The 56,623-nt window shown below is 72.1% G+C and carries 49 protein-coding genes, 2 pseudogenes and 1 riboswitch; of the genes and pseudogenes, 27 read left to right on the forward strand and 24 right to left on the reverse strand.

All coding sequences use genetic code 11. The annotated features are described in order from the left end of the window. Positions 1-103: 103 nt before the first annotated feature. Both lipA and lipB read right to left on the reverse strand, forming a co-directional pair. Positions 104-1,069: a lipoyl synthase gene (lipA, locus tag ACGF8A_RS14015; protein WP_393107682.1), complete on the reverse strand. Its 966-nt coding sequence runs from the start codon at positions 1,067-1,069 to the stop codon at positions 104-106. A gap of 155 nt (positions 1,070-1,224) precedes the next feature. Next, complete coding sequence (gene lipB / locus ACGF8A_RS14020; protein ID WP_393107684.1) at positions 1,225-2,022, reverse strand: lipoyl(octanoyl) transferase LipB; 798 nt, start codon at positions 2,020-2,022, stop codon at positions 1,225-1,227. 249 nt (positions 2,023-2,271) lie between these two features. Between lipB and ACGF8A_RS14025 the strand changes: the two genes are divergently transcribed. After that, complete coding sequence (locus tag ACGF8A_RS14025; protein WP_393107686.1) at positions 2,272-3,708, forward strand: regulator; 1,437 nt, start codon at positions 2,272-2,274, stop codon at positions 3,706-3,708. A 216-nt stretch (positions 3,709-3,924) separates the two neighbouring features. Here the strand turns inward: ACGF8A_RS14025 and ACGF8A_RS14030 are convergent, their stop codons facing one another. Together ACGF8A_RS14030 and ACGF8A_RS14035 are read right to left on the reverse strand one after the other, a co-directional pair. Then, a complete protein-coding gene (locus ACGF8A_RS14030) occupies positions 3,925-5,289 on the reverse strand; it encodes an NAD(P)/FAD-dependent oxidoreductase (protein ID WP_393107688.1) in 1,365 nt (454 codons plus the stop codon). 167 nt (positions 5,290-5,456) lie between these two features. Continuing rightward, positions 5,457-6,353: a TIGR01777 family oxidoreductase gene (locus ACGF8A_RS14035; RefSeq protein ID WP_393107690.1), complete on the reverse strand. Its 897-nt coding sequence runs from the start codon at positions 6,351-6,353 to the stop codon at positions 5,457-5,459. 71 nt (positions 6,354-6,424) lie between these two features. On the opposite strand from ACGF8A_RS14035, the gene ACGF8A_RS14040 reads away from it, so the two are divergent. Further along, positions 6,425-6,913 (forward strand): GNAT family N-acetyltransferase, encoded by a 489-nt coding sequence (locus tag ACGF8A_RS14040; protein ID WP_393107692.1) that lies wholly within the window; start codon positions 6,425-6,427, stop codon positions 6,911-6,913. 22 nt (positions 6,914-6,935) lie between these two features. Here the strand turns inward: ACGF8A_RS14040 and ACGF8A_RS14045 are convergent, their stop codons facing one another. Continuing rightward, entirely contained in the window at positions 6,936-8,117 is a 1,182-nt protein-coding gene (locus ACGF8A_RS14045) for a MarP family serine protease (RefSeq protein WP_393107694.1), read from the reverse strand. Positions 8,118-8,275: 158 nt separating this feature from the next. Between ACGF8A_RS14045 and ACGF8A_RS14050 the strand changes: the two genes are divergently transcribed. Next, positions 8,276-9,160, forward strand: a complete 885-nt coding sequence (locus ACGF8A_RS14050) for a peptidoglycan recognition protein (protein ID WP_393107696.1) — start codon at positions 8,276-8,278, stop codon at positions 9,158-9,160. A gap of 89 nt (positions 9,161-9,249) precedes the next feature. Beyond that, positions 9,250-9,438 carry a hypothetical protein gene (locus ACGF8A_RS14055; protein ID WP_393107698.1) on the forward strand — a complete coding sequence of 63 codons (189 nt, stop codon included), beginning with the start codon at positions 9,250-9,252 and terminating at the stop codon, positions 9,436-9,438. Between the two features lie 6 nt (positions 9,439-9,444). Here ACGF8A_RS14055 and ACGF8A_RS14060 read toward each other — a convergent pair whose 3' ends face one another. The 8 genes and pseudogenes from ACGF8A_RS14060 to ACGF8A_RS14095 form a co-directional block, all read right to left on the reverse strand. Then, the gene (locus tag ACGF8A_RS14060; protein ID WP_393108072.1) at positions 9,445-9,963 is read right to left on the reverse strand and encodes a DUF4240 domain-containing protein; all 519 of its coding nucleotides are present in this window, start codon (positions 9,961-9,963) and stop codon (positions 9,445-9,447) included. Between the two features lie 76 nt (positions 9,964-10,039). Then, positions 10,040-11,014 carry a helix-turn-helix transcriptional regulator gene (locus tag ACGF8A_RS14065; RefSeq protein ID WP_393107700.1) on the reverse strand — a complete coding sequence of 325 codons (975 nt, stop codon included), beginning with the start codon at positions 11,012-11,014 and terminating at the stop codon, positions 10,040-10,042. 58 nt (positions 11,015-11,072) lie between these two features. Continuing rightward, positions 11,073-13,775: a pyruvate dehydrogenase (acetyl-transferring), homodimeric type gene (gene aceE / locus ACGF8A_RS14070; RefSeq protein WP_393107702.1), complete on the reverse strand. Its 2,703-nt coding sequence runs from the start codon at positions 13,773-13,775 to the stop codon at positions 11,073-11,075. A gap of 325 nt (positions 13,776-14,100) precedes the next feature. Then, positions 14,101-14,205 (reverse strand): annotated as a pseudogene (locus ACGF8A_RS14075) (ABC transporter permease); the annotation flags it as partial. A gap of 183 nt (positions 14,206-14,388) precedes the next feature. Next, on the reverse strand, positions 14,389-15,012 hold the full coding sequence (locus tag ACGF8A_RS14080; protein WP_393107704.1) for a GntR family transcriptional regulator: 624 nt from the start codon (positions 15,010-15,012) through the stop codon (positions 14,389-14,391). Between the two features lie 246 nt (positions 15,013-15,258). Further along, positions 15,259-17,043, reverse strand: coding sequence for a 2-oxoglutarate dehydrogenase, E2 component, dihydrolipoamide succinyltransferase (gene sucB, locus ACGF8A_RS14085; RefSeq protein WP_393107706.1), 1,785 nt, complete (start codon positions 17,041-17,043; stop codon positions 15,259-15,261). 63 nt (positions 17,044-17,106) lie between these two features. Next, positions 17,107-18,495, reverse strand: a complete 1,389-nt coding sequence (gene lpdA / locus ACGF8A_RS14090) for a dihydrolipoyl dehydrogenase (RefSeq protein ID WP_393107708.1) — start codon at positions 18,493-18,495, stop codon at positions 17,107-17,109. A gap of 511 nt (positions 18,496-19,006) precedes the next feature. Then, on the reverse strand, positions 19,007-20,542 hold the full coding sequence (locus ACGF8A_RS14095) for a leucyl aminopeptidase (protein WP_393107710.1): 1,536 nt from the start codon (positions 20,540-20,542) through the stop codon (positions 19,007-19,009). Between the two features lie 365 nt (positions 20,543-20,907). On the opposite strand from ACGF8A_RS14095, the gene ACGF8A_RS14100 reads away from it, so the two are divergent. Then, positions 20,908-21,231 (forward strand): hypothetical protein, encoded by a 324-nt coding sequence (locus ACGF8A_RS14100; protein ID WP_393107712.1) that lies wholly within the window; start codon positions 20,908-20,910, stop codon positions 21,229-21,231. Between the two features lie 39 nt (positions 21,232-21,270). Next, positions 21,271-22,112 (forward strand): annotated as a pseudogene (locus ACGF8A_RS14105) (endo alpha-1,4 polygalactosaminidase). A 6-nt stretch (positions 22,113-22,118) separates the two neighbouring features. Here ACGF8A_RS14105 and ACGF8A_RS14110 read toward each other — a convergent pair. Continuing rightward, a complete protein-coding gene (locus ACGF8A_RS14110; protein ID WP_393107714.1) occupies positions 22,119-22,901 on the reverse strand; it encodes an adenosylcobinamide-GDP ribazoletransferase in 783 nt (260 codons plus the stop codon). A gap of 62 nt (positions 22,902-22,963) precedes the next feature. On the opposite strand from ACGF8A_RS14110, the gene ACGF8A_RS14115 reads away from it, so the two are divergent. Both ACGF8A_RS14115 and ACGF8A_RS14120 read left to right on the forward strand, forming a co-directional pair. Beyond that, the gene (locus ACGF8A_RS14115) at positions 22,964-23,728 is read left to right on the forward strand and encodes a hypothetical protein (protein WP_393107716.1); all 765 of its coding nucleotides are present in this window, start codon (positions 22,964-22,966) and stop codon (positions 23,726-23,728) included. 9 nt (positions 23,729-23,737) lie between these two features. Then, positions 23,738-23,980, forward strand: a complete 243-nt coding sequence (locus ACGF8A_RS14120; RefSeq protein WP_393107718.1) for a hypothetical protein — start codon at positions 23,738-23,740, stop codon at positions 23,978-23,980. A gap of 275 nt (positions 23,981-24,255) precedes the next feature. Here ACGF8A_RS14120 and cobT read toward each other — a convergent pair whose 3' ends face one another. Further along, positions 24,256-25,344, reverse strand: a complete 1,089-nt coding sequence (gene cobT, locus ACGF8A_RS14125) for a nicotinate-nucleotide--dimethylbenzimidazole phosphoribosyltransferase (RefSeq protein WP_393107720.1) — start codon at positions 25,342-25,344, stop codon at positions 24,256-24,258. Positions 25,345-25,505: 161 nt separating this feature from the next. Here cobT and ACGF8A_RS14130 point away from each other — a divergent pair, with 161 nt between their 5' ends. Next, positions 25,506-26,558, forward strand: a complete 1,053-nt coding sequence (locus tag ACGF8A_RS14130) for a class I SAM-dependent methyltransferase (protein ID WP_393107722.1) — start codon at positions 25,506-25,508, stop codon at positions 26,556-26,558. 28 nt (positions 26,559-26,586) lie between these two features. On the opposite strand, the gene ACGF8A_RS14135 is transcribed toward ACGF8A_RS14130, so the two are convergent. Next, positions 26,587-27,795 (reverse strand): bifunctional adenosylcobinamide kinase/adenosylcobinamide-phosphate guanylyltransferase, encoded by a 1,209-nt coding sequence (locus ACGF8A_RS14135; RefSeq protein ID WP_393107724.1) that lies wholly within the window; start codon positions 27,793-27,795, stop codon positions 26,587-26,589. A gap of 314 nt (positions 27,796-28,109) precedes the next feature. Here ACGF8A_RS14135 and ACGF8A_RS14140 point away from each other — a divergent pair, with 314 nt between their 5' ends. Then, positions 28,110-28,322, forward strand: a complete 213-nt coding sequence (locus tag ACGF8A_RS14140) for a hypothetical protein (RefSeq protein WP_393107726.1) — start codon at positions 28,110-28,112, stop codon at positions 28,320-28,322. Positions 28,323-28,363: 41 nt separating this feature from the next. Here the strand turns inward: ACGF8A_RS14140 and ACGF8A_RS14145 are convergent, their stop codons facing one another. The 3 genes from ACGF8A_RS14145 to ACGF8A_RS14155 form a co-directional block, all read right to left on the reverse strand. Continuing rightward, positions 28,364-29,425, reverse strand: coding sequence for a S1C family serine protease (locus ACGF8A_RS14145; protein ID WP_393107728.1), 1,062 nt, complete (start codon positions 29,423-29,425; stop codon positions 28,364-28,366). Between the two features lie 57 nt (positions 29,426-29,482). After that, positions 29,483-30,178: a class I SAM-dependent methyltransferase gene (locus tag ACGF8A_RS14150; protein ID WP_393107730.1), complete on the reverse strand. Its 696-nt coding sequence runs from the start codon at positions 30,176-30,178 to the stop codon at positions 29,483-29,485. Positions 30,179-30,261: 83 nt separating this feature from the next. Next, positions 30,262-30,891 carry a DUF3043 domain-containing protein gene (locus ACGF8A_RS14155; protein ID WP_393107732.1) on the reverse strand — a complete coding sequence of 210 codons (630 nt, stop codon included), beginning with the start codon at positions 30,889-30,891 and terminating at the stop codon, positions 30,262-30,264. Between the two features lie 269 nt (positions 30,892-31,160). On the opposite strand from ACGF8A_RS14155, the gene ACGF8A_RS14160 reads away from it, so the two are divergent. The 5 genes from ACGF8A_RS14160 to ACGF8A_RS14180 all read left to right on the forward strand — a co-directional run bounded on the left by ACGF8A_RS14160 (position 31,161) and on the right by ACGF8A_RS14180 (position 37,544). Further along, positions 31,161-31,985, forward strand: coding sequence for a PspA/IM30 family protein (locus ACGF8A_RS14160; RefSeq protein WP_393107734.1), 825 nt, complete (start codon positions 31,161-31,163; stop codon positions 31,983-31,985). Between the two features lie 19 nt (positions 31,986-32,004). Next, positions 32,005-32,286 carry a hypothetical protein gene (locus tag ACGF8A_RS14165; RefSeq protein WP_393107736.1) on the forward strand — a complete coding sequence of 94 codons (282 nt, stop codon included), beginning with the start codon at positions 32,005-32,007 and terminating at the stop codon, positions 32,284-32,286. Positions 32,287-32,365: 79 nt separating this feature from the next. Continuing rightward, a complete protein-coding gene (locus ACGF8A_RS14170) occupies positions 32,366-33,586 on the forward strand; it encodes a sensor histidine kinase (protein WP_393107738.1) in 1,221 nt (406 codons plus the stop codon). After that, a complete protein-coding gene (locus ACGF8A_RS14175; RefSeq protein WP_393107740.1) occupies positions 33,583-34,269 on the forward strand; it encodes a response regulator in 687 nt (228 codons plus the stop codon). Before ACGF8A_RS14170 ends, ACGF8A_RS14175 begins: the two co-directional genes overlap by 4 nt. Positions 34,270-34,424: 155 nt before the next feature. Further along, positions 34,425-37,544, forward strand: a complete 3,120-nt coding sequence (locus ACGF8A_RS14180; protein WP_393107742.1) for an efflux RND transporter permease subunit — start codon at positions 34,425-34,427, stop codon at positions 37,542-37,544. 73 nt (positions 37,545-37,617) lie between these two features. Here ACGF8A_RS14180 and nadA read toward each other — a convergent pair whose 3' ends face one another. Continuing rightward, a complete protein-coding gene (gene nadA / locus ACGF8A_RS14185; protein WP_393107744.1) occupies positions 37,618-38,802 on the reverse strand; it encodes a quinolinate synthase NadA in 1,185 nt (394 codons plus the stop codon). 341 nt (positions 38,803-39,143) lie between these two features. Between nadA and ACGF8A_RS14190 the strand changes: the two genes are divergently transcribed. Then, a complete protein-coding gene (locus tag ACGF8A_RS14190; RefSeq protein WP_006135694.1) occupies positions 39,144-39,500 on the forward strand; it encodes an iron-sulfur cluster assembly accessory protein in 357 nt (118 codons plus the stop codon). Between the two features lie 71 nt (positions 39,501-39,571). Here ACGF8A_RS14190 and ACGF8A_RS14195 read toward each other — a convergent pair whose 3' ends face one another. Beyond that, positions 39,572-41,191 (reverse strand): hypothetical protein, encoded by a 1,620-nt coding sequence (locus ACGF8A_RS14195; RefSeq protein ID WP_393107747.1) that lies wholly within the window; start codon positions 41,189-41,191, stop codon positions 39,572-39,574. A gap of 114 nt (positions 41,192-41,305) precedes the next feature. Beyond that, complete coding sequence (locus ACGF8A_RS14200) at positions 41,306-41,515, reverse strand: hypothetical protein (protein ID WP_393107749.1); 210 nt, start codon at positions 41,513-41,515, stop codon at positions 41,306-41,308. Between the two features lie 186 nt (positions 41,516-41,701). On the opposite strand from ACGF8A_RS14200, the gene ACGF8A_RS14205 reads away from it, so the two are divergent. Continuing rightward, entirely contained in the window at positions 41,702-42,676 is a 975-nt protein-coding gene (locus ACGF8A_RS14205; RefSeq protein WP_393107751.1) for a carbohydrate kinase family protein, read from the forward strand. On the opposite strand, the gene ACGF8A_RS14210 is transcribed toward ACGF8A_RS14205, so the two are convergent. After that, the gene (locus ACGF8A_RS14210) at positions 42,677-44,053 is read right to left on the reverse strand and encodes a cysteine desulfurase/sulfurtransferase TusA family protein (RefSeq protein ID WP_393107753.1); all 1,377 of its coding nucleotides are present in this window, start codon (positions 44,051-44,053) and stop codon (positions 42,677-42,679) included. A gap of 304 nt (positions 44,054-44,357) precedes the next feature. Here ACGF8A_RS14210 and coxB point away from each other — a divergent pair, with 304 nt between their 5' ends. From coxB to ACGF8A_RS14230, 4 genes are all read left to right on the forward strand, one after another. Beyond that, on the forward strand, positions 44,358-45,350 hold the full coding sequence (gene coxB / locus ACGF8A_RS14215; protein WP_393107755.1) for a cytochrome c oxidase subunit II: 993 nt from the start codon (positions 44,358-44,360) through the stop codon (positions 45,348-45,350). Continuing rightward, positions 45,347-47,080, forward strand: coding sequence for a cytochrome c oxidase subunit I (gene ctaD, locus ACGF8A_RS14220; RefSeq protein ID WP_393107757.1), 1,734 nt, complete (start codon positions 45,347-45,349; stop codon positions 47,078-47,080). The genes coxB and ctaD overlap by 4 nt, the downstream gene beginning before the upstream one ends. Then, on the forward strand, positions 47,077-47,475 hold the full coding sequence (locus tag ACGF8A_RS14225) for a cytochrome c oxidase subunit 4 (protein WP_393107759.1): 399 nt from the start codon (positions 47,077-47,079) through the stop codon (positions 47,473-47,475). The genes ctaD and ACGF8A_RS14225 overlap by 4 nt, the downstream gene beginning before the upstream one ends. Before the next feature lie 141 nt (positions 47,476-47,616). Further along, positions 47,617-48,879, forward strand: coding sequence for an Ig-like domain-containing protein (locus ACGF8A_RS14230; protein ID WP_393107761.1), 1,263 nt, complete (start codon positions 47,617-47,619; stop codon positions 48,877-48,879). Positions 48,880-48,912: 33 nt separating this feature from the next. Here the strand turns inward: ACGF8A_RS14230 and ACGF8A_RS14235 are convergent, their stop codons facing one another. After that, positions 48,913-49,314 (reverse strand): hypothetical protein, encoded by a 402-nt coding sequence (locus tag ACGF8A_RS14235; RefSeq protein WP_393107763.1) that lies wholly within the window; start codon positions 49,312-49,314, stop codon positions 48,913-48,915. Positions 49,315-49,506: 192 nt separating this feature from the next. On the opposite strand from ACGF8A_RS14235, the gene ACGF8A_RS14240 reads away from it, so the two are divergent. The 6 genes from ACGF8A_RS14240 (at position 49,507) to ACGF8A_RS14265 (ending at position 56,613) form a co-directional block, all read left to right on the forward strand. Next, a complete protein-coding gene (locus ACGF8A_RS14240; protein WP_393107765.1) occupies positions 49,507-50,127 on the forward strand; it encodes a heme-copper oxidase subunit III in 621 nt (206 codons plus the stop codon). 64 nt (positions 50,128-50,191) lie between these two features. Further along, a complete protein-coding gene (locus ACGF8A_RS14245; RefSeq protein ID WP_393107767.1) occupies positions 50,192-51,004 on the forward strand; it encodes a c-type cytochrome in 813 nt (270 codons plus the stop codon). Then, positions 51,001-52,050: a Rieske 2Fe-2S domain-containing protein gene (locus ACGF8A_RS14250; protein WP_393107769.1), complete on the forward strand. Its 1,050-nt coding sequence runs from the start codon at positions 51,001-51,003 to the stop codon at positions 52,048-52,050. The genes ACGF8A_RS14245 and ACGF8A_RS14250 overlap by 4 nt, the downstream gene beginning before the upstream one ends. After that, positions 52,047-53,684 carry a cytochrome bc complex cytochrome b subunit gene (locus ACGF8A_RS14255; RefSeq protein WP_393107771.1) on the forward strand — a complete coding sequence of 546 codons (1,638 nt, stop codon included), beginning with the start codon at positions 52,047-52,049 and terminating at the stop codon, positions 53,682-53,684. The genes ACGF8A_RS14250 and ACGF8A_RS14255 overlap by 4 nt, the downstream gene beginning before the upstream one ends. Positions 53,685-53,822: 138 nt before the next feature. Beyond that, the gene (gene trpD / locus ACGF8A_RS14260; protein WP_393107773.1) at positions 53,823-54,887 is read left to right on the forward strand and encodes an anthranilate phosphoribosyltransferase; all 1,065 of its coding nucleotides are present in this window, start codon (positions 53,823-53,825) and stop codon (positions 54,885-54,887) included. 84 nt (positions 54,888-54,971) lie between these two features. Further along, a riboswitch (SAM riboswitch) is annotated at positions 54,972-55,088 on the forward strand. A gap of 163 nt (positions 55,089-55,251) precedes the next feature. Further along, a complete protein-coding gene (locus tag ACGF8A_RS14265) occupies positions 55,252-56,613 on the forward strand; it encodes an aminotransferase class V-fold PLP-dependent enzyme (protein ID WP_393107775.1) in 1,362 nt (453 codons plus the stop codon). The last annotated feature ends 10 nt before the right edge of the window (positions 56,614-56,623 follow it).

The raw sequence follows: 56,623 nt of genomic DNA on the forward strand, positions 1-56,623 counted from the left end.
GCCCCCCCCCCCCCCCCCCCCCCCCCCCCCCCCCCCCCCCCCCCCCCCCCCCCCCCCCCCCCCCCCCCCCCCCCCCCCCCCCCCCCAGTCAGGTGACGCCGTGTCAGACGGCCTGCGCCGCGATGTACGTGCCCCGCTTCTCGACGGCCATCCGGTACAGCCGCCCGGCGCGGTACGAGGAGCGCACCAGCGGGCCGGACATCACACCGGAGAAGCCCATTTGCTCGGCCTCCTCCTTCAGCTCCACGAACTCCTGCGGCTTGACCCAGCGCTCCACCGGGTGGTGGCGCACCGACGGGCGCAGGTACTGCGTGATGGTGACCAGCTCGCAGCCGGCGTCGTGCAGCTGCTTCAGCGCGTCGCTGATCTCCTCGCGGGTCTCGCCCATGCCGAGGATCAGGTTGGACTTGGTGACCAGGCCGTAGTCGCGGGCCTCCGTGATGACCTTCAGGGAGCGCTCGTAGCGGAAGCCGGGGCGGATGCGCTTGAAGATCCGGGGGACCGTCTCGACGTTGTGCGCGAAGACCTCGGGGCGGGACGAGAAGACCTCGGCCAGCTGCTCGGGCACCGCGTTGAAGTCGGGGGCGAGCAGTTCGACCTTGGTCCGGCCGGCCTCGCGGTCCGCGGTCTGCGCGTGGATCTGGCGCACGGTCTCGGCGTAGAGCCAGGCGCCGCCGTCCTCCAGGTCGTCGCGGGCGACGCCGGTGATGGTGGCGTAGTTCAGGTCCATGGTGACCACGGACTCGCCGACGCGGCGGGGCTCGTCGCGGTCCAGCGCCTCGGGCTTGCCGGTGTCGATCTGGCAGAAGTCGCAGCGCCGGGTGCACTGGTCGCCACCGATGAGGAAGGTCGCCTCGCGGTCCTCCCAGCACTCGTAGATGTTGGGACAGCCGGCTTCCTGGCAGACCGTGTGCAGGCCCTCGCTCTTCACGAGGTTCTGCATCTTCGTGTACTCGGGGCCCATTTTCGCCCGGGTCTTGATCCACTCGGGCTTGCGCTCGATGGGGGTCTGGCTGTTGCGGACCTCCAGGCGCAGCATCTTGCGTCCGTCGGGTGCGACTGCGGACACGACCGGCTCCCTAGCGATTGATTCTTCGGCGTTCCCCAGGGTACGCCCGTTGATTTGGTGGCCGATGACGATGCCGGCCTTGCCGGGTGCTGCCGCCCCCGGACCCCGCTCAGGCCCTGCAGGGGCCATGTCCTCCAACGCCGGACGGGCCGGATCTATGCCGGCGTCCTCTCGATCGCCCGCGGCCGCAGGTCCGCGTTCTCCAGTACGTCCCGCAGGTGGCGTTCGACGACCGGGAGCACCTCCGCGATCGTCACGTCGCGGCCCAGTTCGGCCGCCAGGGAGGCGACGCCCGCGTCGCGGATGCCGCAGGGGATGATCTTGTCGAACCACTTGTTGTCCGGGTTCACGTTGAGCGCGAAACCGTGCATCGTGACGCCCTTGGCGACCCGGATGCCGATCGCGGCGATCTTGCGGTCCTCGCGGCGCTGGCCGGCGTTGGAGGGGGCGTACTCGGGTCCGTCGAGGCGCGGGTCGAACTCCTCGTCCTGCAGACGGGGGTCGAAGTCGAGGGAGAGGCCGCCGAAGGAGGGGCGCTGCTCGACCGGGTCACCCAGGACCCAGACGCCGCTGCGGCCCTCGACCCGGGTGGTCTCCAGGCCGAAGTCGGCACAGGTGCGGATCAGCGCCTCTTCCAGCCGCCGTACGTGCGCCACCACGTCCACCGGGCGCGGGAGCTTCTGGATCGGGTAGCCCACCAGCTGGCCCGGGCCGTGCCAGGTGATCTTGCCGCCGCGGTCCACGTCGATGACGGGGGTGCCGTCGAGCGGGCGCTCGCTGTCGGCCGTGCGCCGGCCCGCCGTGTACACCGGCGGGTGCTCCAGCAGCAGCACGGTGTCGGGGATCTCGTCGGCGAACCGCGCCGCGTGCACCCGGCGCTGCTCGTCCCACGCCTCCTGGTACTCGACGGCGTCCGCACCGAATCCCATACGGACGAACCGCAACTCACTCACGGCAAGCGCCTCCCTAGAAGGTCGTAAGGCACGAAAAGCGCCTACGCCACTGTACGACTGCCAGGGGTGCGTCAGCGCTGGTGGCAATCCTCACACGATCGGATGAATGAACGTCGAAGTGTGCGATCAGTTGCTCACTCTCCGCTACATTCGCGCCGTTCACGAGGCCATAAGGGCTGCTCACAGGCAATCCGGGCAGCACGGCGGCAATGGCCGCCGAAAGCCCGAAGGCAGGAGACCGCACCGCAGATGACGGAACGACCCGCGCAGCGCACTCCCAACCGCCAGCTCGCCGCGCTCATCGCAGAAGCGGGGTTCTCCAACGCAGGTCTCGCCCGTCGCGTGGACCAGCTCGGCCTCGAACACGGACTCGATCTGAGATACGACAAGACGTCCGTCACCCGCTGGCTGCGTGGACAGCAGCCCCGAGGAACGACCCCGGCGCTCATCGCCGAGGTCTTCACCCGCCGGCTCGGCCGCCGGCTCACCGCCCAGGACCTGGGCCTGGACGCCTGCGCCCCGGTCTACGCGGGCCTCGAGTTCGCGGCCGGTCCGGAGGAGGCCGTCGACATCGTCAGCGGCCTGTGGCGCAAGGACTCCGGAAGCCATGCCGAGCTGCGCAAGATCGCGTTCACCCCGGCCGGGCTGGTCGTCCCCAGCCGGGACTGGCTGATCGGCCGGGCAGACGAGCGGGTGGCCCGGGGCGAGTCCCCGGCCCGGGTGCCCGTGCAGGGCCGTCCCGCGGTGCCCCAGCAGCGCGGCCGGACCGAGCGCGGACCCGGCCACCGGGTCACCGGCGGCGACATCGCCGCGCTCCGCTCGGTCGCCGAGCTGTTCCGCACCCTCGACAACGCCTACGGCGGCGGCCACGCCCGGCAGGCCCTGGTGCGATACCTGGAACACGAACTCGAACCGATGCTGCGCGCCAGCTACGGCGAGCAGACCGGCCGGCGGTTGTTCGCCGCCGCGGCCGACCTCACCCGGCTCGCCGGCTGGACGTCGTACGACATCGCCGCGCACGGCCTCGCGCAGCGGTACTTCGTGCAGGCGCTGCGGCTGTCGCAGGCCGCCGGGGACCGGGCCTACGGGGCGTATGTGCTGGTCACCATGAGCCGGCAGGCCGTCTATCTGAGCCACGGACGGGAGGCCGTGCAGCTGGCGCGGGTGGCCCAGCAGGGGGTGGGCGGTTCCGCGCCGCCCGTCGTGCAGGCGCTGCTGCACTCCGCCGAGGCACGGGGGCACGGGGTCCTGGGCGAGGTGCGGGCGTGCACCGCGTCCCTGGTGCGCGCCGAGCGCGCGCTGGAGGCGGCCCGGGCGGGGGACGACGTGCCGTCCTGGGCGCGCTTCTTCGACGAGGGGCAGCTCGCCGACGAGTTCGGGCACTGCCACCGGGACCTCCAGCAGTTCCGGGCCGCGGCCCAGCACGCGGAGCGCTCCCTGCAACTGCGGCCCGCCGGGCTCGCCCGCAGCAGGCTGTTCTGCCGTGTCGTCCTCGCCACCGCCCGGCTCGGCCTGGGCGAACTGGACCAGGCCTGTCAGCTGGCCGCCGAAGCGGCCGGCCAGGCGGCGGAGATGCGCTCGGTACGGGCGGTGGAGTACGTCAGGGACTTCGAACGCCGCCTGGAGCCCTACCGGGACGCGGCCCCGGCCCGCAGCTACCGGGACAAGGTGGCGGCGCTGAACTGAGCGACGGGCGCGGCGCAGGGGCGGACCGCCGTCGCCGTGGGCGGTGGCTCCCTGTCGTCGTGGGTGGCGCCGGGGCGGACCGCTTCCGTCGCGGGCGGTTCCCGGGACGGAAGCGACGGAAGCGGCACGCCCCGCTCCTTCGGGTGCGGATCCGTTCCGGCGCCGGTACCTCTGGCCGCCGCCCGCGCGCCCCTCGCGGGTGGGCCGGGCCGTTGCTCAGGCCGCGCGGGCGGTGGGCGTCGGGTCCGCGGTGTGCAGGGAGTCCGACGCCCCCAGGTCCGCCAGGATCGCCGCGGACGCGCGGCGGCCCGAGTGCAGGGCGCCCTGGACCGTGCTGGTGTCCCGGTGGTCGCCGCACACGTACAGCCCCGCCAGCAGGCGCACCGGCCGGCGCAGATCGTGCGGCGGCCGCATCACCGGGACGGCCTCGGCGGTGCGCTGCACGGCGAGCGTCTCCCAGCGCGCCGTCGACGTGCCGTACAGCCGCGCAAGATGTACGCGCACCGCCGTGTCGACATCGCCCGGCGCGGTCCCCAGCACCGTCGACGACACCAGCGCGCGCCCGGCCGGCGCCCGCGCCGGGTCCACCGCGCTGACCACCGCCGTGTGCGCCACCGGCCCGCCCCGGTCGGCGTCCAGCAGCAGCGACGCCCCGGTCTGCGGCGGCTCGTCGGTCGTGTGGTGCACCACCGTCACCGGGTGGAAGTCCGGCACCCGCAGCCCCGGCAGCAACTCGGCCGCCGTCCGCGCGTCCGTCGCCACCAGCACCGCCCGGCACCGGAACTCCCCGTGCTCGGCGGTGCTCACCGACGTCGTGGACACGCCGGTGACCCGCACCCCGGTGCGCACCGAACCAGGCGGCAGCCCGTGCGCGAGCAGCTCCGGCAGCACCTCGGCGCCGCCCTCCGGCAGGCACATCCGCCCCGCCGCGAACGCCCGCAGCGCGAGGTCGGCGCACCGGCTGGAGGTGGTCAGCTCCGGGTCGCACAGCAGCGCGGCGAGCAGCGGGCGCAGAAAGCCGTCGATGGTCCGGGAGGGCAGCCCGCGCGCCGCGAGGGCCTGTCCGGCGGGCAACTCCGGCCGCGACAGCAGCCGTTCGACGGGCGTCGCGCCGATCCGGGCCAGCGCGGCCCCGAGCCGTGCCTGGTCCATGGCTCCGCCCAGCGGCGCACCGGCCGGTCCTCTGGCCCCGGCGGCCGGCCGCGGCGTCACCCGGGGGGCGCTCGCAAGGGCGCGCACTGCATGGAGTGCGCCCCTTGCGCTCCCGCTGCCCGCCGGGGCGCCCGCACGGTGCCGGCGCCCGTCGCTGTGCAGCAGGACGCCGGGGGCGAACGCGCGCAACGCGAGCGCGCCGAGCCCCGGTGTCAGGCGCAGTTCGGGATACGACGTGAACAGGAGCTGCCCGATGCGGTCGAGCCGGAAGCCGTCCACCTTCTCCGTCGCCATCCGCCCGCCCACACAAGGGGCTGCCTCCAGCACGGTGGTCGCGATTCCTGCACCGGTCAGCCGATGCGCCGCGGCGAGGCCGGCGATCCCGGCTCCCACGACGACGACGTCCGCCTGATACGCGGGCTCAAGCACGTGCCCCTCCTCGACGTTGCACGGCCGGTGGAGAGCTCATGCCCTCAACCGGCTCTGGGGATACCCGAGTTGAGTCGAGGTTAGGCTTGGGTTCGGTCAGGGGCAGTCGCGCATGAGCAGGGCACGGTCGCACGGCGGTCGCATACGGTCAGACGCGTCGGCACACCTCACCCCGCCGCCCGAATCGCCCCCTCGATCCCCGGGAACGCGAAGCCGAACCCCGACTCCAGCAGCCGCTTCGGCACCACCCGCTGACTGCCCAGCACGTCCCCGGCCATCTCACCCAGCGCGGCCCGCAGCACCGGCGACGGCACCGCGAACAGCGTGGGCCGGCGCAGCACCCTGCCCATCGCCTCGGTGATCTCACGGTTCGTCAGCGGCTCCGGGGCGGTCAGGTTGAACGGCCCGGACAGGTCCTCCCGGTCCAGCAGGTGCCGGATCGCCGCGACCTCGTCGTGCAGCGACACGAACGACCAGTACTGCCGCCCGTCCCCGAGCCGCCCCCCGAGTCCCGCGGAGAACAGCGGGAACAGCCGCCCCCAGGCGCCGCCGTCGCGGGACACCACCAGCCCGGTCCGCGTGTACACCGTGCGCACCCCGGCGTCCCGGGCGGGCGCCGCGGCCGACTCCCACTCCACGCACAGCTCCGGCAGGAAGCCCCGCCCCGGGGGCGCCTGCTCGTCGACGGCCCGCTCCCCGGTGTCCCCGTAGTAGCCGATCGCGCTGCCGCCGACGAAGACGCGCGGCCGCCGCTCCGCCGGGAGCCCCGCGACGGCCCTGGCCAGCGTCGCCGTACCGAGCACCCGGCTGTCACGGATCTTCGCCTTGTACGCCTCGGTCCAGCGGCGGCCGCCCACTCCGGCGCCCGCCAGGTTGACCACCGCGTCGCACGCGGCGAGCCCGGCCGTGTCGACGTACCCGCCCTCGGGGTCCCAGCGGATCTCGTCCGCCGCCCGGGGCTCCCGCCGCACCAGACGCACCACTTCGTTCCCGTCGGCGGTCAGGGACCGCACGAGGGCACTGCCGATGAGGCCGGACGCGCCGGCCACCGCGATTCGCTCCATGCGTCCATCCTGCCGGTCGAGCGGGCACAAGGCCCGGACTGGCGCTCGTACGGCCGCCGTACAGTGACGTCATGCCGGTTCCGTACATACGTCACGCCAGGTACGCCGACGAGGAGACGCTGGGACGGCTGGACCGAACCTGCTGGTCCGTGCTGCACTCCGTCCAGCCGCGCCCCAGGCCGCCGTACGAACCCTTCTTCAGCGACCGGTTCGGGCCGCGCGACCATCTCGTCGCCGAAGTCGCCGGAGCGGTCGCCGGCTACATCCGGCTGGGACTGCCCACGCCGCTGGAGAGCAACGCGCACGTCCGCCAGATACAAGGCCTGGTGGTCGCCGAGGAGGCCCGTGGCGGCGGGGCCGGCCGGGCACTGCTGCGGGCCGTGCAGGACGAGGCACGGCGGCAGGGCGCCCGCCGGATCACCCTGCGGGTGCTCGGGCACAACACGCCGGCCCGGGGGCTCTACGAGGCGGAGGGCTTCGTGGTGGAGGGGGTGCTGCCGCAGGAGTTCTTCCTCGACGGGCACTACGTCGACGACGTGCTGATGGGCCGGATCCTCTGAGCCACCGCGCGGTGCCGGGGCGTCACGAGCTCACCAGCTCGCCCGTCTCCACCGGCACCGTCGCGTCCGCCGCGCGCGCCGCGTCACCGGCGACCTCGGCGGCCGTCAGGACGTACCCCGTCTCCGCGTCGGAGGTGGAGCGGGCGAATACCATGCCGAACACCCTGCCCTCGGTGGTGAGCAGTGGGCCACCGGAGTTGCCGGGGCGGACGGTGGAGCGGATCGAGTAGATCTCCCGCGTGACGTTCTCGTCGCTGTAGATGTTCTGGCCGGTGGCCCGCACCCGGTTGGCGACCGTCGCGGCCTGCAGGTCCAGGTTGCCGTCCTGCGGGTAGCCGGCGACCACGGCCGCGTCGCCCCGCTCGGCGTCGTCGAACTCCAGGGCGGGGGCGGGCAGATCGGGGACGTGGAGCACCGCCACGTCCCTGTCCGGGTCGAAGAGCACCACCCGCGCCCGGTACGACGGCCCGACCCCGCCGACCCGGACGGTCGGCTCGTCGATGCCCGCCACCACGTGCGCGTTGGTCATCACACGCTCGGCCGTGTACACGAACCCGCTGCCCTCACGCCCCTGGCCGTCCGCCACGCCCTCGACCTTCACGGTGCTCCGCCGGGCGGCGTCGGTGGCGCTCGCCGTGACGTTGTCCCCGGAGGGTCTGGCCACCTCGGCCGTCGACTCGCTCTCGAAGGGGTTGAACACCTGCGGGAAGCCCGCCTCGGTCAGCGCGGACGTGGCCCGCGAGAACCAGCCCGGTGTGGCGTCCGGCATCGCGGTCTGCACCGCGCCGAGCAGCCGCGAGTCCCGGATCGCGCCCGTCAGCAGCGCGGACGAGGACGCGGCCAGCACGCTCGCCGCCACCCACGCCACGATCAGCACGGCCACCGAGTTCGCCGCCGCCCCGCCGACCCCGTCGGCCACCCTGAGCGGCCCTCGCTCCAGCTCCCGCCGCAGCCGCAGCGCCGGCCGCCCCGCCAGCTCGTGCCCCACCACCGCCGGCACCAGCACCGTGAGGACCGCCGTCACCGTCGCCGCCGTGGTCCCCGGCGACACCAGGTCCATCACCCACGGCAGGATCCACACGCCGATCACCGCGCCGCCCACGAACCCGGCGAGCGAGACACAGCCGGCCACCAGCCCGCGCCGGTAGCCGGAGCCGGCGTAGATCAGGATCACCAGCGCCAGCAGGATGTCCAGCAGGTCCACGGAGCCGCCTTTCTCCAGTCCCGGTCGGTGCGCGCGGGTACGCGCCCCACCACGCCTTGATACGCGCCGGACGGGCCCAGTGATCAGCCACGCCCGCGGTGCCGGACCGGAAACCGGCCACGTGTGCGTGTACCCGAAAAACGTCACCGACCCGGACGATGGTTCCACCAGGTGGCACAGCACACATCGCGGGCGGACCGGACCGGCCCGACAGTGGGTCCATGCGTGTCCTGAAACGTGGCATGAGAAGAAGACGGGGAGCGCGGCCCCGCGCCGTGCACATACCCGGCGCCGTGACGCTCGCGGGCTGTCTGCCCGGCCTCGCCGCGGTCATGGCCCTGGCCCTGTGCGCGAACGCCGTGGACCGGTCGGCGACGGCCGCCCGCGACGCCCGGACACTCGCCACCCGCGTGCCCGCCCCGCACTCCGCCCCTCGGCCGCCCGTCGTCCCCCGCTCGTTCTGGGCCGAGGGGAGCGCGACCACCGGCAAGCAGCCGCCGCCGCGCTACGACGACTCGGTCGTCGCCGTGTTCGTGCACCACACGGACACGCCCAACTCCTACCGCTGCGCCGACGTCCCCCAGATCATCCGCGACCTCTACGCCGGCCAGACCGGCGCCCGCGACTTCGACGACATCGGCTACAACTTCCTCGTCGACCGCTGCGGGACCGTCTACGAGGGCCGCGCGGGCGGCGTCGACCGCCCCGTGACCGGCGCCCACACCGTCGGCTTCAACCACCGCACCGCCGGCATCGCCGCCATCGGCACCTTCACCGCGGGCGCCGAGGTGCCGCGCGTGATGACCGACGCGATCGCGGCGCTCGCCGCCTGGAAGCTCGGTCTGTCGGGCACCGACCCGCACACCGAGGTGCGCCTGGTCTCCAGCAGCAGCCTCAGCCGCTTCGCCGCCGGCACCCCCGCCACGCTGCCTGCCCTGGCCGGCCACGGCGACGGCTACATGACCAGCTGCCCCGGCGCCGCCCTGACGGCGCGCCTGCCGGAGATCAGGGACCTGGCGGCCCGGTTGCAGGGGCGCCCGTGAACGCCCCGGGAAGGCCCCGGCCGCCCCGCGGGGGGCCGCAGGGCCCGCAGCCTGGTGTGCCGGACGGGGACGGACCGGAGGCGGAGATCATGAGCGATGGCACCGGCACGTGGAGCGAGGCCCTGCGCGGGCCGTGGCGCGTGCTCTGCGCGGTCGCGACGGTCGTCGTGGGCCCGGACGCGGCCATAGCGAACGCCCTCGACCAGGCCAACGCGGCACCGCTGCGCCACGCCGCGGACCAGACGCAGGCGTACTTCCCCGCGGGCCTCGAAGGCTGACCGCTCTCACTCCTTGAAGCGGGCCCACAGCCGTGGATACCGCTCCGCGAGCGCCGCCTCGTTCTCGAAGTCCACCGGCGTGCCCTCCGGTTCCGCCGCGGCGGGTGCGATGCCGAGGTCGGGGGCGACGGTCCCGGTCAGCTGCTCGTAGGCCTCGTCGGCCGCGTAGCCCAGCTCCTCGCCGTCGCCGTCGATCTCCTCGTCGAACTCGTCCAGCAGGTCGGCGAGCGCGTCGGGGACGTGCACGGCACCCTCGTACACCTCGCGGCCCTGGCCGATCAGCCAGCACCGGAAGAAGTCGAAGGCGTCGTCGCTGGCCCCGTCGAGCAGCACCCACGCGGCACCCCACAGGTCCCAGGTGTACGCGCGGTTGTAGCGGGCCTCGAAGTGACGGGCGAAGTCGAGGACCTCGTCGGGGTCCAGCTGGAGGAGCCTTTCCACCAGGAGGTCGGCCTGCTCCTCGGGGTCGCCCTCGGCGGCCTCGCGGGTGGCGTCGATCAGCTCCCAGAACTCCGTCTCGTCCATCACGGGTCAAGCATCGGGCCTTCCCGGGTGGGGCGCACGCGGAGTGCGGTGGATTGTTATCGGAGGTAGGGCCGCGTCAGCGGCCGTACAGCCGGGCGAGCCGGGCCGCGTCCCCGGCGAAGCGGGCCCGCAGGCTCGCCGGAGCCAGCACCTCGACCTCCGCGCCGAGCGCCGTGAGCTGGGTGTGGGCGACCTCCTCGGACTCCACCGGCAGTGTCAGCGTCACCCATCCGACGGAATCCGGCGGCCCGGCGTCGTCCAGCGCCTCGCGGGCGGCGAGCGGATCGACGGCGTGCGGCAGGGCACGCGCCCCGGCGGGGGAGAGCCGCACCCGGACCTCGGCGCGCAGGATGGAGCGCGCGAACTGCTCGGCCCGCTCCTCCCAGAAGGCGGGCAGGTCGAAGTCCTCGTCCCGCACGAACCGCTCCTCCCCGGTGGCGACGGCGGTGAACCGGTCGATCCGGTAGACCCGCCACGCCCCCTGCGGCGCCGCGCGTGCGCACAGGTACCAGACGCCCGCCTTGAGTACGAGCCCGTACGGCTCCAGCTGCCGCTCCACCTCGCCGTCGCCCCGGCGGTAGCGCGCGGTGAGAGGCCGGTCGTCCCACACCGCGTCCGCGACGGCGGGCAGCAGTTCGGGCGTGCGGGGCTCCTTGAACCAGTTCGGCGCGTCCAGATGGAAGCGCTGCGCGGCCGTACGGGACGCGTCGCGCAGGGAGGGCAGCAGGGCGGCGGAGACCTTCAGCCGGGCCGCCGACGCGGCGTCCTCGAGACCCATCTCGCGCAGCGCCCCGGGCACTCCGGACAGGAACAGCGCCTCGGCCTCACCGCGGTGCAGGCCCGTCAGCCGCGTACGGTACCCGCCGATCAGCCGGTACCCCCCGGCCCGCCCCCGGTCGGCGTACACCGGGACCCCGGCCTCGGACAGCGCCTGCGCGTCCCGGGTGACGGTCCGCTCGGAGACCTCCAGCTCGCGGGCGAGCTCGGCGGCGGTCATGGCGGACCGGGACTGGAGCAGGAGCACCATCTTGATCAGGCGGGCAGCGCGCATGGCCCCATCATGCAAGAGGCCCCCGCCGCGGCGGGGGCCTCCGGAAACCGGCCGCTGCCTACAGGCCGTACTTCTCGCGGGCCTCCTTCACGGCCGTCGCCTTGACCTCGCCACGCCGGGCGAGCTGGGCCAGGGCCGCGACCACGATGGACTCCGCGTCGACGCCGAAGTGGCGGCGGGCGGCCTCACGGGTGTCCGACAGGCCGAAACCGTCGGCGCCCAGCGAGGACCAGTCCTGCTCGACCCACTGCGCGATCTGGTCGGGCAGCTGGCGCATGTAGTCGGAGACCGCGAGGACCGGGCCCTCGGCGCCCTGGAGCGCCTGCCGTACGTACGGCACCCGCTCCTCGCCGCGCAGACCGGCCGCGTCGGCCTCCAGCGCGTCCCGGCGCAGCTCGCTCCAGGAGGTCGCGGACCACACGTCGGCGGCCACACCCCACTCCTCGGCGAGCAGCCTCTGCGCCTTCAGCGCCCAGTGGATGGCCGTGCCGGAGCCGAGCAGCTGGATGCGCGGGGCGTTCGCCGGCACGGCCACGCCCGCCGACTCGGCCGTGTTGAAGCGGTACAGGCCCTTGACGATGCCCTCGTCGATGCCGAGGCCCTGCGGCTTCGCGGGCTGCGGCAGCGGCTCGTTGTAGACCGTCAGGTAGTAGAAGACGTCCTGGTCCTCGCCCGGCTTGGCCTCGCCGTACATCCGGCGCAGACCCTCACGGACGATGACCGCGATCTCGTACGCGAACGCCGGGTCGTAGCTGAGCGCGGCCGGGTTGGTGGCCGCGATCACCGGGGAGTGGCCGTCGGCGTGCTGCAGGCCCTCGCCCGTCAGCGTCGTACGGCCCGCCGTCGCGCCGACGAGGAAGCCGCGGCCGAGCTGGTCGCCGAGCTGCCACATCTGGTCGGCCGTGCGCTGCCAGCCGAACATCGAGTAGAAGATGTAGAACGGGATCATCGTCTCGCCGTGCGTGGCGTACGACGTCGAGGCGGCGATGAAGTCGGCCATCGAACCGGCCTCGGTGATCCCCTCGTTGAGGATCTGGCCGTTCTGGGCCTCCTTGTAGTACATCAGCTGGTCGCGGTCGACCGGCTCGTACGTCTGGCCCTTGGGCGAGTAGATGCCGAGCGAGGGGAACAGCGACTCCATGCCGAAGGTGCGCGCCTCGTCGGGGACGATCGGCACCCAGCGCCTGCCGGTCTCCTTGTCGCGGACCAGGTCCTTGACCAGGCGGACGAACGCCATGGTCGTCGCGACGTTCTGGGAGCCGGAGCCCTTGTCGAAGGCCGCGAAGGCCTTCTCGGCGGGCGCGGGCAGCGGGGCGACCGGGTGCACCCGGCGGGCCGGGGCCGGTCCGCCGAGCGCGGCGCGGCGCTCCTGGAGGTAGCGGACCTCGGGAGAGTCCGTGCCCGGGTGGGCGTAGGGCACCACGCCGTCGACGAACGCGCTGTCGGCGATCGGCAGGCCGAGCAGGTCGCGCATCGTCTTGAACTCGTCCACCGAGAGCTTCTTCATCTGGTGGTTGGCGTTCTTCGACGCGAAGCCCGCACCGAGGGTGTGGCCCTTGACCGTCTGGGCCAGGATCACGGTCGGCGCGCCCTTGTGCTCGACGGCGGCCCGGTACGCGGCGTAGACCTTGCGAGGCTCGTGGCCACCGCGGGAGAAGTGGAAGCAGTCCAGGATCTTGTCGTCGCTGAGCAGCTTCGCCATCTCCGCGAGCGCCGGGTCGGTTCCGAAGAAGTCCTGGCGGATGTAGGCGGCGTCGCGGGTCTGGTACGTCTGTACCTGCGCGTCCGGCACCTGGCGCAGGCGGCGTACGAGCGCACCCGTGGTGTCGAGCTGGAACAGCTCGTCCCAGGCGGAGCCCCACAGCGACTTCACCACGTTCCAGCCGGCGCCGCGGAACTGGGCCTCCAGCTCCTGCACGATCTTGAAGTTGGCGCGGACCGGGCCGTCGAGGCGCTGGAGGTTGCAGTTGATGACGAAGGTGAGGTTGTCCAGCTCCTCACGCGCGGCCAGCGCGAGCGCCGCCGTCGACTCCGGCTCGTCCATCTCGCCGTCACCGAGGAAGGTCCACACGTGGGAGGAGGAGACGTCCTTGATGCCGCGGTTGGTGAGGTAGCGGTTGAACCGCGCCTGGTAGATCGCGGAGAGCGGACCGAGGCCCATCGACACCGTCGGGAACTCCCACAGCCAGGGCAGCCGGCGGGGGTGCGGGTACGACGGCAGTCCGTTGCCGCCGGCCTCGCGGCGGAAGTTGTCGAGGTGGTGCTCGCTCAGCCTGCCGTCGAGGAAGGCGCGGGCGTAGATGCCGGGGGAGGCGTGGCCCTGGATGTAGAGCTGGTCGCCCGACCCGTCGGCCTCCTTGCCCCTGAAGAAGTGGTTGAAGCCGGTCTCGTAGAGCCAGGCCGCGGAGGCGAAGGTGGCGATGTGGCCGCCTACGCCGTACTTCGCGCCGCGGGTCACCATGGCGGCCGCGTTCCAGCGGTTCCACGCGGTGATCTTCCGCTCCATCTCCTCGTCACCGGGCACGGACGGCTCGGCGGCGGTGGGGATGGTGTTGACGTAGTCCGTCTCCAGCAGCTTGGGCAGCGAGATGCCGGTGCCCTCGGCGCGCTCCAGCGTGCGGCGCATCAGGTAAGCGGCACGGTGCGGCCCGGCGGCCTCGGCCACGGCGTCCAGGGAGGCCTGCCATTCGGCGGTCTCCTCCGGGTCGCGGTCCGGGAGCTGGTCGAGCGCGCTCGGCTGGATGGCGTGGGGGTCGGTCATGTCGCCGCCTTCCTCAGTCGAAGGGGGGTTCCCTCATCGGTAAGGGTTCGGGGGTGCCCTTTGTCTTTGGCAGGACAGGGCGTGAGGCTTTGGTGGAAGCCCGTCGGGAACTGTAACTCCCTGATCGATGATCGATCAAAGGCTTGGCCGCCAAAACCTCTTGTTCACAAGAAAGTCGGCACGCGGTGCCTCGTGCTGGGGCACCCGGTGCCGGACTCTCCTGTGGTTTGCGCAGGTGGAAGTGCGTCTGAGTGCTCTCTGGCCGGGCCGGCACCCGGGCGGACGGGTGCGCGATCCGGCGCACGCGCCCCTTTGAGGCGGGCGACCAGGCATGCTGGTGGCCGCGGAAGTACACGGCCGTGTGCCCCGCGTTGACCGACGCCCCCGGTGCCGGCCGGCGGCCGATCTCCCCGAGCGGGGAGGGCGGTAGGTGTACGGGCCGGCGGCGCGACGAAGAGGCATGCCGCCGCGGCGATGATCAGGACCAGCGCGGTGGCGGGCAGAAAGGGCGACTCCTTGAACCTGTCCCACGCTCCTCGCGCGTGGGCGGTCCGCCGTCAACACCGTGCGCCGCATCGGACATACGGCAACATTACGGGCCGTGACACAGTGCTCACGCCCGCGGCGCGCACCCCAGGACATGGGACTTCACGATCTCCGCGATCCGCGGATCCCGGCGCCGGAAGGCCGCGACCAGCTCCTCGTGCTCCTCGGCGTAGGACTGCTGCACCGTCCCCAGCCAGCGGATCGACAGCGCGGTGAAGACCTCGATGCCGAGCCCTTCCCAGGTGTGCAGCAGCACGGAGTTGCCGGCGGCGCGGACCAGTTCGCGGTGGAAGCCGACCGTGTGCCGCACCTGGGCCGTGCCGTCCGCGTTCCGGTCGGCCTCGTACAGGGCCGTGACATGCGGCTCCAGCGCGGAGCAGTCCTCGGCGAGCAGCTCCGCCGCCAGCTCGGCGGCGATGGCCTCCAGGCCGGCCCGCACCGGGTAGCTCTCCTCCAGGTCGGCCGCCGTCAGGTTCCGCACCCGCACACCCTTGTTGGGCGCGGACTCGATCAGGCGCAACGACTCCAGCTCGCGCAGCGCCTCGCGGACCGGCGTCTGGCTGACCTCCAGCTCCGTGGCGATCCGGCGTTCCACGATCCGCTCGCCCGGCTTCCAGCGCCCGCTGATGATGCCCTCCAGGATGTGCTCGCGGATCTGTTCGCGCAGCGAGTGGACGACGGGGGCGGTCATGAGAGGCTCCTTAGGGCGCGTTTGACGTTTAGACAATAAGGCCGTCCACGCGTCGGGGAGGGGCGCACGGGGGCGCTTTGACGCAGGTGAGACGAGGCGCACACGCTTGCTCGTGCGGGGTCTTCCGCGGCCGGCCGCAGCGGTCGTGGGTGGCGGTGCGCGCGGTTCCCCGCGCCCTCAAAGGACGATGCCCCCGCCCGGGGTTCCCGGGCGGGGGCATCGTTGGTGTCCGGCTGGGCGCCGTGCTTACAGGCCGAGCTCGACCTCGAACTCGCCCGCCTCAAGGATCGCCTTGACCGCCGTCAGGTAACGGGCCGCGTCGGCGCCGTCGACCAGGCGGTGGTCGTAGGAGAGGGTCAGGTACGTCATGTCGCGGACGCCGATGACCGTGCCCTCCTCCGTCTCGATGACGGCCGGGCGCTTGACCGTGGCGCCGATACCGAGGATCGCCACCTGACCCGGCGGCACGATGATCGTGTCGAACAGCGCGCCACGCGAACCGGTGTTGGAGATGGTGAAGGTCGCGCCGGACAGCTCGTCCGGGGTGATCTTGCTGGCGCGGACCTTGCCGGCCAGCTCCGCCGTGGCCTTGGCGATGCCGGCGAGGTTGAGGTCACCGGCGTTCCTGATGACCGGGGTCATCAGGCCCTTCTCGGAGTCCACCGCGATACCGATGTTCTCGGTGTCGAAGTAGGTGATGGTCCCCTCGGCCTCGTTGATCCGGGCGTTGACCGGCGCGTGCGCCTTCAGCGCCTGGGCCGCGGCCTTGACGAAGAACGGCATCGGGGACAGCTTGACGCCCTCGCGGGCCGCGAAGGCGTCCTTGGCCCGGGCGCGCAGCTTCATCAGGCGGGTGACGTCGACCTCGACGACCGACGACAGCTGCGCCTGCTCGTGCAGGGCCTTGACCATGTTGTCGCCGATGACCTTGCGGATCCGCGGCATCTTCACGGTCTGGCCACGCAGCGGGGAGACCTCCAGGGCGGGGGCCTTCTTCGCGGCGGCCGGGGCGGCGGCGGCCGGAGCCGGGGCGGCCGCGGAAGCCTTGGCGGCCTCGGCGGCGGCCAGGACGTCCTGCTTGCGGATCCGGCCACCGACGCCGGTGCCCTTGACGGTGGCCAGGTCGACGCCGTTCTCGGCGGCGAGCTTGCGCACCAGCGGGGTGACGTAGGCACCCTCGTCGGTCGCCTGCGCCGCGGCGGGAGCCGGAGCCTGGGCGGCCGGCGCGGGAGCCGGGGCGGCGGGCTGCGCCGGAGCCGTGGGCTGGGCCGGAACGGCGGGAGCCGCGGGGGCCGGTGCCTGCGCGGCCGGTGCCGGAGCGGCCGGAGCCGGCGGGGCGGCGGGCGCGGCCGGGGCCTCGGTGGCGGGCTCCGGGGCGGGGGCGGCCGGGGCCGGGGCAGCGGCCGGAGCCGCACCCGGGGCGCCGATGACGGCCAGCTTGGCGCCGACCTCGGCGGTCTCGTCCTCGCCGACCACGATCTCCAGCAGCGTGCCGGAGGCGGGCGCCGGGATCTCGGTGTCGACCTTGTCGGTGGACACCTCCAGCAGCGGCTCGTCGGCCTCGACGCTGTCGCCGACCGACTTCAGCCAGCGGGTGACCGTGCCCTCGGTGACGGACTCGCCGAGCGCGGGCAGGACCACGTCCGTGCCCTCGGCGCCGCCACCGGCGGCGGCCTCGGCGGTGGGCGCCGGGGCCGGGGCGGCCTGCTCGGCGGACGGCTGGGCCTGCGGGGCAGGCTCCTCGGCCGGCTCCTCGGCCGGCGCCGTGGCCTGCTCGGCGGCCGGCGCGCCGGTGCCGTCGTCGATCACGGCCAGCTCGGCGCCGACCTCGACCGTCTCGTCCTCGGCGACCTTGATGGAGGCCAGCACACCGGCGGCCGGGGCCGGGATCTCGGTGTCGACCTTGTCGGTGGAGACCTCGAGCAGCGGCTCGTCAGCCTCTACGCGCTCACCCTCGGCCTTCAGCCAGCGGGTGACGGTGCCCTCGGTGACGCTCTCGCCGAGCGCCGGAAGGGTTACGGAAACCGCCATGGTTTCGGTTGCTCCTTACGAAATTGCGGAAGTCTGTGTCGTCGCGCCCAGTGACCGAGGGGGTCAGTCGTGGGAGTGCAGGGGCTTGCCGGCCAGCGCCAGGTGGGCCTCGCCGAGCGCCTCGTTCTGCGTCGGGTGCGCGTGGATCAGCTGGGCGACCTCGGCCGGCAGCGCCTCCCAGTTGTAGACCAGCTGGGCCTCACCGACCTGCTCGCCCATACGGTCGCCGACCATGTGCACGCCGACCACCGCGCCGTCCTTGACCTGGACGAGCTTGATCTCGCCCGCGGTCTTCAGGATCTTGCTCTTGCCGTTGCCCGCCAGGTTGTACTTCAGGGCGACGACCTTGTCCGCGCCGTAGATCTCCTTGGCCTTGGCCTCGGTGATACCCACGGAAGCGACCTCGGGGTGGCAGTACGTCACCCGGGGCACGCCGTCGTAGTCGATCGGGACGACCTTCAGACCGGCCAGCCGCTCCGCCACCAGGATGCCCTCGGCGAAGCCGACGTGCGCGAGCTGGAGCGTGGGGACCAGGTCGCCGACCGCCGAGATCGTCGGGACGTTGGTCCGCATGTACTCGTCGACGAGGACGTAACCGCGGTCCATGGCGACCCCGGCCTCCTCGTAGCCCAGGCCCTGCGAGACCGGGCCGCGGCCGACCGCGACCAGCAGGACCTCGGCCTCGAACTCCTTGCCGTCGGCAAGGGTGACCTTGACCCCGTCGGCCGTGTACTCGGCCTTCTGGAAGAAGGTGCCCAGGTTGAACTTGATGCCGCGCTTGCGGAAGGCGCGCTCAAGAAGCTTGGAGCTGTTCTCGTCCTCGACCGGCACGAGGTGCTTCAGGCCCTCGATGACCGTGACGTCGGTGCCGAAGGACTTCCAGGCGGAGGCGAACTCGACGCCGATGACACCGCCGCCCAGCACGATCGCCGACTTCGGCACGCGGTCCAGGACGAGGGCGTGGTCCGAGGAGATGATCCGGTTGCCGTCGATCTCCAGACCGGGCAGCGACTTCGGCACGGAACCGGTCGCCAGCAGGACGTGGCGGCCCTGGATGCGCTGACCGTTCACGTCCACCGAGGTCGGGGAGGACAGCTGCCCCGCACCCTCGATGTAGGTCACCTTCCGGGAGGCGACGAGGCCCTGCAGGCCCTTGTAGAGGCCCGAGATCACCTCGTCCTTGTACTTGTGGACCCCGGCGACGTCGATGCCCTCGAACGTCGCCTTCACACCGAACTGCTCGCTCTCGCGGGCCTGGTCGGCGATCTCGCCCGCGTGCAGCAGGGCCTTGGTGGGGATGCAACCCCGGTGCAGGCAGGTGCCGCCGACCTTGTCCTTCTCGATCAGGGCGACGTCCAGGCCCAGCTGAGCCCCGCGCAGGGCCGCGGCGTAACCACCGCTGCCACCGCCGAGGATCACTAGGTCGAAAACGGTGCTGGCGTCGTTCGCCACGTCACGTCCTCCATGCATGTGCGCCGTACGCCGGTCGACGATGACCGGCTGGCGGCTGGTGTCCGGCCGCTGTACTTCGGCCCTTCGGTGGGGCCCTGTCCTGCCGAGCCCCATCTTCGCACTTGTCGGCACCGGACGAGACGCGGGGCCAGGGTGTGATACGTCGCACGCTCGGCTGTCACACACGGGAGGCTTCGCCTGTCGACGGAAGGGAGGGACGTCGCCGCAGGCGGCGCGGGGAGCCGGGCGACGACGCGGCGACCCTCCACGACCCGGTGGGCGGACGTCGGTCCAGGTCGCCCGCGGTGACTGGGATGTGGTCGCGGGCCTGCGGTCGCCGGCGGCCGGTCAGGAGGTCGCCGCGAGGGGCGCGGGGAACTGCGCGACCGGCCGCAGCCCACCCGCACCCGCGGCGCGGCGACCCTCCACGACTCGGTGGGCGACTGCGCGACCGGCCGCAGCCCACCCGCACCCGCGGCGCGACAGCCGGGCACGACTCGGTGGGCGGACGTCAGCCCAGGTCGCCGGAGGCCGTCAGCTCGGCCAGCCGCACCAGCGTGCGCACACCCGAGCCCGTACCGCCCTTCGGCGTGTATCCGAACGGCCCCTGCTCGTTGAACGCGGGCCCGGCGATGTCCAGGTGCGCCCAGGTGATGCCCTCGCCCACGAACTCGCGCAGGAAGAGGCCGGCGACGAGCCCGCCGCCCATCCGCTCACCCATGTTGGCGATGTCGGCGGTGGGGGAGTCCATCCCCTTGCGCAGGTGCTCGGGCAGCGGCATCGGCCACGCGGCCTCGCCGACCTCCTCGGCCGCCTCGTGCACCGCGGAACGGAACGCGTCGTCGTTGGCCATCACGCCGAACGTCCGGTTGCCGAGCGCCAGCACCATCGCGCCGGTCAGCGTCGCCACGTCCACGATCGCGTCGGGCTTCTCCTGCGACGCCGCCCACAGGGCGTCCGCCAGCACCAGCCGGCCCTCGGCGTCGGTGTTCAGCACCTCGACGGTCTTGCCGCTGTACATCCGCAGCACGTCGCCCGGCCGCGTGGCGGACCCGGACGGCATGTTCTCGGCCAGCGCCAGCCACCCGGTGACGTTGACCTCCAGTCCGAGCCGGGCGGCGGCGACGACGGCCGCGAAGACCGCAGCCGCACCGCTCATGTCGCACTTCATCGTCTCGTTGTGACCGGCCGGCTTCAGCGAGATGCCGCCCGAGTCGTAGGTGATGCCCTTGCCCACGAACGCGAGGTGCTTCTTCGCCTTGGGGGAGGTGTACGACAGCTTCACCAGCCGCGGCGCGGACGCCGAACCGGAGCCGACGCCCAGGATGCCGCCGTAGCCGCCCTTGGCCAGCGCCTTCTCGTCGAGCACCTGCACCTTGATGCCGTGCTCCTTGGCCGCGGCCTGGGCGACCGCGGCGAACGCCTCCGGGTTGAGGTCGTTGGGCGGGGTGTTGACCAGGTCGCGGGCGCGGTTCAGCTCCTCGGCCACGGCCGTCGCGCGCTCCACCGCCGCCTTGTGCGCCTTGTCGCGCGGCTTGGCGCCGAGCACGGTGATCTCGGCCAGCGGGGCCTTGCCGTTCTTCTTGTCCTTGGCGGCGCCCGCCTGACCGTTCTCCTTGTACGCGTCGAAGGAGTACGCGCCGAGCAGCGCGCCCTCGCCGATCGCGCCGGCCGCCGCCGCGTCCGCGACCGGCAACGCGAAGGCGGCCTTCTTGGCGCCGGCCAGCGCGCGGGCGGCGGCGCCGGCGGCCCGGCGCAGTGCCTCCGCGTCGTACTCCGCGTCCTTCACCGGCCGGGCACCCAGACCCACCGCCACCACGAGCGGCGTCTTGAAGCCGGCGGGGGCGGGCAGCTTCGTCACCTCGCCCTCGGCGCCGGAGGCACCCAGGGTCTCCAGGACGCCGGCGAGTCCGCCGTCGTACGCCTTGTCAACGGCCTCGGCGCCCGGTGCGACGACCGGGCCCTTGTCGCCCTTGGCGACACCGATCACGATCGCGTCGGCCCGCAGGCCGGGCGCCGCGGCGGTGCTGAGAGTGAGAGCAGTCACGGTGGTGAAATCTCGCTTCCGATGTGAAGTTTCTGTGGCCGGAGGATGGGCCGACCGGGCCCGACAGCCGACCGTAGATTCCTCGTGCAGTGGAGTCTGTACCTGGACCGGCATCGACCTGGCACGAGCCTACGCCCGGTGTCTGTTCGAGCATTCAAGCGGTCGTTCACCTGTCAGTGGCGTCGTCGCCATTTACCGATCCTCGCACTCCGTGAGCCGAGTCACACTCGTCGGGTCCGGGCGAGCCGGACGCTCACATCGTCCCGCAGGAGTCCCGGATCGCGCTCGGGCACGCCCTGGACAACGACCCGCACCCGCACCACGTCCACCGGTCCAGCCTCGCCGAGGACCGGCTGCCGTACCCGGTGCTGGACGGGGTGCTCGCCGAGTACCGGGCGCTGTTCGCGGACAACACCCCGGTGGAGAACCTCGGCCAGAAGGCCGTGGGCACCGGGCTCCAGCGCCGCGCCGCACGGCAGCAAGCCGTCGCGGACAACCGCGTCACCGCGTACCGGATCGGCAACACGGTCACCGTCAGCGCGCCGAGCGGTGTGGAGATCCCGGTGCCCGCGCCGCAGGGCACGCGGCAGCAACTCCTGCTCGGGGCCGGCCCCCTTCGGCACGGCCTACGCGGGCAACCGCTCGGCCCTGGGCGACCCCCGGCCTCCTGCGGCCGGCACTCACCCTGAAGTCGCAGCAGGGCGACGCCGAAGGGCCACCGCCCACCGATGAGCACCCCGCCGGTCCCTGGGAGATCATCCGTGGGTCACCCTGCCGCACACCCTGGAGCCCTCACTGTGAGACACCCTGTCCTCCTCCTCGCCCTGCTGGCGCTGCTCGCGGGCTGCGCGTCCGACCCGGAGCCGCCGGGGGAGGCATGGCAGCCGCGCCCCGGCACGGACTGGCAGTGGCGGCTGCGGGGCCGTCTCGACACCTCCGCCGACGCGCCGGTCTACGACATCGACGGCTTCGACAACTCCGCGGCCACGGTCGCCGAACTGCACGACAAGGGCCGCAAGGTCATCTGCTACCTCTCCACCGGTGCATGGGAGGACTGGCGGCCGGACGCGCGGAAGTTCCCGAGCTCCGCTCTCGGCAAGGGCAACGGCTGGGACGGCGAACGCTGGCTCGACATCCGCCGCACAGACGTCTTGCGGCCGCTGATGGCCGCCCGCATCGACCTGTGCGGTGACAAGGGCTTCGACGCCGTCGAGCCGGACAACATGGACGGCTGCAAGAACCCCACCGGCTGACCGCCCACGGCCGCCGACCAGCTCCGCCACAACCGCCTGATCGCCGGCCTGGCCCACGAACGCGGCATGGCGGTGGGCCTGAAGAACGACCTCGACCAGATCCCCGAACTGGTCGGCGACTTCGACTTCGCGGTCAACGAACAGTGCGCCCAGTACGGGAATGCGAGGCACTCACCCCCTTCGTCGAGGCGGGCAAGGCGGTCTTCAACGCCGCGTACGAACTTCCCACCGCCCGCTTCTGCGCCGAGTCCCGCAGGCTGAAACTGAGTTCGCTGCTGAAGAAGTACGAACTGGGGGTCTGGCGCCGGACCTGCTGAGACGCCTCACGCCAGGACGAGCACCAGCAGTGCCGTCGTCGCCGCCGTCTCGGCCAGCCCGCCGAACACATCGCCGGTGACCCCGCCCAGCCGGCGGACGCAGTGGCGCAGCAGCACCTCGGCGGCCACGGCGGAGACGACCACCGCGAGGGCGGCGCGCAGGACGCCGTACGGCCCGAGCAGCGCCCCGGCGGCCGCGGCGGCCCCGGTCACCGTGAGGGCGGCACCCACCGCGCCGCCCACCGGGACGACTCCGGCGACTGCCGCGCCCAGCCCCTCGGGCCGGGCGGCCGGCACCCCGGCGCGGGCGGCCAGCGTCAGCGCCACCCGGGCGGCGGTGGCCGCGACGACGGTGGCGAGCGCACCGCGGATCCAGGAGCCGTCGTAGAGCTGCGCCAGGGCCGCGACCTGCGCCAGCAGGACGAAGACCAGGGTGAGCACCCCGAACGGCCCGATGTCCGACTGCCTCATGACGCGCAGCGCGTCCTCGGCGGGCCTGCCGCTGCCCAGCCCGTCCGCCGTGTCGGCCAGGCCGTCCAGATGCAGGCCACGGGTGAGCACGGCGGGAACGGCGGCGCCGGCGACGGCGGCCAGCAGCGGGCTCGCGCCGAGGAACAGCAGCAGCAGACCGGCACCGGCCGCGCACAGGCCGACGACGAGCCCGGCCAGCGGGGCGCAGAGCATCCCGCCGCGCGCGGCCTCGCGGTCCCAGCGGGTCACCCGTACCGGCAGGACCGTGAGCGTGCCGAAGGCGAAACGGAGTCCGTGCGCGGGCGGGATCAGGGGCATCCGGGCAGGTTACGCGACCGCTTGCGGAGCACTTCCCCCCGATCCTGGGCAGACTTGGACCCATGGGGAACTGGCTGGAACGGAACATCATCGAGCCCGGCAAGCTCCCCCTGCTGCTCGCCCTCACCGCCTTCGTGCTGACCTTCCTGATCACCCGGCTGATCACCCGCATGATCCGGGCGGGCCGGGGCCCCTTCGGCAACGTCAGCGCGGGCGGCGTGCACGTCCATCACGTGGTGCCCGGCGTCGTCCTCACCCTCGTCGGCGGCTTCGGTGCGGTGGCCGGCGGCCGGCAGGGCTTCGGGTCCTACCTCTCGGCGGTGATCTTCGGGATCGGGGCGGGCCTGGTGCTGGACGAGTTCGCGCTGATCCTGCATCTGGCGGACGTGTACTGGACCGAGGCGGGCCGCAAGAGCGTCGAGGCCGTGGTGCTCACCGCCGCGCTGGTGGGCTTGTGGGTGGCCGGGTTCTCCCCCTTCGGCGTCAACGACCTCGACCAGGAAGAACTCCAGGACCGGGGCTCGGTCATCACCACGGTCGCCGTGAACTTCCTCCTCTCGCTCGTCGCCCTCGTCAAGGGCAAGACGCGGCTGGCGATCCTGGGCGTGATCGTGCCCTTCATCGCCGTGTTCGGCGCGATCCGGCTGGCCCGCCCCGGCTCGCCCTGGGCCAAGCACCTCTACCGCCGCCGCCCCCGAGCGCGGGCCAGGTCACGTCTGCGGGCCTACCACCACGACCGCCGCTGGCTGGGCCCCACCCGGAAGTTGCAGGACTGGCTCGGCGGCCCGCCCGACCCGGAGCGCGCCCGGGCCCTGGAGAGCCGCTGACGCGGCGCGGTGAGCGCGCACAGCACGGCAACCGCCACGGTCGCCGCCAGGTGCTCCCTGCCGGCGAGGTTCTCCTTCACCAGCACCTCCACCACCATCGCCACGACGACCGCGGCGGCGGTGACGGTACGCCCCGTACCGTCGGCCGACGTACACCGCGAGGCCGGCGACCGCGGCCGGCGGGCCGGTGTCCACGACCTGCGCGTGCGGGGCCGGCGGGCCCAGGGGGTGGCCGGGGCGAGGGCGAAGTGACCCCGGGACCGGCCGTGCGCGCAGTGCGGCAGGGCGGTGAGGCCGACCGCCGCGAGTGCCATCGGCACGGCCCGTGCCCCGCGCGCGCAGCCCCTCACGGACCGTACGGCGCGGCGGCCCCCACTCGGCGCGGGCCCGGCGGGCGAACGGGTTCATCGAGGGCGGCTGCGGGGGTGCGGCGGGTCGGCCCGCGGACGCGACGGCACGCACAGAGACCGCCCGGAACGTGCCGAACGTCGGCGCCGCCCCGTGTGACCCGCGCCCCCCGGCGTCCGCTACGCCCCCTCCGGGGCCTCGGCCGGCGCCTTCTGCTCGACCTCGGGCTTCTCGGGCAGCTCCGCCGCGAGCGCCGCGGCGGCCTGCACCAGGGGCAGCGCCAGCAGGCCCCCCGTGCCCTCCCCGACCGACAACCCCTGGTCGAGCAGCGGCTCCAGGGCCATCCGGTCCAGCGCCTTGGCCTGCCCCGGCTCCCCGCTGTCGTGCCCGGCCAGCCACCAGTCCGGCGCCCGGAACGCGATGCGCTGCGCCACCAGCGCGCACGCGGCGGCCACCACGCCGTCCAGGATCACCGGCAGCTTCCGCACGGCGCACTGGAGCAGGAACCCCGTCATCGCCGCGACGTCGGCCCCGCCGACCGCCGCCAGCAACTGCAACTGGTCCCCGAGCACCGGCCGCGCCCGCCGCAGCGCGTCGCGGATCGCCGCGCACTTGCGCATCCACGCCAGGTCGTCGATCGCGAGCCCGCCCCGCCCGGTCACCACGGACGCGTCGGTCCCGCACAGCGCCGCCACCAGCACCCCGGCCACCGTGGTGCCGCCCACGCTGACGTCGCCCAGCACCACCAGATCCGTACCGGAGTCGGCCTCCTCGTCGGCCACCGCGACCCCGGCCCGGAAGGCCGCCTCGGCCTCCTCGGCCGTCAGCGCGTCCTCGATGTCGATCCGCCCGCTGCCCCGCCGCACCCGGTGCTTCACCACATCCTCGGGCAGCGCCCCCGGATCGCAGTCCAGCGCCATGTCCACGACCCGCACCGGCACACCGAGCCGCCGGGCGAGCACGGACACCGGGCGGCCGCCCTCAAGGACCTCACGCACCAGTTCGACGGCGCTGCCCGCGGGTCGCGCCGACACCCCGAGCTCCGCGACACCGTGGTCACCCGCGAACAGCACCACCCGCGGCCGTTCGACCGGCCGCACCGGAGCGGCGCCCTGCGCCGCCGCCAGCCACTCACCGAGGTCGTCCAGGCGCCCCAGCGATCCGGGCGGCACGATCTGACGCTCCCGGCGCGCCTCCGCGTCGCGGCGCACCCCGCCGTCGGGGCGCTCGATCTGGTCGGTGAAGTCGTCGAGATTCAGCGAGCTCATTCGCCGAACAGTACCGGCCCCGGCCGAACGGGACGGCGCCACAGGGCGACCAGGAACCCACCACGTCGTTGCACCCAAGATCGCGATCCCATACGTTCCGTTTTGCAGCGGATTGTCATACGTCCCTCCCCGCCCTGTCCGTCGCGCCCCGGGAGCCGCCCATGTCGTCGTCCGCCCCTTCCGCCCTGCCGGCGATCGACCTGCGCCGCGCCAAGTACCTGGCCGAACTCGCCCAGGGCACCGAGCGTTTCCACGCGCCGCGCCGCGAGAGCTGCCCCTGGTGCGACGGGCAGCGCCTGCGCGTCCGCCTCACGGCACCCGACGTGATCCAGGGCAAGCCCGGCACCTTCACCGTGGAGGAGTGCGAGGACTGCGCGCACGTCTTCCAGAACCCGGGCCTCACACCCGAGGGCATGGCGTTCTACCACCGGGACCGGGACGGGTACGAGAGCCCGCCCGCACGCCGCCTCGACCGCGCGCGGGTGCGGGCGATGCTGCACGTCCCGGAACCGGAGAGCTGGCTCGACGTAGGCACGGGCGACGGCGGCTTCCCGGCCACCGCGCGGCAGTGGCTCCCGTACACGTCCTTCGACGGCACCGACCCCACGCCGCGAGTACTGCGCGCCCGCGCGACGGAACGCGTGGAGGAGGCCTACGTGGGGCACCTGACCACCCCCGGCCTGCTGGGCCGGCTGCGGGGCCGCTACGACGTGGTGAGCGTCTTCCACCGGCTGGAACGGGCGCCGTCCCCCCGTGAGGAGCTCAAGGCGGCCATCGCCGCCCTGCGCCCCGGCGGGCACCTCGTCCTCGAACTGGCCGACCCGCAGAGCGGCTTCGCCGCCCTCCTCGGCAAGTGGTGGCCCGGCCATGCGCAGCCCGCCCAGCTCCACCTGCTGCCGCAGACCAACGTCCTGGAGGCCGTGGAGTCCCAGAACTGCACGATCCTCACCACGGACACGTGCGCCGCACACACCCCCACGGACCTCGCCACGGCGGCGACCCGCCTGCTGTCCTGGGCCGTCCCCGCCGACACTCCCTGGCGGGCCGGACCGCCCTCCGCGGCGCGGCAGGCCGCGCGCGTGGCCCTGACCGCGGCCGCCGCGCCGCTCCGCCTGACCGCCAGGGCGGCCGACCACACCCTGGCGCCCCTGATCCGCCGCAGCTCCTACTCCAACGCGTACCGGGTGATCGCCCGCAAGAACCCCCAGCCGTAGCGGTGGCGGCCGGCCCGGAAGACTCCCCTCACCCCCGCAGCACCAGCGCCTGTCCCGCCACCAGCAGCAGCACCTGCTCGCACTCGGCCGCGAACGCGGCGTTCAGGCGCCCGAGTTCGTCCCGGTAGCGCCGCCCGGACGCCGTGGCGGGGACGATGCCCGAGCCCACCTCGTTGGACACGGCGACCATCATCCGGCGTGTGCCGCGCACCGCGTCCGTCAGCGTGCGCACCCGCTCGCGCAGCGCCTTCTCGCCGCCGTCGGCCCACTCCGCGTCGTCCCACGCGCCCACGGCGTCCATCGCGTCCGTCAGCCACAGCGACAGGCAGTCGATCAGCAGCGGCGGCCCGTCCTGCCCGAGCAGCGGCACCAGGTCACAGGTCTCCACCGTCCGCCACGACCCCGGGCGCCGCTCCCGGTGCGCGGCCACCCGCTGCGCCCACTCGCCGTCCCCGCCCCGGGTGCCGCCCGTCGCGACGTACAGCACGTCGGGGAACGCCTCCAGCCGGCGTTCCGCCTCCACCGACTTGCCCGAGCGCGCCCCACCCAGCACAAGCGTCCGGCGCGGCACGTCCGGCACGTTCTCGTACGCCCCGACCGCCAGAGTCGCCCCGTCCGGCACCGCCCGCGTGCCCGCCGCCGCGAGCCGCCGCCGCAACTCGGGGCCGGGCGGCACGTCGTGATCCAGGTGCACGGCGACGACGTCCGTCGTGGGCCCTGCCGCGCCCACCGCCCGCAGCCGGGCCAGCGCGTCCGGCCGCCCCACGACGTCCACGAGCACCATGTCGTACGGCTCCGCCGAGGGTGTCCCCTCCTCCAGTCCCGCCGGCGCGCACCCCGGCGGCAGATACAGCAGCCGCTTGCCGTCCGGCCCGGTCACGGCGTACCCCGTCCCCGGCGAGTCCATCGCCAGCGCCCGCACCCGATGCCCCGTCAGCAACGCCAACTCCCGCCCGTCCGGCACCCGCCCCGGCTGCGGCAGCCCGGCCGGCACCTCCACCGGCGGCCCGTCGTGCGGATGGGACAGCAGCACCTGCCGCACCCCGGCCAGCGACCGCCCCGCCCGTGCCGCCGCGAAGGCCGCGCCGGGCGTCAGGTCGAGCAGCAGCGCCCCGTCCACGAGCACGGCCGTGGCCGCGCGCGCGTCGCGACCGAGCGCGGCCGCGCAGGCCGCGCAGGGGCAGTCGGGGCGGGGCAGGCCCGCGGGGGCGCCGGTGCCGAGCAGAGTGAGTTCCACGATCCGATTTTCTCCGGTCGCCGCCCGTGGTGCGCGTCCGGGACGCCCCGGCCGTCGCGGCGACCGCTCCTGCGGCGTGGCCGGGACGCCATGGGGGCGGGCCACTGCCGGTCCCGTGCGCCCGGGACGTCCTGCGGGCGCGGCACCGTGGCCGCGCGTGCCGCGGCCACACCGCGCGCGGTTGTCACCGCCACGGTGCCGCCGCTCACCCGCGGTCTGATGACGGCTCACCCGCCCGAGCGCATAGGCTCTGGGCGGGTGCCGGGTCCTGCTCCGGCGCCGGCTCTGCAGGCCCTGACAGCTGGGAGGCGTACATGGCGGCATGGACGTGGCGGTTCGAGAAGGCCGACGGGACGGAGGTCCAGCCGGCGGTGCAGCCCGACGAGTTCACCACGCAGGGCGACGCCGAGTCCTGGGTGGGGGAGCACTGGAAGGACCTGCTCGAAGGAGGCGCCGACCAGGTGCGGCTGTACGAGGACACCACCGAGATCTACGGGCCGATGAGCCTGCACGCGGAACAGGCCTGACGGGCCGGGGCGGCCCGCGCGGCCGCCCCTGCCACCGCCTGCTACTGCTCGCCCAGCGTCACGTCGACGGTCCGCTGCCCGCCGTCCCGGGTGAAGGTCACCGTCGTCCGCTCGCCCGGCCGCAGCACGGCCAGCGCCTCGGCGAGCGAGGTGATGCTCGTGACGTCCGTGTCACCCAACTCGGTGATGACGTCCCCGGGCCGGATGCCGGCCTCGGCCGCCGCCTCGCCGGCCCGCACCTCGACGACGGCCACCCCGGCCGACCGGTAGTCGTCGTCGACGACGGTGCGGCCCGTGATGCCGAGCGCCGCCCGGCCCGAGTCGGTGACCCGCCCGTCGCGGACGATCTGATCGGCGATCGCCCGCACCGTCGAGGCCGGGATCGCGAACCCGATGCCGGGCGCCGCGCCCTCCCCGAGGCTCGGGTCGGTCGCGGCGAGCGACGGGATGCCGACGACCTGCCCGTCGAGGTTCACCAGGGCGCCCCCGCTGTTGCCGGGGTTGATGGCCGCCGAGGTCTGCACCATGTTGGCGATCGTCGCGCCCGAAACGCCGCCCTCGGCGGGCCCCGTGACGGTCCGTCCGGTCGCCGACACGATCCCCTGGGTCACGCTGGACGACAGCCCCAGCGGCGAGCCCATGGCCAGCACGATCTGCCCGACCTCGACCTTCGCCGAATCCGCGAACGCCGCCGGCCGCAGCCCCCGCGGCGGCCGGTCCAGCTTCACCACGGCCAGGTCCTGCTCGGGATAGGAGGAGACGAGCCGCGCCGCGAGCTCGTCCTCGCTGTTGGCGGTGGTCACCCGGAACGTCCGCTGCTCACCGACGACGTGCGCGTTGGTGACGACGTGCCCCTTGTCGTCGTACACCACCCCGGAGCCCAGCTCGCTGCGGCCCTGGATCTGCACGACCGACGGCAGGACGTCCTTGATCACCTTCTGGTAGTCGCTCTGCAGGTCGTTCGGCGTCCTCGGCGCGACGGCCCGCGCGGTCGTGCTCTGCGCCGGCGGCGCCGCTCCGCCCGCGGTGCAGCCGGTGACGACGAGGAGGCAGCACGACAGGCCCGCGGCACGGCGCGACGCCCGGACGGGGTGAGCTTCCATGTCCCGAGTCTGGCGTCCCGGCCGCGGCCGGGGCCCACGCTGTACGCCCGAACGGGGTCAGCCGCGCACCCCGCACAGATGCAGCAGCGCCGCGACCCCGCGGTACGGGTCCGTCCGCCCGGCCCGTTCCTCCACCGCCAGCAGCGTCTCGACGTCGGCCGGTGCCCCGTCCGCCGCGGTGTCGGTGAAGACCCGCACCCCGTACCAGGCGTGCAGCGGTGCCCCGATGCCGGCGAGCGTGGCCGTCAGCGTGCCCAGCCGGTCCGCCCGGACGTCAAGGCCCAGCCGGTTGCGGTACGCCGTGGTGTCGAAGGCGGCGAGCGCCGTGCCCCAGTCGCCGGACAGCCCCGGCCGGACGGCCAGCGCGTCCCCGTTGCGCACCAGCAGCGACAGCAGCCCGCCCGGCGCGAGCATCCGCGCCAGCCCGGCCAGCAGCGGGTCCGGGTCGTCGACGTACATGAGCACGCCATGACAGAGCACGAGGTCGAAGCTGCCGGGCAGGAAGTGGACGCCGGTGTCCCGGCCGTCCCCCTCGATGAGCCGCACCCGCTCCCGGATCCCCTCCGGCTCCTCACCCAGCGCCGAGCGCGCCGTGGCGAGCATGGTGGCGTCCTTCTCTATGCCGGTCACCTGGTGCCCGGCACGGGCCAGCCGCAGCGCCTGCGTCCCCCGGCCCATCCCCACGTCGAGCACGCGCAGCCGCTGTCCGACCGGGAACCGCCCGGCTATCTGCTCGTCGAGCTGCCGGGCCACCAGCTCCTGCCGTACGGCATCACGCAGCCCACCGGGCCCGCTGTGCCGGGCGTTGTCCGCACCCCCAGGGAAAGCCGTCGCGCTCAGGGCCGCTCTCCGCGCTTGACCTGCGGCTTGGGCAGCCGGAGTCGGCGCATCTGGAGGGAGCGCATCAGCGCGTAGGCGACCGCGCCGCGCTTGTTCTCGTCGGGGAAGCGCTCGGCGAGCCGCTGCTTCAGCCGGTACCCGGTGACGATCGAGTCCAGGACGATCAGCACGATGACCACCAGCCACAGCAGCAGCGCGATGCTCTGCAGCGCCGGCACCCGCACCATGCTCAGCACGAGGATGACCACGGCCATCGGCAGGAAGTACTCCGCGATGTTGAACCGCGAGTCGACGAAATCGCGGGCGAACCGGCGCACCGGACCCTTGTCACGCGCCGGCAGGTACCGCTCGTCGCCGCCGGCCAGCGCCTTGCGCTGCCGCTCCATGGCGGCACGGCGCTCCTCGCGCTGCCGCCTGGCGGCCTCCTTGCGCGTCGTCGGCGTGTTGGCGACGCTGCGGCGCTGGGACTGCGCGGCACTGCGCTTGGGCGTCGGCCGGCCCTTCGGGGCCTGCGGGTCACGGGTCTGCTGGGAGTCGGTCACCTGGGCCTGGTCGGCGACGGCGGCCTTCTCGTCTTTGGCGCGGCTACGGAACACAAAACCCAAGGGTACGGGGTCGAGGGGCATGGACCCCGGCCCCGCGGGGAACGATCCGGCAACACCAGTCGTCTGTAAGGGGACAGACGGGACGATGCGCACACTCCCGGGCCCCCCGGATCTCCCGGGGCATACCCGGGAACCACCTACTCCCTACGCCGGAGCGGGAGCGCACTCACTCGTCCTTGGGGATGAGCGCATCCGTCCCCGAACAGTGCGGTAATGGATGCAGGGCCCGTACTGTGGGTTCTGTCGCAGAGCTGGAGCCGGAGTCCGTCAGAAGGGGGCGCGCGAAGCCCATGAGCGGTGTCATGAAGCGTATGGGGATGATCTTCCGCGCGAAGGCGACCAAGGCCCTTGACCGGGCCGAGGACCCGCGCGAGACCCTCGACTACTCGTACCAGAAGCAGCTGGAGCTGCTCCAGAAGGTCCGCCGCGGCGTCGCGGACGTGGCCACCTCGCGCAAGCGCCTGGAACTCCAGCTGAACCAGCTGCAGAACCAGTCGACCAAGCTGGAGGACCAGGGCCGCAAGGCGCTCGCGCTGGGCCGTGAGGACCTGGCCCGCGAGGCGCTCTCCCGCCGGGCCGCCCTCCAGCAGCAGGTCACGGATCTGGAGACCCAGCACGCGACGCTCCAGGGCGAGGAGGAGAAGCTCACCCTGGCCGCCCAGCGGCTCCAGGCCAAGGTCGACGCCTTCCGCACCAAGAAGGAGACGATCAAGGCGACGTACACCGCGGCCCAGGCCCAGACCCGCATCGGGGAGGCCTTCACCGGCATCTCCGAGGAGATGGGCGACGTCGGCCTGGCCATCCAGCGTGCCGAGGACAAGACGGCCCAGCTCCAGGCCCGGGCCGGCGCGATCGACGAACTGCTGGCCTCCGGCGCGCTCGACGACCCCACAGGCATGGCGAAGGACGACATCCAGGCCGAGCTGGACCGCCTCTCCGGTGGTACGGATGTGGAGCTGGAACTGCAGCGCATGAAGGCGGAGCTGGCCGGGGGTACCTCCCAGGCCATCGGCACTGAAGGAGGCTCCGGTGGCCAGCAGGCCATCGAGGGCGGCAAGGACCAGGCCGGCGCACAGCAGCAGCCGCAGGACACCCCGCGCTTCGACAAGCAGTAGTCACTCACCGGAGGGCGACATGATCGTACGGATCATGGGGGAGGGCCAGGTGAGGCTGGCCGACAACCACCTCACCGAGCTGAACAAGCTGGACGACGAACTCCTGGCGGAGATGGAGAACGGGGACGGCCCCGGCTTCCGCCGTACCCTCCAGGCCCTGCTCACCACGGTCCGTGAACTGGGCGAGCCCCTCCCGGACGACTCCCTCGAACCCTCGGAACTGATCCTCCCCTCCTCCGACGCGACCCTGGAGGAGGTCCGCGACATGCTCACCGACGACGGCCTCATCCCCGGGGGCTGACGAACAGCGCGGGCCGGCCGGCGGCAGCACGGTCGGCCCCCGTTCCCAGCCCCGCGGGGTACCCGTACCGTTGACAGCCGTGAGCACCCTCGAAAGCGCCCGGCGTCGTCTGAAGGCGCATCCCGCGGCGCTGGACGCGGCGCTCGCCGCCGGCGTCCTGACCTGCATGGTGGCCGGCTCCTTCGTGGACCCGCGCGACAAGCACGGCGTCGACTGGGTGCTGCGCACCCCGGAGACACTCAGCCTCGTCCTGATGGTGCTCGCCGCCGGCGCCCTGGTGTTCCGCCGCCGGGCGCCGCTGCGGATCCTCGGCCTGACCGGCACCTTCTCCGTCGTCGAGTTCGTCACCGGTGACCCCAGGGCCCCGGTCGCCATGGCCGCCGTGGTCGCCCTCTACACCGTCGCCGCCACCACCGACCGCTCGACCACCTGGCGCGTCGGCCTGCTCACCATGACCGTGCTGACCGGTGCCGCCATGCTGGCGGGCCCGCTGCCCTGGTACGCCCAGGAGAACCTGGCCGTCTTCGCCTGGACCGGTATGGCCGCGGCCGGCGGCGACGCGGTCCGCAGCCGCCGGGACTTCGTGCAGGCCATCCGCGAGCGCGCCGAGAAGGCCGAGCGCACCCGCGAGGAGGAGGCGCGCCGCCGGGTCGCCGAGGAACGGCTGCGCATCGCCCGCGATCTGCACGACGTGGTCGCCCACCACATCGCGCTGGTCAACGTGCAGGCCGGAGTCGCCGCGCACGTCATGGACAAGCGGCCCGACCGGGCCAAGGAGGCCCTCGCGCACGTCCGCGAGGCCAGCCGCTCCGCGCTCAACGAGCTGCGCGCCACCGTCGGCCTGCTGCGCCAGTCCGACGACCCCGAGGCCCCGACCGAGCCCGCCCCCGGCCTGGACCGCCTCGACGAACTCGTCGGCACCTTCCGCAGCGCCGGCCTGCACGTCGAGGTCGCCCGCACCGACAGCGGCACCAGCCTCCCCGCCGCCGTCGACCTGGCCGCGTACCGGGTCATCCAGGAAGCACTCACCAACGTCCAGAAGCACGCGGGTACGGCGGCCAGGGCCGAGGTCAGCGTCGTCCGCGTGGGCCCCAGCATCGAGATCACGGTCCTCGACAACGGCTCCGGCGAGGACGACGGCCCGGTCCCGGGCGGCGGCCACGGACTGCTCGGCATGCGTGAACGCGTCACCGCCCTGCGCGGCACCCTCACCACCGGTCCCCGCTACGGCGGCGGCTTCCGCGTGCATGCGATCCTGCCGGTCAAGTCCCGCACCGCCTCAGCGAAGGACCCCGTATGACGATCCGTGTCCTGCTCGCCGACGACCAGGCGCTGCTGCGCAGCGCCTTCCGGGTGCTCGTCGACTCCGAGCCCGACATGGAGGTGGTCGGCGAGGCCTCCGACGGGGCGGAGGCGGTGCTGCTGGCGAGGGAGCGGCGGGCCGACGTCGTCCTGATGGACATCCGGATGCCGGGCACCGACGGGCTCGCCGCCACCCGGATGATCAGCTCCGATCCCGGCCTCGCCCACGTCCGGATCGTCATCCTGACCACCTTCGAGGTCGACGACTACGTGGTGCAGTCGCTGCGCGCGGGCGCCTCCGGCTTCCTCGGCAAGGGATCCGAGCCGGAGGAGCTGCTCACCGCGATCCGCGTCGCGGCCGGCGGTGAGGCGCTGCTCTCCCCGGCCGCCACCAAGGGCCTGATCGCCCGTTTCCTCGCCCAGGGCGGCGACGGCCACGACCCCGAGCGCGAACTCGCCCGCGCCGAGCGCCTCGACGCGCTGACCGGGCGCGAGCGCGAGGTGCTGGTACAGGTCGCGGGCGGCCACTCCAACGACGAGATCGCCGAGCGCCTGGAGGTCAGCCCGCTGACGGTGAAGACCCACGTCAACCGGGCCATGGCCAAGCTGGGCGCCCGCGACCGGGCGCAGCTGGTGGTGATCGCGTACGAGTCGGGGCTGGTACGTCCGAGGGTGGACTGACCTCGCCCCGCCGTACTGCGGCCGGAGTAGGTGCCGCATAAGGAAATGGACCCAGGGGCGACGGATCGCCGGGGAGCGATGGCCCAGGGTGTAGGGACGGGCGCTCACCTGTGCCCGCCGCTCCTGCTCAGGCCACGGAAGAGAGACGCTGACCCATGTCCTGGCTGTCCAGATTCAGCCTCGCGCAACGGGCCCTGATAGGGCTGATGTCCGTCGTCGCGCTCGCCTTCGGTGCGATCGCGATCCCACAGCTCAAGCAGCAACTGCTGCCCACCATCGAACTGCCCATGGTGTCGGTGCTCGCGCCGTACCAGGGCGCGTCCCCGGACGTGGTCGAGAAGCAGGTCGTCGAGCCCATCGAGGACAACCTCGAAGCCGTCGACGGCATCACAGGCGTCACCTCCACTGCGAGCGAGGGCAACGCCGTGATCATGGCGTCCTTCGACTACGGCAACAACACCGAACAGCTCGTCGCCGACGTCCAGCAGGCCGTCAACCGGGCCCGCGTCCTGCTCCCGGACGACGTCGACCCGCAGGTCATCGCCGGCTCGACGGACGACATCCCGACCGTCGTCCTCGCCGTCACCTCCGGCGAGGACCAGCAGGCGCTGGCCGACCGGCTGGACCGGACCGTCGTCCCGGCCCTGGAGGACATCGACGGCGTCGGTCAGGTCACCGTCGACGGTGTGCGCGACCTCCAGGTCGCCGTCACCCCGGACGACCGCAAGCTGGCCCGGGCCGGCCTCACCGTCCAGAGCCTCGTCCAGGCCATCCGGGCGGGCGGCGCCACCGTCCCGGCCGGCTCCTTCGACGAGGACGGCGGCAACCGCACCGTGCAGGTCGGCGGCGCCCTCACCTCGCTGCGCCAGATCGAGAACCTGATGATCACCGGCGAGGGCGTCGACAAGCCCGTGCGTCTCGGCGCGGTCGCGGAGGTGACCGAGAAGCAGGCCAAGGCCGACTCCCTCACCCGCACCAACGGCAGGCCCAGCCTCGCCGTCTCCGTCACGATGGACCGCGACGGCAGCGCCGTCGCCATCTCCGACGCGGTCGAGGACAAGCTGCCCCAGATGCGCGCGGACCTCGGCTCCGGCGCCACCGTCACGGTCGTCAGCGACCAGGGCCCGGCGGTGTCCAAGTCCATCTCGGGCCTGACCACGGAGGGCGGGCTCGGCCTGCTCTTCGCGGTCCTGGTGATCCTCGTCTTCCTGGCGTCGATCCGCTCCACCCTGGTCACCGCGGTCAGCATCCCGCTCTCCGTCGTGCTGGCCCTGATCGTGCTGTGGACGCGGGACCTGTCCCTGAACATGCTCACGCTGGGCGCCCTGACCATCGCCATCGGCCGGGTCGTCGACGACTCGATCGTGGTCCTGGAGAACATCAAGCGGCATCTCGGCTACGGCGAGGAGCGCCAGTCGGCGATCCTGAACGCCGTCCGTGAGGTCGCCGGCGCGGTGACGTCCTCGACCCTCACCACGGTCGCGGTGTTCCTGCCGATCGGCCTGGTCGGCGGCATGGTGGGAGAGCTGTTCGGCTCGTTCTCGCTGACCGTCACCGCCGCCCTGCTGGCCTCGCTGCTGGTCTCGCTGACGGTCGTACCGGTCCTGTCGTACTGGTTCCTGCGCGCTCCCAAGGGCACCCCCGAGGACGCCGAGGAGGCGCGCCGCCAGGCGGAGGAGAAGGAGGCGAAGAGCAGGCTCCAGCGGTTCTACGTCCCCGTCCTGCGCTTCGCCACCCGGCGCCGCCTGACCAGCGTGGCCATCGCGGTCGTGGTGCTGATCGGCACCTTCGGCATGGCGCCGCTGCTGAAGACCAACTTCTTCGACCCGGGCGAGCAGGCGGTCCTCAGCGTCAAGCAGGAGCTGGAGCCCGGCACCAGCCTGGCCGCGACCGACGCCCAGGCGAAGAAGGTCGAGCAGCTGCTCGCCGGCACCGAGGGTGTCAAGGACTACCAGGTCACCGTCGGCTCCTCCGGCTTCATGGCCGCCTTCGGCGGCGGCACCGACACCAACCAGGCCTCGTACTCGGTGATGCTTCAGGACTCGGCGTCCTCCAAGGACGTCCAGGAGCGCATCGACGCCGGCCTGAAGAAGCTCGACGGCATCGGCACGACCACCGTCTCCGTCGGTGACGGCTTCGGCAGCCAGGACCTCAGCGTGGTCGTGAAGGCGGCCGACGCGGACGTGCTGCGCGAGGCCTCCGAGGAGGTCCGCAAGACGGTGGCGGGTCTGGACGACGTCACGGACGTCACCAGCGACCTGGCGCAGAGCGTGCCGCGCATCTCCGTGACGGCCAGGCCCTCGGCGGCGGCCGCGGGGTTCGACGACCAGACGCTGGGCGCGGCCGTGGCCCAGGCGGTGCGAGGCACCACGGCGGGCACGGCGACGCTGGACGACACCGAGCGGGACATCGTCATCACGTCCGAGAAGCCCGCCGACACCCTCGCCGAGCTGCGCGGGCTGCCGCTGGGCCCGGTGCGGCTGGGTGACATCGCGACCGTGAAGGAGGTGGACGGGCCGGTCTCCATGACCCGGATCGACGGTCAGCGCGCGGCGACCGTCACCGCCAGGCCCACCGGCGACAACACGGGCGCGATCAGCACCGAGCTGCAGAGGAAGCTCGACAAGCTGGACCTCCCGGAGGGCGCCACCGTCCAGATCGGCGGCGTCTCCGAGGACCAGGAAGAGGCCCAGGCGAACCTGATCCTGGCGATGCTGGCGGCCATCGCGATCGTCTTCATGCTGCTGGTCGCGACCTTCCGGTCGCTGGTCCAGCCGCTGATCCTGCTGGTCTCCATCCCGTTCGCCGCGACGGGCGCGATCGGCCTGCTGCTCGCGACCGACACCCCGATGGGCGTCCCCGCGATGATCGGCATGCTGATGCTGATCGGCATCGTGGTGACCAACGCCATCGTGCTGATCGACCTCATCAACCAGTACCGCAGGCAGGGTTACGGCGTCGTCGAGGCCGTGGTCGAGGGTGGCCGTCACCGGCTCCGCCCGATCCTGATGACCGCCCTGGCGACCATCTTCGCCCTGCTCCCGATGGCGCTGGGCATCACCGGCGAGGGCGGCTTCATAGCCCAGCCGCTGGCGGTGGTCGTGATCGGCGGTCTGATCACCTCGACCCTGCTGACCCTGCTGCTGGTCCCGACGCTCTACGCGATGCTGGAGCTGCGCAAGGAGCGCCGGGCGAGGAAGCGGGCGGCCAGGCGGCAGGCGAAGTCGCAGAGCCCGGTGGAGCCGAAGCCGGATCCGGAGCCGGCGCGGGTCTGACCGGATGACGAAGGGGGCCGCACCTGTCAGCTGTCAGGTGCGGCCCCCGTTCACGTCGGTGCGGCGCCGGAGGCTACGGCAGCGCCAGCATCCGCTCCAGCGCGAGCTTCGCGAACGCCTCGGTCTCCTTGTCGACCTCGATCCGGTTGACCAGGTTGCCCTCGGCCAGCGACTCCAGCGCCCACACCAGGTGCGGGAGGTCGATGCGGTTCATGGTCGAGCAGAAGCAGACCGTCTTGTCGAGGAAGACGATCTCCTTGCCCTCCGGCGCGAAACGGTTCGCCAGCCGGCGGACCAGGTTCAGCTCCGTGCCGATCGCCCACTTCGAGCCGGCCGGCGCGGCCTCCAGGGCCTTGATGATGTACTCGGTCGAGCCGACGTGGTCCGCGGCGGCCACCACCTCGTGCTTGCACTCGGGGTGCACCAGCACGTTCACGCCGGGGATGCGCTCGCGCACGTCGTTGACCGAGTCGAGGCTGAAACGGCCGTGCACCGAGCAGTGGCCGCGCCACAGGATCATCTTCGCGGCCCGCAGCTCGCCGGCGGTCAGGCCGCCGTTCGGCTTGTGCGGGTTGTAGACGACGCAGTCGTCCAGCGACATGCCCATGTCCCGCACCGCCGTGTTCCGGCCGAGGTGCTGGTCGGGCAGGAAGAGCACCTTCTCGCCCTGCTCGAACGCCCAGTCCAGGGCCCGCTTGGCGTTGGACGAGGTGCAGATGGTGCCGCCGTGCTTGCCGGTGAAGGCCTTGATGTCGGCGGAGGAGTTCATGTACGAAACGGGCACGACCTGCTCGGCCACCCCGGCCTCGGTCAGCACGTCCCAGCACTCGGCCACCTGCTCGGCCGTCGCCATGTCGGCCATCGAGCACCCGGCGGCCAGGTCCGGCAGCACGACCTTCTGGTCGTCGCCGGTCAGGATGTCCGCGGACTCGGCCATGAAGTGCACGCCGCAGAAGACGATGTACTCGGCCTCGGGGCGCGCGGCGGCGTCCCTGGCCAGCTTGAAGGAGTCGCCCGTGACGTCCGCGAACTGGATGACCTCGTCGCGCTGGTAGTGGTGGCCGAGCACGAAGACCTTGTCGCCCAGCTTCTCCTTGGCCGCGCGGGCGCGCGCCACCAGGTCCGGGTCGGACGGCGAGGGCAGGTCGCCGGGACACTCGACGCCGCGCTCGCTCCTCGGGTCGGCCTCACGGCCGAGCAGCAGCAGGGCGAGGGGCGTCGGCTGTACGTCGAGCTCCTGGGTCTGGGCGGTGGTCACGACACGCACCCTTTCTGTTCTGCGGCTCGTCGACCGGGGAAGCCGGACCGACGGGACATACGGGACATCTTTTCGACTTTTCGTCGGAATGACGCTATCTATCATAACCTCTTCATGTCAGTTTGACGATGGCCATAGCGTCGATGTGACGTGAATCCTGACACCTCCCTGTCGAATGCCGTTGCCCCACCGTCCACGGGCTGCTGTGCGTCCACGGGGGCATGTGCGAGCATGAGGAGGACGCCACGGAGAAAGACACGGGCCCGCCCCGGAATGAATCGGCGTCCCCGCCGGTTGCAACCGTCTGCAAGCAGTCTCCGTACAACCCGGGAGAGATGTAGATGTCCGTATCGGACGAGACCACCACCGTCACCGACGGCATCATCCTGACCGACGCCGCCGCGTCCAAGGTCAAGGCGCTGCTCGACCAGGAAGGCCGCGACGACCTCGCGCTGCGCGTCGCCGTCCAGCCCGGCGGCTGCTCCGGCCTGCGCTACCAGCTGTTCTTCGACGAGCGCTCGCTCGACGGAGACGTGGAGAAGGACTTCGGCGGGGTCAAGGTCGTCACCGACCGGATGAGCGCTCCGTACCTGGGCGGCGCCACCATCGACTTCGTGGACACCATCGAGAAGCAGGGCTTCACGATCGACAACCCGAACGCGACGGGTTCCTGCGCCTGCGGCGACTCCTTCAGCTGAGCGGCCGCGTCCCACGGCAGAAGTGAAGGCGGCGGCCCCCTGCGAGGGGGCCGCCGCCTTCATGCGCCGGGTCAGCGGGGCAGCCGCGCCCCCGGCTTCTCCAGCGGCACGGCCTTGCCGTCCGAGCCGACCACCTTCCGGTCGCCGAGCGGCTCCTCCAGCTGCACGGTCCGGTGGTGGACCTTGGCGATCAGAATGCAGACCTTGTCCTTCCAGGGCCTCTCCGTCACCGTCACGGTCACCTTCCCGGGCCCCTCGACCGCCTTCGCCTCGTAGTCGGCGCACACCCCGCCCGTGAAGCTCACGGTCAGCTCCCGGCCCTCGGCGGTGTAGCCCTCCACCCGGACGTCACGGGCCCTCGGCGCGTCCCCCGGCCCGGACGGCCGCGGACTGGGCCGACCCTGCGGCGGCGCCGAGCCCAGGTACTCCGGGTCGATCGCCGGATACGTCACCGTGAAGCTGTCCCGCGCCCCCGGCGCCCGCACCTCGAACAGCCAGGACGGCACCAGTGCCGGCCGCGCGCCCACGGAGTGCGAGGCCAGCCCGAACACCGCGTCCTCCACGGCGATCCGCTCCCGCCGCGGAGCACCGGGCACCTCCTCGCAGGGCGCCGCCGGCCGCTCACCCTCCAGCGGTACGGGACTGGCGCAGCCGCCGACCACGCCCCGCGGGGCGGGTCCCTGCGCGGCGTTCATCAGCTCCAGGGTCCGCTCCGCGCTCAGCACCGGGTACGTCGCCCCCTCCCGCGGCGCCGTCAACTGGCCGCTCGCGGCCACCACGTCGCCCTGGGCGCCGACCGTGACGCCCGTCGGCCATCCGTACGTCGGCAGCCCGCCGACCACCGGATCGGCGTTCACCACCCGCTGGGCACCCATGACCTGACCGGCGTCCACCTTCGCGGAGTCCTGGCCGGCCGCCTTCAGGATCGGCGCGGCCGCCTCCCGCGCAGCCGCCTCGCTCACCGGGACGGCGGAGGCGGAGGAGGGGTTCTTGGCGCACGTCGTGGTGCCCCGGCAGTCGTCCGTGCCGGGAGCGTGGCGGTGGAAGGTCCAGGTGCCGGGCGCCTGCCGGTTCACCTGAAGGGCCGGGCCCTGGCCGTCGCGGCCCCCGATCCGCCAGGCCTCTCCCTCGGCGACCGGCGTCCCGTCGAGGCCGAGCGCTCCGGCGAGCCTCGCCACGTCCTCCTTGCCGACCTCGCCCTTCGGCCAGTGCACGGCAGCCGTACCGGGGCCTTCGGGTAGGCTCCCGGCGGCCTGGTAGACGACGCCGTCGGGATCGGGTTCGCCGGGGGCGATGCCCGGGGCGGCGGAGGAGTAGCCGTCGAGGGCGAGCGGCGGGGGAGTGCCGTCACCCGCGGGGGCGCCGGAGCCCGCGCCGCCGCCGGAGCCGCCGCCGGCCGACGCGGCGAGGTGGGCGCCGCCGCCTCCGGCCAGCAGTACGGCGGCGGCGACGGAGGCGACGACGGCCGGGAAGCGGCGCCTGGCGGGCCGGTGGGCGTCGTGATCCCCGCCGGCGTGCTCCTCCTGCAGGGCGGGGACCTGTGTGTCCTGCGGGGCCGGCGCGTCCGGGGCCTGCGTGCCCTGCGAAGGCTCCGGGGAGGTTCCGCCGTCCTGCGTGTCCTCGTTCGGCTCGGCGGCGCCGGTCCCGCCCGCGACGTCGTCGTCGCCGTTGTCGGGTCGCTCGGTGTTCACCGCATCGCTCCTTCGGCTGCACAGCTCACGCTGAGAGGTCGTATCGCGTATCCCCTTCACGGGGGACAGCGATGGGACGCAGCGGGGGAGCGCGCGGTTCCCGGAGAGGGGCGCTCAGTCGCCGTAGTCGGACATCGCGTCCAGCAGCCGGGCCGACTTCGGCGGCACGGTCACGCCGTGGATCAGCGACGGCGGGACCGGGCGGGCGACGTGCCGGTCGGGCGCCGACCAGTGCGGCACCATCCGGGCGCAGTCGCCGCGCAGCGAGGCCAGGTCACCCTCCAGGTCGACGGGGGTGGGAGCCGGGGCGTCGAGTTTCGTCATAGCGGCACCGTAGGCACGTCGAGGCAGGCGAAGAAAGATCTACTATCGGGTAGTTTTCGCCGCTTCGAAGCCGCGCGTCCCCCTTCCGGACCGTACTTCGCGCCCATCCGGCCATCCGCTTCAACGGCGCCACCGCAACCGGGTAGCGTGAATCGTCAACCCCCTCCACCCGGGAGATTCCACGCCGTGCGCATCGCAGTCACCGGCTCCATCGCCACCGACCACCTCATGACCTTCCCCGGCCGTTTCGCCGACCAGTTCGTCGCGGACCAGCTGCACACGGTCTCGCTGTCGTTCCTGGTCGACAAGCTCGATGTCCGCCGGGGTGGCGTGGGCGCCAACATCGCCTTCGGCATGGGCCAGCTCGGCACCCGGCCGATCCTGGTCGGCGCCGCGGGCGCCGACTTCGACGACTACCGTGCCTGGCTGGACCGGCACGGCGTCGACACCACCTCCGTGCGCATCTCCGAGACCCTGCACACGGCCCGCTTCGTGTGCACCACGGACGCCGACCACAACCAGATCGGCTCGTTCTACACCGGCGCCATGAGCGAGGCCCGCCTGATCGAGCTGAAGACCGTCGCCGACCGGGTCGGCGGTCTCGACCTCGTGCTGATCGGCGCCGACGACCCCGAGGCGATGCTCCGGCACACCGAGGAGTGCCGCTCCCGGGACATCCCCTTCGCCGCCGACTTCTCCCAGCAGATCGCCCGCATGAACGGCGAGGAGATCCGGATCCTGCTGGACGGGGCGGCGTACCTCTTCTCCAACGAGTACGAGAAGGGCCTCATCGAGTCGAAGACCGGCTGGAGCGACGAGGAGATCCTCGGCAAGGTCGGCCACCGCGTCACCACCCTCGGCGCCCGGGGCGTCCGCGTCGAGCGGGCCGGCGAGGACCCGATCGAGGTCGGCTGCCCGGAGGAGGAGCGCAAGCTCGAGCCCACCGGCGTCGGCGACGCCTTCCGCGCCGGATTCCTCTCCGGCCTGGTCTGGGGCGTCGGCCTGGAGCGCGCCGCGCAGGTCGGCTGCATGCTGGCCACGCTCGTCATCGAGACGGTCGGCACCCAGGAGTACGCCCTGCGCCGCGCCCACTTCATGGACCGCTTCACCAAGGCGTACGGCCATGACGCGGCCGACGAGGTCCGCGCGCACCTGAGCTGACTACACCTGCCGGCGGACCACATAGGCCGTTGCACGGTCCGCCGGCTCCTCGCCCAGGTACTCCTGGCCCCGCATCGCGCACCACGCGGGGATGTCCAGCCGGGCAGCCTCGTCGTCCGCGAGGACCCGGACCGTGCCGCCCACCGGCACGTCCCCGATGACCTTGGCCAGCTCGATCACCGGGATGGGGCACAGCTTGCCCACCGCGTCCACGACGAGCGCGTCGTCCTCCACGACCGTGCTGGGCGCAGGCGCCCCGAGCTTCTCCCGGACCGCCGCGACCGCCCCCGGCAGCACCTGGAGGAACCGGTCGACGTCGGCCTCCGGCGCCCCGAGGGGCAGCGACACCCGCACGTTCCCCTCGCTCAGCACCCCCATCGCCTTGAGCACATGGCTCGGCGTCAGCGTGCTGCTCGTGCAGGACGACCCGGACGAGACGGAGAAACCGGCGCGGTCCAACTCGTGCAGCAGGGTCTCCCCGTCGACATAGAGACACGAGAAGGTGACGATCCCCGGCAGCCGCCGCTCCGGGTCGCCCACCACCTCGACGTCCCCCAGCAGTTCCGGAACCCGCGTCCGGATCCGCTCCGTCAGCTCCCGCAGCCGTACGGCCTCCTGGGCCGCCTCGGTCCGCACGGCCCGCAGCGAGGCCGCCGCCGCGACGACCGCCGGGATGTTCTCGAACCCGGCGGCCCGCCCCGACTCCCGTTCGTCCGCGGGCCCTTGGGGCGCGAACCGCACCCCCTTGCGCACCGCCAGCAGCCCCACCCCCGACGGCCCGCCCCACTTGTGGGCACTGGCCGTCAGCAGCGACCAGTCGCCCGCGACCGGTCCCCACGCCAGTGACTGCGCCGCGTCCACCAGCAGCGGCACCCCGGCCTCCCGGCACACCGACGCCACCTCGGCCACCGGCTGCACGCTCCCCACCTCGTGGTTGGCGGACTGCAGACACGCCAGCGCGGTGTCGGGCCGCAGCGCCTCGGCGTACCCCCGGGCACGCACCGCGCCCTGCCGGTCCACCGCCACGTGCGTGGCCGTACCGCCCTCCCGCTCGTGCACCTCCGCCGCATGGAGCACCGAGGAGTGTTCGACCGCTGACACGATCAGGTGACGCCCGGCGCGCCGACGTCCGGCCAGGGCACCCGCGATCCCCGTGTGCACGGCGCGCGTTCCGGAGGAGGTGAACACGAGCTCGTCCGGTCGGCACCCCACCGCCTCCGCGGCGGCCTCCCGGGCGGCGTCCAGCAGCATCCGCGCCCGCCGCCCCTCCCGGTACAGCCGCGCGGGGTCGGCCCACCCCTCGTCGAGGGCGGCCAGCAGCGCCTGCCGTGCGACGGGGTGGAGCGGAGCTGAGGAGGCGGCGTCGAAGTAGGACATACGTCAACGCTAAGCGCCCTGAAGGGGCGCGGGGAACCGGCGACGGCCCCCACTCGCCCAAGAACCCGCTGGTCCGGGTCGTCACGCGCCGCGAACCCACCGTCAGAACCAGCCCAGAGCCGGGCAACCGACCCCTTCGGCTGACCCGGCGGCGCGTTCGGGCACCCTCCCCGCGAACCCCCGGAGGGCGTCGGCTAGGGTTTGGTCCGCATAAACATCCAAACCCCTGCCCGACGCAGGGCGGCGACCGACCAGCGAGAAGGCCGCAGCCGCCGCGCGGGCGAGACTCTCGGGAAGGCGCTACGTGAGTCCCAACGGCTCCGACCTCCCCCGCAGCCCGGAAGGCGCGGGTGGTACCCCCACGCCGCGGCGCCCGATGCGGCGGAAGCTGCTGCAGGCACTGACCGCGGGCCTGGTCCTGGCGACCGCCACCGGTTGCACATGGGAGGACTTCCCCCGCCTCGGTATGCCCACCCCCACCACGGAAGAGGCGCCGATCGTCCTCTCCCTGTGGCAGGGCTCCTGGGCTGCCGCGCTCGCCGTCGGCGTGCTGGTGTGGGGCCTCATCCTGTGGAGTGCGATCTTCCACCGGCGCAGCCGCACCAAGGTGGAGATTCCTCCGCAGACCCGGTACAACGTTCCGATCGAGGCGCTGTACACGGTGGTCCCGATCATCATCGTCTCGGTCCTCTTCTACTTCACGGCGCGCGACGAGACAAAGCTCCTCGACATGTCGAAGAAGCCCGACGTCACGGTCAACGTGGTCGGCTTCCAGTGGAGCTGGTGCTTCAACTACGTCGAGGACGTCGAAGGTTCCACGGGCAACGCCAGGACGGCACCCGCGCTGGACGCCATTCCGAAGCGGTACAAGGACGAGTTCCCGGCGGACGCCGGCGGGGTCTACGCCTGCGGTACGCCGGGTGAGCGGAACCCGCAGACGGGTAACCCGGGCCCCACCCTCTGGCTTCCGGAGGGCAAGACGGTCCGTTTCGTGCTCACGTCGCGTGACGTCATCCACTCCTTCTGGGTGGTGCCGTTCCTGATGAAGCAGGACGTCATCCCCGGCCACACCAACGCCTTCCAGGTGACCCCCAACAGGCAGGGCACCTTCCTGGGCAAGTGCGCCGAGCTGTGCGGCGTCGACCACTCCCGGATGCTGTTCAACGTGAAGGTCGTCTCTCCGGAGCGCTACGAGCAGCACCTCAAGGACCTCGCCAAGAAGGGGCAGACCGGTTACGTTCCCGCGGGCATCGAGCAGACGCCTCACGAGAAGAACCGGGAGACGAACCAACTGTGAGCATCCTCAACGAACCCGCGGGTGCCGCCGAGGCCGGCTCGTACGAGAACGAGCTGCCGGTGCGGCGCAAGCAGCCCGGCAACGCCGTGGTGAAGTGGCTGACGACCACCGACCACAAGACGATCGGCACGCTGTACCTGGTCACGTCGTTCGCGTTCTTCTGCATCGGCGGTGTGATGGCGCTCCTCATGCGCGCCGAGCTCGCCCGCCCGGGTACGCAGATCATGTCGAACGAGCAGTTCAACCAGGCGTTCACGATGCACGGCACGATCATGCTGCTGATGTTCGCGACGCCGCTGTTCGCCGGCTTCGCGAACTGGATCATGCCGCTGCAGATCGGCGCCCCGGACGTGGCGTTCCCGCGGCTGAACATGTTCGCCTACTGGCTCTACCTGTTCGGCTCGCTGATCGCGGTGGGCGGCTTCCTCACCCCCAACGGCGCGGCGAGCTTCGGCTGGTTCGCCTACTCCCCGCTGTCGGACGCGGTCCGCTCGCCCGGCATCGGCTCCGACATGTGGATCATGGGCCTGGCCTTGTCCGGCTTCGGCACCATCCTCGGCTCGGTCAACTTCATCACCACGATCATCTGCATGCGCGCCCCCGGCATGACGATGTTCCGCATGCCGATCTTCACCTGGAACGTGCTGCTGACCGGTGTCCTGGTCCTGCTCGCCTTCCCGGTCCTGGCGGCGGCCCTGTTCGCGCTGGAGGCGGACCGCAAGTTCGGCGCGCACATCTTCGACGCGTCCAACGGCGGAGCACTGCTGTGGCAGCACCTCTTCTGGTTCTTCGGGCACCCGGAGGTGTACATCATCGCGCTGCCGTTCTTCGGCATCATCAGTGAGGTCATCCCGGTCTTCTCCCGCAAGCCGATGTTCGGCTACTCGGGTCTGATCGCGGCGACCATCGCGATCGCGGGTCTGTCCGTGACGGTGTGGGCCCACCACATGTACGTCACCGGCGGTGTGCTGCTGCCGTTCTTCGCCTTCATGACGTTCCTCATCGCGGTGCCGACCGGTGTGAAGTTCTTCAACTGGCTCGGCACGATGTGGAAGGGCTCGCTGTCCTTCGAGACACCGATGCTCTGGGCGACCGGCTTCCTGATCACCTTCACCTTCGGTGGTCTGACCGGCGTCATCCTGGCCTCGCCGCCGTTGGACTTCCACGTCTCCGACTCGTACTTCGTGGTGGCGCACTTCCACTACGTCGTCTTCGGCACGGTCGTCTTCGCGATGTTCTCCGGCTTCCACTTCTGGTGGCCGAAGTGGACCGGCAAGATGCTCGACGAGCGGCTGGGCAAGATCACCTTCTGGACGCTGTTCATCGGCTTCCACGGCACCTTCCTGGTCCAGCACTGGCTGGGCGCCGAGGGCATGCCGCGCCGGTACGCCGACTACCTGGCGGCCGACGGCTTCACCGGCCTGAACATGGTCTCGACGATCAGCTCCTTCGTGCTGGGCCTGTCGATGCTCCCGTTCCTCTACAACGTGTGGAAGACGGCGAAGTACGGCAAGCCGGTCGGCGTCGACGACCCCTGGGGCTACGGCCGCTCCCTGGAGTGGGCGACGTCCTGCCCGCCGCCGCGGCACAACTTCCTCACCCTGCCGCGGATCCGCAGCGAATCCCCGGCGTTCGACCTGCACCACCCCGACATCGCCGCGCTCGAGGAGCTCGGTCACGGCGGGCACGGTGCCAGCGCCCTGGCGGGTAGCAAGGAGGCCGGCAAGTGAAGATCCAGGGCAAGATGTTCATCTGGCTGAGCGTCTTCATCCTCGCCATGGCGATCGTCTATGGCTTGTGGTCGAAGGAGCCGGCCGGTACCACCGCCCTCTTCCTGGCCTTCGGCCTGGCCATCATGATCGGCTTCTACCTGGGCTTCACCGCCAAGCGGGTCGACACCGGCGCCCAGGACAACAAGGAGGCCGACGTCGCGGACGACGCGGGTGAGCTGGGCTTCTTCAGCCCGCACAGCTGGCAGCCGCTGTCCCTCGGCATCGGTGGCGCACTCGCCTTCCTGGGTGTCGCGGTCGGCTGGTGGCTGCTGTACTTCTCCGTCCCGCTGATCCTGATCGGCCTCTGGGGCTGGGTCTTCGAGTACTACCGCGGTGAGAACCGCACCCAGTAGACGACGCCCGGCGCTCCAGGAGCCCGGACTCTCCGCCAAGGAGGGTCCGGGCTCCTTCGATTTCGGTGTTTCACACCAACCGAGTAACTCGTACGGATGACTCACCGCGCCGAGGTTGACGAATCTTCCTAGCGTGAGGGCATGAGCCACTCCTCGCGCACCCGCATGGTCGCCGGTTGCACGCTGGTGGTGATCGCCCTCGGCGCGGGCGTCACCGCCTGCAGCAGCGACGGCAACCCGCTGTCCGCCACCCCGTACGACGCGGCGGAGCAGATCTCCTTCAACGGCCCCACCAAGGCCGGGAAGAAGGCCGACCCGGACAAGCCCCTGGAGATCACCGCAGAGGGCTCTGACGGCCGGATCACGGACGTCACGGCCACGGACGCCGACGGGCGGCACGTCGCGGGTGAGCTCTCCGCGGACGGCACCCGCTGGCACAGCACCTCGGCGCTGGCCGCCGACGCCCACTACACGGTCCGGGTGAGCACCGAGGACGAGGACGGGGCGCCCGGCCGGCGGGTCGTCACCTTCGACACCGGCAAGCCCCGCACCCAGAAGCGACTGAACGTCACCTTCGGCCCCGAGGCGGGCAAGTACGGCGTGGGCCAGCCCATCACCGCCGACCTGAGCCAGCCGGTCAAGGACAAGGCGCAGCGCGCGATCGTCGAACGCGGCCTGAAGGTGGCCTCCAGCCCCGTCGTGGAGGGTTCCTGGCACTGGGTCGACGACAAGAAGCTCCACTACCGGCCCAAGGAGTACTGGCCCGTCAACGCCACCGTCCAGGTGCGCAGCAACCTCGACGGCATCAAGATCAGCGACCGCCTGTGGGGCGGCACCGCGAAACCCCTGAAGATCACCACGGGTGACCGGATCGTCGCCGTCGCGGACGGCGCCAGCCACTACATGACCGTCTACAAGAACGACAAGGAGATCAACTCCATCCCGATCACCATGGGCAAGCCCGGCTTCGAGACCCGTAACGGGGTCAAGGTGGTCATCGGCAAGGAGTACTTCGTACGCATGCGCGGCACCACGGTCGGCATCGCCGCGGGCACCTCGGAGTCGTACGACCTGCCCGTCTACTACGCCACCCGGGTGACCTGGAGCGGCGAGTACGTGCACGCCGCCCCCTGGTCCGTCGGCGACCAGGGCTCCGCCAACGTCAGCCACGGCTGCGTCGGGATGAACACCAGCAACGCCGCCTGGTTCTACGAGACCGTCCGCCCCGGCGACGTCGTCAAGGTCGTCAACTCCTACGGCAGCACGATGGAACCCTTCGGCAACGGCTTCGGCGACTGGAACGTCGAGTGGGCGAACTGGCGCAAGGGCAGCGCCCTGGTCACGGGCAGCCCCGAGGGGCCCGCGGAGACGGAGCGGGTGCGGCTTCGGCCCCAGACGGTCTGACGGCCGGCAGGTGACGCCCCCGCGATCAGCCCCTCAGGTGCTCGCAAGCCTCTTCTGGCGCAGCAGGGAGGCCAGGGCGGTCGCGAACTCCACCGGCTCAACCGGCAGCGTCACCGCCGCGTCGGCCCGGCTCCAGGTGGCCAGCCACGCGTCCTGCGGCCGCCCGATGAGCAACAGCACAGGAGGACAGTCGAACACCTCGTCCTTGATCTGCCGGCAGACGCCCATACCCCCCATGGGCACGGCCTCACCGTCCAGGACGCAGACGTCGATCCCGCCCTTGTCCAGTTCCCTGAGGACGGCGCCGGGGGTGGCACACTCCACGTACTCCACCACCGGCACGTCCGGCGCGGGCCGCTTCCCGGCGGCCAGCCGCACCTGGGCGCGGGTGTGGGAGTTGTCGCTGTAGACCAGCACCGTGGCGGTCGGCTGCATGCTTCCTCCGAGACGTCGGCGTCGTACGCAAAGGCCGGGACGGAACGGCCCGATGCGGCGGATGCTACTCCCTTCAACACCTCGTCAACACCGGTTCGGGCACGCCTTCCCTGGGCCATCCGGGCAGTACACACGCTGCGGACACTCCGAACGGCACCCCCCGGAGTGAGGGCGGGATAAGCGACCGACATAATGTCGGTCGTGGCGACAGCAACGACAGTAGATACCGGGCACGCGCACCCGTCGGTCAACCGGCCGAACCTCACCAGCGTCGGAACCATCATCTGGCTGAGTTCCGAGCTGATGTTCTTCGCGGCCCTCTTCGCGATGTACTTCACCCTGCGATCGGTGACCGGTCCCGAGTTCTGGCAAGAGAAGGCCTCGGCCTTGAACTTCCCGTTCTCTGCGACCAACACCACGATCCTGGTGCTTTCCTCCCTCACCTGCCAGCTCGGCGTGTTCGCCGCCGAGCGCGGTGACGTCAAGAAGCTCCGGATGTGGTTCATCGTCACCTTCGTGATGGGTGCGATCTTCATCGGCGGCCAGGTCTACGAGTACACCGAGCTGGTGAAGCACGAGGGCCTCTCGCTCTCGTCCGACCCGTACGGTTCGGTCTTCTACCTGACCACCGGCTTCCACGGCCTGCACGTGACGGGCGGACTCATCGCCTTCCTGCTGGTCCTCGGCCGTACCTACGCGGCCCGGAGGTTCACCCACGAGCAGGCGACCGCCGCCATCGTCGTGTCCTACTACTGGCACTTCGTCGACGTCGTCTGGATCGGCCTCTTCGCCACGATCTACATGATCAAGTAGCCGGGACCCGTTCCCGCGCATTCCAGAAGACTCGACGCTGAAGATCCTGACACCGGGGTAATCCGTGAAAAAGCTCTCCGCACGACGACGCCATCCGCTGGCGGCGGTCGTCGTCCTACTCCTTGCGCTGGCGGCCACTGGGGGGCTGTACGCCGTGTTCGCGCCCGCGGACAAGGCGCAGGCCGACGAAACAGCCCAGTCCCTCGCCATCGACGAGGGCAAGAAGCTCTACGCCGTCGGCTGCGCCAGCTGTCACGGCACCGATGGTCAGGGAAGCTCCGACGGTCCCAGCCTGGTGGGCGTGGGCGCCGCGGCCGTCGACTTCCAGGTGGGCACCGGCCGCATGCCGGCGGCGACCTCCCAGGGGGCACAGCTCCCGGAGAAGAAGGTCGTCTACACCCAGGCCCAGATCGACCAGCTCGCCGCGTACATCGCCTCGCTCGGCGCCGGTCCGGCCATCCCGACCGAGGAGCAGTACAGCACGGAGGGCGCGGACATCGCCGAGGGCGGCCAGCTGTTCCGCACCAACTGCGCGCAGTGCCACAACTTCACCGGCAAGGGCGGTGCCCTCACCCGGGGCAAGTACGCGCCGTCCCTCGAAGGCGTCTCCCAGAAGCACCTCTACGAGGCCATGCAGACGGGCCCGCAGAACATGCCCTCCTTCCCCGACACGGTGCTGACCGAGCAGAACAAGAAGGACATCATCGCGTACCTGGAGGCGGTCAACAGCTCCGAGACGGAGAGCCCCGGTGGTCTCAGCCTGGGCGGCCTCGGGCCGGTCAGTGAGGGCCTCTTCGGCTGGATCTTCGGCCTCGGCGGCCTGATCGCCGTCGCCGTGTGGGTCGCCGCCCGGACCGCAAAGGCCAAGAAGTCATGAGTAGCCAAGACATTCCAGAAGAGAAGCTGCCCGCGACGCGGGCCGGCGAGGTAGACGTCGCCGACGAGAAGAACCCCTTCGCCGACCCGGGACTGCCCCCGCACGAGCACCGGATCCAGGACATCGACGAGCGGGCCGCCAAGCGGTCCGAGCGCACGGTGGCCCTGCTGTTCACGGTGTCGATGCTGGCCACGGTCGCCTTCATCGCCGCGTTCGTGGCGATCCCGATCGACAAGTCGATCTACGTCTGGCCGCTCGGGCACATCAGCGCGCTGAACTTCTCGCTCGGGCTGACCCTCGGCCTCGCGCTGTTCTGCATCGGCGCGGGCGCGGTCCACTGGGCGCGCACCCTGATGTCCGACGTGGAGATCGCCGACGAGCGTCACCCGATCGCCGCCCCGCCCGAGGTCCGCGCGAAGGTCCACGCCGACTTCAAGCAGGGTGCCAAGGAGTCCGCGCTCGGCCGCCGCAAGCTGATCCGCAACACGATGTTCGGCGCGCTCACGCTGGTGCCGCTCTCCGGCGTCGTCCTGCTGCGCGACCTGGGTCCGCTGCCCGAGGACAAGCTCCGCCACACGCTGTGGAAGAAGGGCAAGCTCCTCGTCAACATGAACACCAACGAGCCGCTGCGTCCCGCGGACGTCCTCGTCGGCTCGCTCACGTTCGCCAAGCCCGAGGGCCTGGAGGAGCACGACCACGGCTTCAACAACGAGATCGCCAAGGCGGCCCTGATGATCGTGAGGCTCCAGCCGGGCGACATCAAGGACAAGCGCGAGCTCGAGTGGTCGCACGAGGGCATCGTGGCGTACTCGAAGATCTGTACCCACGTAGGCTGCCCGATCTCGCTGTACGAGCAGCAGACGCACCACGTGCTGTGTCCCTGCCACCAGTCCACCTTCGACCTCGCCGACGGTGCCCGGGTCATCTTCGGCCCCGCCGGTCACGCCCTGCCGCAGCTGCGGATCGGCGTGAACGACGAGGGCTACCTCGAGGCGCTCGGCGACTTCGAAGAGCCCGTCGGTCCGGCATTCTGGGAGCGCGGATGAGCACCAAGACCACCTCGGATTCCCGCTCCCGCGGGAAGGCGCCGGCCGGTGAGCGCGTCGCCGACTGGGCCGACGGCCGGCTCGGGATCTACTCCCTGGCCAAGGCCAACATGCGCAAGATCTTCCCGGACCACTGGTCCTTCATGCTGGGTGAGATCTGCCTCTACAGCTTCATCATCATCATCCTCACGGGTGTGTACCTGACGCTGTTCTTCCACCCGTCGATGAACGAGGTGGAGTACCACGGCAGTTACGTCCCCATGCAGGGCGTGCTGATGAGTGAGGCGTACGCCTCCACGCTGGACATCAGCTTCGACGTGCGCGGCGGTCTGCTCATCCGGCAGATCCACCACTGGGCGGCGATCATCTTCCTCGCCGGCATGTTCGTGCACATGATGCGCGTCTTCTTCACCGGCGCGTTCCGCAAGCCGCGTGAGATCAACTGGCTGTTCGGCTTCCTGCTGTTCGTCCTCGGCATGTTCACCGGGTTCACCGGATACTCGCTCCCGGACGACCTGCTCTCGGGCACCGGTGTCCGCTTCACCCAGGGCGCGATCCTGTCCATGCCGATCGTCGGCACGTACATCTCGTTCTTCCTGTTCGGCGGGGAGTTCCCGGGCACCGACTTCGTGGCCCGCTTCTACTCGATCCACATCCTCCTGCTGCCGGGCATCATGCTCGGTCTGCTGGTCGCCCACCTGATCCTGGTCGTCTACCACAAGCACACGCAGTACGCGGGTCCCGGCAAGAGCAACAAGAACGTCGTCGGCATGCCGCTGCTGCCGGTCTACACGGCCAAGGCCGGAGGCTTCTTCTTCCTGGTCTTCGGTGCCATCGCGGCCCTGTCCGCCATCGCGACCGTCAACCCGATCTGGGTGCTCGGCCCCTACCGTCCTGACCTGGTGTCCACCGGCGCCCAGCCCGACTGGTACATGGGCTTCGCCGAAGGCCTCGTCCGGGCCATGCCCGGCTGGGAGATCGACTTCTGGGGTCACACCCTGGTCCTGGGCGTGTTCGTCCCGCTGGTGATCTTCGGCGCGTTCCTCGCGGTGATCGCGTTGTACCCGTTCATCGAGTCGTGGATCACCGGGGACAAGCGCGAGCACCACATCCTCGACCGGCCGCGCAACGCCCCGACCCGTACGGCCTTCGGTGTCGCCTGGGTCACCGCCTACATGATCATGCTGATCGGCGGTGGCAACGACATCGTCGCCACCCACTTCGATCTGTCGATCAACGCGGTCACCTGGTTCGTCCGGATCGGCTTCTTCGCCGGACCGGTCATCGCGTTCGTCGTCACCAAGCGGATCTGCCTCGGCCTCCAGCGCCGGGACAAGGACAAGGTGCTGCACGGCCGGGAGACCGGCACCATCAAGCGCCTGCCGCACGGTGAGTTCATCGAGGTCCACGAGCCGCTCAGCCAGGAGGCCCTGTACACGCTCACGGCACACGAGCAGTACGAGCCGGCCGCGATCGGTCCGGCGGTCGACGAGAACGGCGTCGAGCGCAAGATCAAGGGTTCCGAGAAGCTGCGCGCCAAGCTCAGCAACGCCTACTACGGCGAGGACGCCCAGATCCCCAAGCCGACCGCCGACGAGTACAAGGAGATCACGAGCGGCCACGGCCACCACTGATCGCTGCACTCGCCACGCCACGGCGCAGGGCCCCGTCCGGTCTTCGGACGGGGCCCTGCGCCGTCCCCGGGGCTGGATAGGGTGGACCCAGTTCGAGACACGTGTTCCGTACGACGGGACTGGACCCAGGAGCGGCTGATGAGCGCTGTGACCCCCGCTGGAGGCGACACCGCGGCGGGCCGCTCCTGGCCCGCCCTGCTGAACGGCCTGCTGGAGGGCCGTGACCTCGGCGCGGACGACACCGCCTGGGCGATGGACCTGATCATGCGGGGCGAGGCCACGGACGCGCAGATCGCCGGATTCGCGGTGGCGCTGCGGGCCAAGGGCGAGACCGTCGAGGAGATCAGCGGACTCGTGCGGACGATGTACGAGCACGCGAACGTCATCGAGGTGCCGGGGGAGACGGTCGACATCGTCGGGACCGGCGGCGACGGGGCGAGGACGGTGAACATCTCGACCATGTCCGCGATCGTCGTCGCCGGCACCGGCGCGAAGGTCGTCAAGCACGGCAACCGGGCGGCGTCCTCAGCCTCCGGGGCGTCCGACGTGCTGGAGAAGCTGGGCGTCAACCTGCAACTGACGCCCGGGCGGGTCGCCGAGGTCGCCGAGGAGGCGGGGATCACTTTCTGCTTCGCGGTGAAGTTCCACCCGGCGCTGCGTCATGTGGCGGCCGCGCGCGGGCAGTTGGGTATCCGGACGACGTTCAACTTCCTGGGCCCGCTGACGAACCCGGCTAAGGTCAGGGCGCAGGCGGTGGGCGTCGCCGACCCCCGGATGGCTCCGATCGTCGCGGGTGTCTTCGCCGAGCGCGGCAACTCCTCGCTGGTCTTCCGCGGCGACGACGGCCTCGACGAGCTGACGACCACCTCGACGTCCCGGGTGTGGGTGGTCCGCGACGGCAAGGTGACCGAGGAGGCCTTCGACCCGCGCGAGGCCGGCATCGACCTGGTGCCGGTGGAGGCGCTGCGCGGCGCGGACGCCTCGTACAACGCCGAGGTCGCCCGCCGCCTGCTGGACGGCGAGCCGGGTCCCGTACGGGACGCGGTGCTGCTGAACTCGGCGGCCGCGCTGGTGGCGCTTGCGCCGGGCGAGGGGCCGCTGGCCGAGCAGATCCGTGCCGGGGCGGCGAAGGCCGCGGAGGCGATCGACTCGGGCGCGGCCAAGCGGGTGCTCGACCGCTGGGTGGCGGCGAGCAACGCCTGACACCGCATGACCTGACGCGGGGCGCGGTCCGGATCCTGGACCGCGCCTTGCGAGCCGAAGATCATGTGGCAAGATGCTGTACCAGGTCATGAGTGACAGCTGAAAGGCCCCGGCCGGCTGTCCGGCAACCCTCCGTCCGTGGCGGGGTGCCCCGGGTGAGGACCAGGTCGCAGGCAGCAGGGCCTGCGACAAGCGCGGACCCCTCGCGTCACCAGGGGTCCTGGTCGTTCGAGGGAGCCTTCCGTGAGCAAGCGAATGCGCTAGGGCCGCAGAGCCCCGCCTCCGCATCCCCTTTCCTCTCCGTCCCCGCGCTCGAGCGTGCCGCTCGCGCGGTGGTCTCCGCCTGCCTCACGGGAGTACACCCATGTCCGTCTCCACCGTTGCCGCCGACCAATCCGTCCGTGCCCCGCTGCCCGTTCTGGGCCGGGACGTCACCGTCCCCCTCGTCACCGGTGGCGAGGTCACCTACGCGGCTCTCGACTACGCGGCCAGCGCCCCCGCCCTCCAGCGCGTCTGGGACGACGTGGCGGCGTACGCGCCCTACTACGGCAGCGTCCACCGGGGTGCCGGCTACCTCTCCCAGCTGTCCACCGACCTGTTCGAGAACGCCCGCAGCACCGTCGCGGACTTCCTCGGCTGCCGCGATGACGACCAGGTGGTCTTCACCCGGTCCACCACCGACTCGCTCAACCTGCTCGCCACGGCTCTGCCCGCCGGCTGCCAGGTCTTCGTCTTCGAGACCGAGCACCACGCCTCCCTGCTGCCCTGGCGGGGCGCCCACGTCACCTGCCTCGACGCCCCGCGCACCCCGCAGCAGGCCGTGACGGCCCTGGAGCGCGCGCTGGCCGGGCGCGACCCCCACGGCCCGGCCCTGGTCTGCGTCACCGGCGCGTCCAACGTCACCGGCGAGCTGTGGCCCGTAGCGGAGCTCGCCGCGGCCGCGCACGCGCACGGCGCGCGGATCGTGCTGGACGCCGCCCAGCTGGCCCCGCACCACCCGGTGTCGGTCAAGGACCTGGACGTCGACTGGGTCGTCTTCTCCGGGCACAAGCTGTACGCCCCGTTCGGCTCCGGTGTCCTCGCCGGCCGTGCCGACTGGCTGCGCGCGGCCGAGCCGTACCTCGCGGGCGGCGGCGCCAGCCGCAAGGTCGCCCGGCGGGCCGACGGCGGGGTCGACGTCGAGTGGCACGACAGCGCCGCCCGGCACGAGGCGGGCTCCCCGAACGTCATCGGCGCCTACGCCGTCGCGTCGGCCTGCAAGGCACTCACCGAGGCCGGCCACGACGCCCTCGTCGCCCGGGAGCAGTACCTGATCCAGAAGGTCCGGGACGGCCTCGCCGGGGTACGCGAGGTCCGGATCCTGTCGCTGTTCGGCGACGACGCCCCCCGCGTCGGCGTGCTCTCCTTCGTCGTCGACGGCTGGAACAGCTCGCACTTCGCCGCCGCCCTGTCGGCCGAGTACGGCATCGGCGTCCGCGACGGGCTCTTCTGCGCCCACCCCCTGGTGCGCACCCTGCTCGGCGGCGATCCGCAGACGCAGGGCGAGTGCGGCGCCCCCGACGCGGCTCCCGGCGAGAAGTCGCTCAACGCCATCCGGGTGAGCTTCGGGGCGGGAACGCCGGACGAGCATGTCGAGCGGTTCGTCGCGGCGGTGCGGGAACTGGTCCGCGACGGCGCGAAGTGGGACTACCGCACGGTGGACGGGCGGTGCGTCCCCGCCGTGTGATCCACCGTCG

It is taken from the genome of Streptomyces sp. NPDC047706 (assembly GCF_043204795.1).
Lineage (GTDB): Bacteria > Actinomycetota > Actinomycetes > Streptomycetales > Streptomycetaceae > Streptomyces.

What these genes read in the sequence shown, in the direction of transcription:
- ACGF8A_RS14025 (WP_393107686.1), top strand. Translation starts at nt 2,272, where the DNA reads ATGACGGAACGACCCGCGCAGCGCACTCCCAACCGCCAGCTCGCCGCG.
- ACGF8A_RS14035 (WP_393107690.1), bottom strand. Translation starts at nt 6,353, where the DNA reads ATGGAGCGAATCGCGGTGGCCGGCGCGTCCGGCCTCATCGGCAGTGCC.
- ACGF8A_RS14040 (WP_393107692.1), top strand. Translation starts at nt 6,425, where the DNA reads ATGCCGGTTCCGTACATACGTCACGCCAGGTACGCCGACGAGGAGACG.
- ACGF8A_RS14050 (WP_393107696.1), top strand. Translation starts at nt 8,276, where the DNA reads ATGGTTCCACCAGGTGGCACAGCACACATCGCGGGCGGACCGGACCGG.
- ACGF8A_RS14055 (WP_393107698.1), top strand. Translation starts at nt 9,250, where the DNA reads ATGAGCGATGGCACCGGCACGTGGAGCGAGGCCCTGCGCGGGCCGTGG.
- ACGF8A_RS14060 (WP_393108072.1), bottom strand. Translation starts at nt 9,963, where the DNA reads ATGGACGAGACGGAGTTCTGGGAGCTGATCGACGCCACCCGCGAGGCC.
- ACGF8A_RS14065 (WP_393107700.1), bottom strand. Translation starts at nt 11,014, where the DNA reads ATGCGCGCTGCCCGCCTGATCAAGATGGTGCTCCTGCTCCAGTCCCGG.
- aceE (WP_393107702.1), bottom strand. Translation starts at nt 13,775, where the DNA reads ATGACCGACCCCCACGCCATCCAGCCGAGCGCGCTCGACCAGCTCCCG.
- ACGF8A_RS14080 (WP_393107704.1), bottom strand. Translation starts at nt 15,012, where the DNA reads ATGACCGCCCCCGTCGTCCACTCGCTGCGCGAACAGATCCGCGAGCAC.
- sucB (WP_393107706.1), bottom strand. Translation starts at nt 17,043, where the DNA reads ATGGCGGTTTCCGTAACCCTTCCGGCGCTCGGCGAGAGCGTCACCGAG.
- ACGF8A_RS14110 (WP_393107714.1), bottom strand. Translation starts at nt 22,901, where the DNA reads ATGCCCCTGATCCCGCCCGCGCACGGACTCCGTTTCGCCTTCGGCACG.
- ACGF8A_RS14115 (WP_393107716.1), top strand. Translation starts at nt 22,964, where the DNA reads ATGGGGAACTGGCTGGAACGGAACATCATCGAGCCCGGCAAGCTCCCC.
- cobT (WP_393107720.1), bottom strand. Translation starts at nt 25,344, where the DNA reads ATGAGCTCGCTGAATCTCGACGACTTCACCGACCAGATCGAGCGCCCC.
- ACGF8A_RS14130 (WP_393107722.1), top strand. Translation starts at nt 25,506, where the DNA reads ATGTCGTCGTCCGCCCCTTCCGCCCTGCCGGCGATCGACCTGCGCCGC.
- ACGF8A_RS14140 (WP_393107726.1), top strand. Translation starts at nt 28,110, where the DNA reads ATGGCGGCATGGACGTGGCGGTTCGAGAAGGCCGACGGGACGGAGGTC.
- ACGF8A_RS14145 (WP_393107728.1), bottom strand. Translation starts at nt 29,425, where the DNA reads ATGGAAGCTCACCCCGTCCGGGCGTCGCGCCGTGCCGCGGGCCTGTCG.
- ACGF8A_RS14155 (WP_393107732.1), bottom strand. Translation starts at nt 30,891, where the DNA reads ATGCCCCTCGACCCCGTACCCTTGGGTTTTGTGTTCCGTAGCCGCGCC.
- ACGF8A_RS14160 (WP_393107734.1), top strand. Translation starts at nt 31,161, where the DNA reads ATGAGCGGTGTCATGAAGCGTATGGGGATGATCTTCCGCGCGAAGGCG.
- ACGF8A_RS14165 (WP_393107736.1), top strand. Translation starts at nt 32,005, where the DNA reads ATGATCGTACGGATCATGGGGGAGGGCCAGGTGAGGCTGGCCGACAAC.
- ACGF8A_RS14175 (WP_393107740.1), top strand. Translation starts at nt 33,583, where the DNA reads ATGACGATCCGTGTCCTGCTCGCCGACGACCAGGCGCTGCTGCGCAGC.
- ACGF8A_RS14180 (WP_393107742.1), top strand. Translation starts at nt 34,425, where the DNA reads ATGTCCTGGCTGTCCAGATTCAGCCTCGCGCAACGGGCCCTGATAGGG.
- ACGF8A_RS14190 (WP_006135694.1), top strand. Translation starts at nt 39,144, where the DNA reads ATGTCCGTATCGGACGAGACCACCACCGTCACCGACGGCATCATCCTG.
- ACGF8A_RS14200 (WP_393107749.1), bottom strand. Translation starts at nt 41,515, where the DNA reads ATGACGAAACTCGACGCCCCGGCTCCCACCCCCGTCGACCTGGAGGGT.
- ACGF8A_RS14210 (WP_393107753.1), bottom strand. Translation starts at nt 44,053, where the DNA reads ATGTCCTACTTCGACGCCGCCTCCTCAGCTCCGCTCCACCCCGTCGCA.
- ACGF8A_RS14230 (WP_393107761.1), top strand. Translation starts at nt 47,617, where the DNA reads ATGAGCCACTCCTCGCGCACCCGCATGGTCGCCGGTTGCACGCTGGTG.
- ACGF8A_RS14235 (WP_393107763.1), bottom strand. Translation starts at nt 49,314, where the DNA reads ATGCAGCCGACCGCCACGGTGCTGGTCTACAGCGACAACTCCCACACC.
- ACGF8A_RS14240 (WP_393107765.1), top strand. Translation starts at nt 49,507, where the DNA reads ATGTCGGTCGTGGCGACAGCAACGACAGTAGATACCGGGCACGCGCAC.
- ACGF8A_RS14250 (WP_393107769.1), top strand. Translation starts at nt 51,001, where the DNA reads ATGAGTAGCCAAGACATTCCAGAAGAGAAGCTGCCCGCGACGCGGGCC.
- ACGF8A_RS14255 (WP_393107771.1), top strand. Translation starts at nt 52,047, where the DNA reads ATGAGCACCAAGACCACCTCGGATTCCCGCTCCCGCGGGAAGGCGCCG.
- trpD (WP_393107773.1), top strand. Translation starts at nt 53,823, where the DNA reads ATGAGCGCTGTGACCCCCGCTGGAGGCGACACCGCGGCGGGCCGCTCC.
- ACGF8A_RS14265 (WP_393107775.1), top strand. Translation starts at nt 55,252, where the DNA reads ATGTCCGTCTCCACCGTTGCCGCCGACCAATCCGTCCGTGCCCCGCTG.